Below are 56,087 nucleotides of genomic sequence, written 5' to 3'. Positions count from 1 at the left end.
GGTGACCCCGCGTGTGGTGGTGCTGTGAGCCTAGAGGGCTGCGAAGACTTCGCGCAGGAGCGTGGCGGTCTCGGACGGCGTCTTGCCGACCTTGACGCCAGCAGCCTCGAGGGCTTCCTTCTTGGCCTGGGCGGTGCCCGCGGAGCCCGAGACGATGGCGCCTGCGTGGCCCATGGTCTTGCCCTCCGGAGCGGTGAAGCCGGCCACGTAGCCGACAACCGGCTTGGTGACGTGTGCCTTGATGTAGTCGGCGGCACGCTCTTCGGCGTCGCCGCCGATTTCGCCGATCATGACGATCGCCTTGGTCTCCGGGTCAGCCTCGAACGCTTCGAGCGCGTCGATGTGGGTGGTGCCGATGACAGGGTCGCCGCCGATGCCGATGGCGGTGGAGAAGCCGAGGTCGCGCAGTTCGTACATCATCTGGTAGGTCAGGGTGCCTGACTTGGAGACGAGGCCGATGGGGCCCTTGCCGGTGATGTTGGCCGGGGTGATGCCAACGAGGGCCTCGCCGGGGGTGATGATGCCGGGGCAGTTCGGTCCGATAATGCGGGTGACCTGCTTGCCGTTGGCGTCCAGCTTGGACTGGGCCAGTGCCCAGAACTCGGCGGAGTCCTGGACGGGCACGCCTTCGGTGATGACGACGACCAGGCCGATGCCGGCCTCGATGGCTTCAACGACGGCGTCCTTGGTGAAGGCCGGCGGGACGAAGACGATGGAAACGTCAGCGCCGGTCTCGGCCATGGCTTCCTTGACGGTGCCGAAGACGGTGATCTCCGTGTCGCCGTGCAGGACCGTGGTGCCGGCCTTGCGGGCGTTGACGCCGCCCACAACGTTGGTGCCGGCCTTCAGCATCAGTGCGGTGTGCTTGGTGCCTTCGCCGCCGGTGATGCCCTGGACGATGACCTTGGAGTCCTTGTTCAGATAAATAGACATAGTCGAGTCCCTCTACTTCGCTGCGTTGGCGAGCTCGGCAGCCTTGTCGGCGCCCTCGTCCATGGTGGCGGCCAGGGTAACCAGCGGGTGGTTGGCCTCGGCCAGGATGCGGCGGCCTTCCTCAACGTTGTTGCCGTCGAGGCGGACTACCAGCGGCTTGTTCGCGGAGTGGCCCAGCTCGGCCAGTGCACCGACGATGCCCTTGGCGACGGCGTCACAGGCGGTGATGCCGCCGAAGACGTTAACGAAGACGGACTTGACCTGCGGGTCGCCCAGGATGACGTCGAGGCCTGCGGCCATGACCTCGGCGGAAGCTCCACCGCCGATGTCCAGGAAGTTGGCGGGCTTGACGTTGCCGTGGTTCTCGCCGGCGTAGGCAACGACGTCGAGGGTGGACATGACCAGACCGGCACCGTTACCGATGATGCCGACGGAGCCGTCCAGCTTGACGTAGTTGAGGTCCTGCGCCTTGGCCTTGGCCTCGAGCGGGTCAGCAGCGTCCTTGTCTTCAAGGTGGGCGTGCTTGGGGTGACGGAAGTCAGCGTTCTCGTCGAGGGAGACCTTGCCGTCGAGGGCAACGATGTCGCCGGCACCGGTCAGGACCAGCGGGTTGACCTCCACGAGGGTGGCGTCTTCCTTCTTGAAAACGTCCCAGAGCTTCAGGATGACGCTGGCGACCTTGCCGCGCAGTTCCTCGGCGAAGCCTGCGGCGGCGACGATTTCGTCGGCCTTGGCCTGGTCGATGCCGACGGCCGGGTCGATCGCGATCTTGGCAAGGGCTTCGGGGCGCTCAACGGCGAGCTGCTCGATTTCCATGCCGCCTTCAACCGAGCACATGGCCAGGTAGTTGCGGTTGGCCCGGTCCAGGAGAACGGAGAAGTAGTATTCCTCGGCGATGTCCGCACCCTGGGCGATCATCACGCGGTGGACGGTGTGGCCCTTGATGTCCATGCCGAGGATGTTGGTGGAGTGTTCAAACGCCTCGTCAGCGGTCTTGGCGACCTTGACGCCGCCGGCTTTGCCGCGGCCTCCGGCCTTGACCTGCGCCTTTACGACAGTGACTCCGCCGATTTTTTCGGCAGCTGCCTTTGCTTCTTCAGGGGTGTGCGCCACGATGCCAGCAAGCACGGGTACACCGTGCGCCTCGAACATATCGCGCGCCTGGTATTCAAACAGGTCCACGGTTTAGTGTCCTTCTACGTCGAAGTAGTTTCTGTACAGCCGGACCCCACGTTATCGCGGTTACCGGGCTGCGGAATAAACGCACCCTGCGACTAGCTTGGAAACGAGCCACACGGCGCAATGCTCCTTTCGGAACTCTAGTCCTTTCTGGGGACCAGCCCGTTCCAGAGTACCCGTTATGTGAGTAAGGACACTATTCTATGGAGCGTAGAAAAACCGCTAGATTACGGGGTTTTTGAGGCTTCCGAGGGGGCCTGCGGGGCCTTTTTTCCGGCGGCCGGGATCAGCTCGTAATGATCCCGCGACACGAAGAAGGCGACGCCGGCGGAGACGTTTCCGCAGGCGACACCGCCGTTGTAGGCCGAGCAGCGCAGGCCGTTGCGCTCGAGGTTCTGGCCGTCGTCGAGAACGGGCAGCTGGGAAATGGGGCCCTTGCGGCTGCCGCCGGGGCCGAATTCGGCCTCCTGCTGTGTGACGCCGGAACGGCATTCGCCGTATCCGGCCTTCTCCGGGGTGAGCAGCGCGACGCCGCCGAGGTAGCCGAGGCCCGTTCCGCCGCAATCGTCCGTGATGTCCTTCGGCGCCGGCTTGGGATAGGCCGCAAGTTCGCAATGCGCCACGGGGACCGTGGCCAGCTTGTTGTTGTTGGAATCCGCGAAGCCGTTTTGCTCGTACGGGAGGTTCACGTGCCGGCCTTTGGCCGACGTCAGGGAGCAGACCACGTTCCGGTCCGCGGTCGCGAAGCTGAGGACGTCCTGGCCCGCCGCGTATTTCGCCGCGTCCGTCAGGGGCGCCTGCGTGAGCTGCTCCAGCGCAGGCAGTGGCGCGGGCGGAACGTAGTCCGGGTCCTTCTGCGTGACGGTGCATGCCGTGGACGCCATCAAGGTAAGGGCGGCCAGGGTCCCCAGCAGTGTCCGTCGCATGGGCTCCATTATGCCTGTCCGATGTGGCCGGCCGGACGCAGCCGGGCGCGGCGGCACGGCATGTGCCGGCTTGCCGGGTGCGGGGCCTGTCAGGCGTCGAGCTTTGTCAGCGGGGCGTAGCGGAGCAGGAGCCGCTTCTCTCCGACGCTGAACTTCACCTTGGCGACGGTTTTGTCCCCCGCCCCCTCGACGGCCAGCACGGTGCCGTTGCCGAAGCTCGTGTGGTTGACCTTGTCCCCCACGCTGACGGCGACCACCTCTTTCTGCGGCTGCACGCGGTTCTTGGCGATGGCCGCCGGGACGTCGGCATTAAATCCGGCCGTGGGGCTGGCTTCGGCGCCGCGCGCGGTGCCCGCTCCCCAGAACGATCCGCCGTAGCGGCTCGAGCCGATGGAGGCACCGCTCCCCCAGCCGCCGGCCTGGCGGGTGGAGCCTTCACGCTTCCACTCCACGAGGTCGGCCGGGATTTCCTCGATGAACTGGCTGGCCGGGTTGTACTGGCTCTGGCCCCACATGCTGCGGACCTCGGAGCGGGTCAGGTACAGGCGCTTCCGGGCCCGGGTCAGGCCGACGTACGCCAGCCGGCGTTCCTCAGCGAGTTCCTTGGGGTCGGTGGCGGAGCGCTGGTGCGGGAACAGGCCGTGCTCCATGCCGGTCAGGAACACCACCGGAAATTCCAGTCCCTTGGCGGTGTGCAGGGTCATCAGGGTGACCACGCCCAGCCGCTTGGCTTCGGCGACGGCGGCCGCCAGCTCGTCGGCGGACCCCTCCGGCGCGTCCGGGATCTGGTCGGCGTCGGCCACGAGGGAGACGCCTTCCAGGAAGGCGCCCAGTGACCCCTCCGGGTTGTCGCGTTCATATTCCCTGACGACGGCGACCAGTTCGGCGAGGTTCTCCACCCGGGACTCGTCCTGCGGGTCGGTGCTGGAACGCAGGGTTGCGAGGTAGCCAGTCTGTTCGAGCACGGCTTCCAGGGCAGCGGCCGCACCGGATCCGGAGGCCACCTCGGCGAGGTCGTCGAGCAACTTCACGAAGCCCTGGACGGCATTAACGGACCGGGTGGCCATGCCCGGCGCCTCATCGGCGCGGCGGGCTGCCGCCATAAAGGAGATCCGGTCGCGCTGCGCGAGCGAGGCCACCGCGCCCTCGGCCCGGTCGCCGATGCCGCGTTTGGGCTCATTCAGGATGCGGCGGAGATTAACGTCGTCGTCCGGGTTGACCAGCACGCGCAGGTAGGCGAGCGCGTCCTTGATTTCCTTGCGCTCGTAAAAGCGGGTCCCGCCGACCACCTTGTACGGAAGCCCGACGCGGACCAGGACATCCTCGATGGAGCGGGACTGTGCGTTGGTGCGGTAGAAGATGGCGACGTCCCCGGGCCGGAGGTCGCCTTCGTCCTGCAGCCGGTCGATCTCCTTGGCAATGAACTGGGCTTCGTCGTGTTCGTTCTCGCCGACGTAGCCGACGATCTTCTCGCCGTCGCCCTCCGCTGTCCACAGCCGCTTCTCCGGCCGGTTGGGGTTACGGGAAATGACCGAATTGGCGGCGCTGAGGATGGTCTGGGTGGAGCGGTAGTTCTGCTCAAGTTTGATGGTGCGGGCGTCCGGGTAGTCCTTCTCGAACTCCACGATGTTCCGGATGTCCGCGCCGCGGAAGGCGTAGATCGACTGGTCAGAGTCGCCGACGACGGTGAGTTCCGCCGCGCCCTCGCCCTCGCCCACGATCTCGCGCACCAGCGCGTACTGGGCGTGGTTGGTGTCCTGGTATTCGTCGACCAGGACGTGCCGGAAGCGCCGCCGGTAGGACTCGGCGAGCGCGGGGAAGGCCCGGAACATGTAGACCGTTTCGGCGATCAGGTCATCGAAGTCCATGGCGTTGGCCTGGCGGAGCCGCTGCGTATAGCCCTTGAAGACCTCGGCGACTGCCTGTTCGAAGGGGTCGTTGTAATTGGCGCTGGAGGAGTAGCTGTCAGCGTCGATCAGCTCGTTCTTGAGCGCCGAGATCTTGTGCTGGATCGCTTTGGGGGCGAACCGCTTCGGGTCGAGGTCCAGGTTCTTGGCCACGAGGGTGATGAGGCGCAGCGAGTCCGCGGAATCGTAGATGGAGAAGTTGGAGTTCAGGCCGACATTCTTGGCTTCGCGGCGCAGGATGCGGACGCAGGAGGAGTGGAAAGTGGAGACCCACATGGTTTTGGCCCGGGCGCCCACGAGGGCTTCGACCCGTTCCCGCATTTCGGCGGCAGCCTTGTTGGTGAAGGTGATGGCCAGGATCTCACCATGATGTGCGCGCCGGGTGGCGATCAAGTAGCCAATGCGGTTGCTGAGCACGCGGGTCTTGCCCGAGCCGGCGCCTGCGACGATCAGGAGGGCACTGCCGGAGTGTTTGACGGCTTCTTCCTGCTGGGGGTTGAGCCCTTCAAGGAGCTCGGCCGCGCCCGGGAGCCGGGGGTGGTCCCCCTCCCCGGCCGGGCGGTCCCCGTGGCCGCCCTCGTGCCCGCCGCCCGGGGCAGAATTCAGGGCGGAACCCAGAGCCGTCATCCCGTTGCCGGCAGGCGTTTTGGTGCGCGTCCCCGTCTTCGAGGCAGCTTGGAAGGGTCCGTCGGCGTAAGGGTCAAACAACATATCCATGGTGTTAACAAGTCTAGGCGGTGCCGCTGACAGTCAGGTCCGCCCCCTTGGGACATGCCCTCCCCTGGCCGCAGCCACGGGACATACTGCCCAGATGCCCATCCCCCCGCGGCCAAGAATGAGCATGTCCCCTCGACCGTACAGACCCTCCATCCGGGCATGCCCTCCCCTAGCCGCAACCACTGGACATACTGCCCATATGCCCACTCCCGGCGGGAAAGAATGAGCATGTCCCCCGGCCGCGGAAGCGAAGAATGAGCATGTCCAGTCCTGCGCGTGACCAGTTCAGCGTCGGCAATGAGCATGTCCCCCGCAGGGCGGAGGGAGCGGGACTCCCGGACCTAGGCCACGGAGCCGGATTCGAGGGCGGCGCGGAGCTGACGGACCGCCGTCGTGCCGCCGGCAACGAACCAGTCGAGTCCGTTGACCCGCACGACGTCGGCCGCTCCGCCGGCCGCGAGGACAATGGCTTTCCCGGGCAGCCAGTCCCATTCCGGGCAACTGTGCTGGAACCAGCAGCCCAGTTCACCGTCGGCCACCCGGCTCAGGTCGCAGGAGCCCGAGCCGAACATGCGCAGCGCGGCGGCGGAGGTCGCGGCGGCGTGCCATGGCATCGCGCACAGCGGATCGGCGAGCCAGGTGGGGTGGATGTAGGTCGCGGCACCGAGTTCGGATAATGGCGTCTCCGCCCGGCCGGCGCCGGGGACCCCCGCGCCGCCGAAAGTGGTCAGCCGTTCGCCGTTGAGCGTTGCCCGCCGGGCTGTTCCGCCGAGCCAAAGCTTGTCCTCCTCGGGCTGGAAGATCCCGCCGAGCACCACACCGGAAGAATCCTTGAGGGCAATAGCGGAGCACCAGTAGGTGGAACCATGCAGAAAGTTATACGTCCCGTCGACCGGGTCGATCACCCAGGTCCGGCCGCTGGTGCCGTCCACGGAGGCGCCCTCTTCGCCGAGGATGCCGTCGTCGGGCCGGCAGCGCTGGAGCTGTTCCAGCACATAGGCCTCGGCGGCGTGGTCTGCGGCGGTGACGACGTCGGACACCGACGTCTTTTGCCGTCCCTCCAGCCCGGCCTGCCGCATGAGGAGGGCCAGCGTCCCGGCCTCGCGCACAAGGGCCTCGGCGAGCTGGTAGTCGTCCACGGCGGGGTTGAGTTCAGCAGTGCTGTGCCGGCCGAGCCGGTGCTTTCCTTGTTCGGTCACGCGCTCCAGCCTATCGGCGCCTGCTGGCAGTGAACAGGCGCGGGCCGGGCAGCGTCGGCCCCGGCGCCCTGCAGCGATGCGCGGCGGGGCGATAATGGAGCCATGGCCAAGACTCCCGCACAGCGGATCAAGAAACACGGCGCGAACGCAGCCGTCCCCCAGCACCAGTTGCCGGCGGTGATCAACCCCAGCACCAGCCGGACGCCGCAGAAGGCGCAGAGCAACAGCAACCTGATCCTGATTGCCGGTGTCGTGGCCAGCCTGTTCCTGTTCTGGTACCTCCACCTCCTCACGCTCAACCAGCTCACCCAGCTCAGCGGCGGCCTTGCCATGCCGGATTCCTTGATCGGAGGCTTCGACCAAAGCTTCGTGGAGCAGCTGCGCGCCGCGATGGACGAGGACGCCCGGGGCCAACTCAACTACATCCACAAAACGGCCGGCACACTCTTCCCGCTGATCTTCGGCTTCACCTGGCTGCTGCTCATTGGCACGAACGTGGCGCGGAAGGGATTGCGCTGGGCCCTGTGGGCCGTGCCCCTGCTCTTCGCGGGAGTGAGGCTGTGGGGCAACGCGGTGATCGATTCGATGATGTCCGCCGAAACCGTCGACGCCGGCCAGGTGGCCCTCGCCTCCGGCCTCACCGTCGCCGGGTGGGTGCTGCTGGTGCTGAGCCTGGTGGTTGGCGGCGCCGCAGTCTTCCTGGGGCGCAAGCCTGCCTCCACCACCGCTCCCGCCACGGGACATGCCCAGCCTTAACCGCGACCACTGGACACAGTCCCACTATGTCCATCCTTGGAGGCACCCAGAGGGCATGCTCAACGCGGCGCGCCACGAGGCCAACGGGACATGCCCAGCTTTAGCCGCGACCACTGGACAGAGTCCCACTATGTCCATCTGTGGAGGCACTCGGAGGGCATGCTCAACGCGGCGCGCCACGGGTCCGGCGGTAGAACCAGTCCGGCCGGATCAGGCTTCGGCTGCGAGATACTCTCGGGCCTGGTCGGCACGTTGCGGTGCGCCTGCGGCTTCGAACTGATCGGCGGCTTTCTGCAAATTCTCCTGGGCTGCTTCGAGGTCTCCCATAGCAGCATTTGCCCGGCCCAAGAGCAGGCAGGCTTCGCCCAGCGTCTGGGGCGGCAGCCCTTCAGCATCGCAGCAGATTTCGCCCAGTAGCTCAACAGCGCCGGCCCAGTCGCCGGCCAAGTAGTTCCAATGGCCACGGTTCAACTTCTGCAGCAGGACGCCTTCTTCGCTTCCACCTATGACGTCAGTGGCCAACTCTGCTCGTTCAATGCAGCGAAGCGTCGACGCATCGGCCACTTCAGCAGCCAGCCGCATGGCAGCCGAGGCGCTGTTGAACTTGGCCCAGACATGCAGATTTCTTGCCGGCGAAAAGGTGCTTGCCGCAAGATCATGGTAGAGGAGCCCGTCGTCTACACGGCCGCTGAGGAATGCTGCGTTGCCTATCGCCCAGTAGGCCTTGCCAAGCAGCTGATCGTCCACTTCAGCCGAAATGACGTCGGCGAGGATAAGGCTCTCGGCCCAGGCCTCATCCATCTTGCCGCTTTCGCCCAAGGCCGCAACCAAAGCCAGCCTGGCAGTCACGTTGATCTCAATGTCGGCTTCGTCGGTGACCAGTTCCGCTGCTTCCCTGGCTTCGTCCGCTGCCCTTTCAAGAAGACCCGCTCCCTGCCACGCCTTGGACAACATTATTCTGACCCTGGCTTGGAGCTGCCCTCCGCCAACGAGCGGTGCACTGACGAGCTGAGCAGCAATAAGCGCACACTGCTCGAACTCTCCAGAGGCGAGAAGACATTCTGCTTGGAAGAACGTCATGTTCCACCAAGCCTCCGGGTCTCCGTCAGTCATAGCAATCTCCGCCGCACTGCGCGCGTTGCTGGCAGCGTTACCGAAGTCGTGATTGGCCCACTGTTCCCGCGCGAGTAGCTCTGCGGCGACATACTGCGGCGAAACGGAGTTTTGTTGCATGCCTCAATTATCCGTTGCCGCGGGACCTGAAATGTACAACACGGGCAATAATGACCGCCGCAGTATTTGCGCAAGGGCCACGCAGGAATACTCAAATACCACAAGGCTTTCACCCTCCAGAAAAATTGTTGCATCATGGCGTGTCGATTGTCCTTATACTGAACTCGCACCACTCGAGTAACATCAGTCACATACGTATCAGGAGCACTCAATGAAGAAATCCATCGCGATCCTCCTTGCCGCCGGTGCGCTGGCTGCTGCGGGTGTCTCCGCAACGGCCGCGATCTCGGCTTCCGGCGACAACTCGGGGCAGACTTCGGTCTCAGCTCCGGGCTGGTGGCCGGACGTCAAGCCGAGCGCAGCTCCGGGCTGGTGGCCCGACGTCAAGCCGAGCGCAGCTCCGGGCTGGTGGCCCGACGTCAAGCCGAGCGCAGCTCCGGGCTGGTGGCCGGACTCCACGCCGACCGCAGCGCCGGGCTGGTGGCCGGACGCCACGCCGAGCGTCTAAGGCTGGCAACAAAACGGCGGGTATCGGAAGGCGACTTCCGGTACCCGCCGTTCTTCATATCCGCTCAACGCCGACCGGCGGCTACCGCTGCCCCAGCTTCCCCTGCCCGATCATCGCCTCAATGTCCGACGCCGGGACGGGCCTGCCGAAGTAGTAGCCCTGGCCGCTCGAACAGCCCAGCCGGACCAGTTCGGCCGCCTGCTCCGGCGTCTCGATGCCCTCGGCGACGGCTTTGAGCCCGCACGCGTGGATGAGGTGCAGCACCGCGGCCACGAATTTGCTCTCGTCCTCGTCGGAACCCAGGCCGTCGATCAGGCTCTTGTCGATCTTGACCACGTTGACCGGCAGCTTCCGCAGGTAGCTGATGGACGAATAGCCGGTGCCAAAGTCGTCGATTTCGAGCTGCACACCCAGCCGCCGCAGCCCGCTAAGGGAGTATTTGTCCACATCCCCGCCGTTGACGGCCATGGACTCCGTCAGTTCGACAATGAGGTTTGCGGCGTCCACCCCTGTTTCGCGGAGGATGTCGCGGACGTGTTCGATCAGGTCCAGGTTCTGCAGCTCGGTGGTGGAGATATTGACGCGGACGTTGAAATCGCTGTCCACTTTCAGGTTCTGTTGCCAGCTCCGCAGCTGGCGCACCGCGTTCCGCAGCACCCAGTGTCCGAGGTCCACGATCATCCCGGTCTCTTCCGCGAGCGGGATGAAGGAATCGGGCATCAGCAGGCCGCGCTCCGGATGGTTCCAGCGCACCAGCGCCTCAACGCCTTCAATCCTGCCGGTGGCCAGTTCCACCACCGGCTGGTAGTGCAGCGTGAGCTGGTCTTGGAGGATCGCCTCGCGCATTTCAGTAATCATGACGCTCTGCAGCCGGCGTGCGTAGAGGAGTGCCGGTTCGAACACCTTGATGCTGCTGTGCGGCTGGGCTTTGGCCGCGTACATCGCGGTGTCCGCTTCCATGACCAGATCGTCCACGGACTGGCCGGGTTCCGCGACCCGCAGTCCGATGCTGGTGCCGCATGTGATGCGCAGGTCCCCGATTTCCAGGCTCTCGCCGAGGGCCTTGAGGATCCTGTTGGCGACCCGCCGCGCCCGGACCAGGTTGGACTTCGGCAGCATCACGGCGAATTCGTCGCCGCCGAGGCGGGCGACGGTGTCGGTCTCCCTGACAGCGTCCTGAAGCCGCCGCGAGATCACCCGGAGGACATCGTCGCCGGCGCTGTGTCCCAGCGTGTCGTTGATGCCCTTGAAGGAATCCAGGTCCAGGACCAGGAGGGCCGGCGGCATTTCGCCCCGGGACGTCTCAGCCAGGGCGTGGCTCAGTACCGAGTTGAGCGCCGTCCTGTTGGCCAGCTGGGTCAGCGGGTCCGTGAGGGCCATCCGCTCGAGCTCGACCTGGGCCTCGCGCAGCATCGCCGTCCGGCTTTCGACACGCTCCTCGAGTTCCTGGTAGATGGTCTGCAGGTCGTCGGCCATCAGGTTGATGCCGGCGATGACCGCGGCGACGTCGTCCCGGGCACCGGAGTGGGGAATTCTGGTGGTCAGGTCGCCGCCTGCGATGCGGACGATGCCTTCGACGAGGGCGTGCAACCTGGGGTCCGGCGGATCAGTCTTCACTCGTGTACTGCCCTAACCATTCGATGGCCTCGGCCTCGGAGGTGAAGAATTGCGCCGGGATCGTCTCGGTCTTGGAGCGCAGCAGGTAGTGCGCGATCACGCGGTCAACAGGGCTTTCACCGACCAGGGCAAAGGCTGAAGCGGCGATGGAACCGGCGTAAACCTGCCGGGCTTCGACGCTGACGCCGACCACGCCGGTAATAACCAGCATCACCGGCATCCGCCGGCCGTTGGCCATCGCCCGGACCGTAGCACCGGCAACGCGCGCCGCGGGCCCCTCGATTTCCTCGTTGGCCGGGAGCGCAACTTCAATGATGCCGCCGTCGATCATCCGGACGCCGATCGGGGCGCCGGCGCGGACCTGCAGCCCGCCATCATGTTCGGCCGAAGGCTCCTGCGGGAGCAATTCGCCGGGGTCGGCCGTGGCCTCGATCGTCATCGGCCCGCAACCCAACGGCAACGGGAACGGGACGACGCCGGCAAGTCGCCGGCCGTGCGGCCGCTCCCACGTCGGACAATGCCATCCGCCAGGACCCCCACGGCAGTCGCTGCGGCATGGCGCGGCAAGGCTAGCTGATCAGACATTTGTCCCCATTGGACTCCATGGTCGGAAAGTTGGCCAGCGCCGGAGTCTCGTAGCGCAGGCGGCACCGGAATGTACCGGTGAATGCCCTCATGATAATCCACGGCCGGGCCATTGTGAGACATAAGACACCCCGGAACAATAGCGCCGTCATGAACGCCCGACGCCGGGACGTCGCCGGGCAGCCGCCCCCGCCCGTACGCCCCTCAGTCCAGCAGGCGGCCAGGGCCGGGAAGTTGTCCCCATGGCCCCGGGTGAGGCAGTGCGTTAGCCTGCCATACATCGGTCATCGCGGCTCATCGCACCTCCGACCAGTTCCCAAACCAAAGGTCCCAGCCATGCCAGATTCCGCAGTGATTCCTGCGACGACCACGTTCCGGATGACCAGCCTCGCTTGGGCCGTGGCTGTGCAGGGCGCCACGGAAACGCTGGAGGCCGGCGGCCCAGACCTGGCAGGCTCCGGTTCCGGCCCGGCCCCGGCCGCACTGGCGGACCTGGCGGGGCTGGACGAACCGACCCGGTCCGCCATTGCCCGCGAGTTGACCACCGCCGGGATCACGGACGACGCAGGAACCCTCCGGCCCCAGTGGCTGCGTGCGCTCAGACAGAGTGCAGCCGCTCCGATCCAGGTCAGTCTGGTGTCACGCTGGGACGGCTTCTCGACGCATTGCCGGGTGAACCTCTTCGACGGCAGGGGTCTCGCCGTCGAATTTACGCGACCGGTGGACACCTCAGCGGATGGACGGGTCACTGCGGTCAGCGTCGCCGACGTCGTCACCGTCACGCTGCTATCGGAGGCGGTGCTGTGGCCGGTCATGGCCAGGTCGATGCCGCAGTTCCCCGAGCTGACGGCCGGGGCGGGACGCCCCGACATCGTCACCGGGAAATCCTGTCCGGCACCCGGCCGGGACGGCGGGAAGACCACCCTCTCCGCAGCAGACGTCGCCGCCCTGTCCCGAGGCAACACCACCGGCATCGCAGCCGGCGTGGCAGCCGCCGTGAGTGCGGCCAACGCCACGGTCTACTTCGAGGTTCGCTCCCGGGCGGTCGGCACCGGCGTGCAGTATCACGGGGCCGGAGTCTGGGCATTGTCGGACAACTTGTATTCCGTCAGCACCACCGGGCCGGCCACGGCGCGCCGTCTGGCAATGGTCGACGCCCCGGCCGGCGACATCGCCCGCCAGCTTGTCTGGCACGTGCTCGGCGCCCACGATTTCCTGGCCGGCGGAACCCCCGCGGAGTCGGCATCATGAGCCTGCACGGCATGGACCTGGAGCAAGGCGAGCACCTTGCGAAGGAGCTCACCCGCGCGAGCCGGCGCTTCGCGCAGCTGAGCGGGCAACTGACACCGGTCATCACGGCCAGCTCCTGGCGCGGGCCCGACGGCGAGCAGTTCCGCAGCGACTGGAAGGCCCACAGCAGGATGCTGCTGGCCACCTCGGAGGCCCTGCGGGCGGCCTCGGACGCCGTGCGGGAAAACGTCCGCCAGCAGCAGGACGCCAGTTCGGGACGCACGGGTGACGCCCAGCCCGGCGGCAGCCAGTACGGCAGCGCATCGACGACCCTGCTGGACACCCTGATCGAGGGTGCCGGCGGCGCGGCCGGCGACCTGTGGGACGGAACCGGCGAGTTCATCGACACCGTGGGCGGCAAGGTAGGCGACACCGTGGGCGATGGCCTGGGCTGGCTCGGTGGCCGGGCTTCCGAGGCCACGTCCAATCTGGCTGACGCGGGCGGAGATGTACTGGGCGGGCTGCGCGACGTCGGCGGCCTCGGCTGGGACTTTCTCCGCACCGGAGAGCCGCCCTCGGTCACCGAATTGATCGCGGGCGGAACGGTGCTGCTGGCCGCCGGGGTGAACGCGAGCGTTACCCTGTCCTCCGCCGGACTCCTGCACCCGCACCTGCTTGATGACGGATCTCCGGTGGCTGGTGACCCGCAAACCGTGGGCGTCGGGTCGGACCCGGCGCAGGACGGCCATCGCAGCACTCCCGTGCCGAGCAGCCTCGCGCAGATCATGGGAGGAGTCACGGCGGCCTACGACGACGGCGGCAAGTCCGGAACTCCCGACGCGGCCATTCGAATTACCGCCGTGGACAAAGGCAGCGGGCCGGCGTACATCGTGACCATCCCGGGCACGTCCGAATGGAACGTCCGCTCCGGTTCCAACCCCATGGATACCGTGGGCAACCTCTCCTCCGCGTCAGGGACCATGTCCACGGCTTCGGAGGCTGTCCAGTTGGCGATGCAGCAGGCGGGGATTCCCAGTGACGCGCCGGTCATGCTGGTGGGGCACTCGCAGGGCGGCATGACCGCCGCGAACCTTGCGGCCGATGCGGAGTTCCGCGGCCACTTCAACGTCACCAACGTTTTAACCTACGGCTCCCCCATCGATTCGACCCCCATTCCCGGCGGCGTGAACACGCTCGCCCTCCAGCACCCGTTCGACGTCGTGCCCCGCCTGGACCTCGGCAACTCAAAACCGGGGGGACCTGGCCTGGTTGGCTGGGAGAGCAGTAACGGCGCCACGGTGGTCACCCTTCCCAGCCCGGCCGGCGCCGGGATGGGCGACGTTGCGGGCAATCACGACTACAACGCCTACGTCGCCTCCGTCGAGGCCAACGAATCGTCTGGTGCCCTCGCGGCCTACCGGAACCACCCGTCAACCCAAGCGTTCATCACGGCGGACCCCCGCCAGGTCACGTCGACAACATCCGGCATCGGCCGAAAAGAATAGAGTCGGAACATGCGAAAAATCTTCACCGTGCTGACCGCGGGTCTGCTGGCCATGATCCTGGCGGGTTGCGGCGCAACGCCGGGAACCTCGGACTCGGAGTACGCCGCCAAGTACAAGGCGGCGGTGGAGCCGCTCGCCCACGTGGCCACAGTGGACGCCAGCTACAAGTCCGCCGGCGGCATGGGCCGTAGCGGGGATGTCTTCCTGCACGCCGACACCTCGGACCGGGAAACTATGCTGGACGTCCTCCGGGAGGCATTTCCGGCGCTTGTGGACTCAGCAGCCGGCGACCCGGAAGTAAATCTGGCCATCCAGGTCATCTCCGCCGACGGGGCATCAGCCGTCTCGCCCACCGATCTGGGGTACTCAGGGACCGGGTCGTTGACCAGCTACCGGCAGTTCCTCGGCAAGTAAGCGCCGCTCGCGCCGGGCCCGGGACTTCTCAGCGCACCGCCGCCCGCGCCCGCTTCACAGCGGCCCGCTGCTCCCCCACGCGTTGCGCGACCACCAGGCCCACCGCGGCCGTGCCGATGGTGATGGGGTAACCCATGAGCCGCTCCAGGGTGCCGGGCTCCGGCACATCCATCCCCGTCACGCCGCCGGCGATCAGCGCCGCCAGCGACACAAGCCCGCACGCCAGGATGGGCCAGCTCAGCGGTGTCAGCCGAAGCCAGACCCAACCCAGCAGCACCAGGGCCAGCCCGCCGGCCACAAAGTACATGATGGCGCCCGCCGCATGCCACACGGAGCCCGCGTCCTCAGGGACCAGCCCCACCAGGACGGTGCCGGCCCCGGCTGCGGCAGTAAGGGCCCGTGCGGAGATCGCGGCAACCCACACCATCCGGCTGCCCGGAACCAGCGTGAACTGCGCCCCGGGCCGGGCCGCCGTGCACAACACCGCCGCGCTCAGCAGCAGCGCGCCGACCATCATGCCGATCCCCTGGACCACAAACGAGGCGTTCATCAGCACGTGCGCCGGCGAGCAGACGTCCCGCCCGTCAAAGACCCCGCAGCCCGTGGCGCCGAGGTCGCTGATGTAGCCGGTCCGGCGGCTGTAGGGCTGCTGCCCCGCCCACGCGCCGATCACGGCCGCTTCCGCCACGAAATACTGCAGCACGCTCAGCAGCGCCAGCGCGCCGGCATAGAACCGGGTGGACGGCAGATGGGGGATATAGATGATGCCCTGGGACGGCGAGTCAGCGGGTGCGGCCATGCCAAGAGCGTAGTACGGGCCGCCACCTTGTATGCTTATAGGCGTGTCCGCACGGGCCGGCCCGCGGCCGGCCGGAACGGATGCCCGCCCTCGTAGCTCAGTGGATAGAGCACGGCTCTCCTAAAGCCGGTGTCGTTGGTTCGATTCCAATCGAGGGCACTTGAACCCCCAGTCCCCGGACGCCGCTCCGGACTTCGATCTCCGCGCCTACCTGCTGGGCACCTGGACCGTGGAGCGAACCCTGCTGGACCGGTCCGCCGGCACCCGCGGGTCCTTCACCGGCGTCGTCCGCTTCACTGAAACAGCCGACGACGGTGGCCTCCGCTTCCGCGAACACGGCACCGTCGCGTGGGCGTCCGTCCCCGGCGCGCCGGCGGGCACACCGTTCACCGGTCCGGCCAGCCGCGAATACCTGCTGCGGCCCACCGAAACGCCGGACACGATGGACATGTTCTTCCCCGACGGCCGGCCCTTCCATCGCATAGGCTTTGGGCCCCAGAGCCACCGGGACCAGCACTGGTGCGATCCTGACAACTACCGCGTGAACTACACGCGAATAGGCCCGGACGAATTCCGCTACGAGTGGGATGTCACCGGCCCGGCGAAGGACCAGCTGCTCACGTCCGTGCTGCGCCGAACCACGGACGCCGCCGCATGAACGCGCTGAACACCAACCCTCTGATCGTGGTCTCCGCCGTCTGTGTCTTCGACGAGGCGGGACGCCTCCTCACCGTCCGCAAACGGGGCACGGACAAGTTCATGCATCCCGGCGGCAAGCCGGAGGCGGGCGAGACAGCCGCCCAGACGGCCGCGCGGGAACTGGCGGAAGAAGTGGGGATCGTCCTCGCGGCCGAGGAGCTGGTGCCGCTGGGAATCTGGTTGGCCGACGCCGCCAACGAGGCCGCAACGCAGATCCAGGCCACGGTCTTCACGGCCCCGGGCGCCTGGCATGCCCATCCTTCGGCGGAGATCGCCGAGATCCGCTGGCTGGATCTGGCCGGTGAGCTGCCGGACGACCTCGCCCCGCTGCTCACCGACCACGTCCTGCCGGCCCTGTGGGGCCAGCCGGGCTAAAGCCGGAAGTGGCTAAGGCCCGGAGCGGCTAAAAACCCGTAACACTAACGCCCGGGAACGGCCTCTTCCGCCACGGCACTGGCCTCGGCGAACTGGGTCCGGTACAGCTCCGCGTAGCGGCCCTCGGCGGCCAGCAGCTCGGTGTGCGTGCCGCGTTCCACGATCCGGCCGTCCTCCACCACCAGGATGGCGTCGGCGGCCCGGATGGTCGACAGCCGGTGGGCAATCACGACGGCGGTGCGCCCCTCGAGCGCGGCGCCGAGCGCCTCCTGCACAGCGGCCTCATTGGTGGAGTCGAGGGCCGCGGTGGCCTCGTCCAGGATGACGATGCGCGGCTGGGCGATCAGCAGCCGGGCAATGGTGAGGCGCTGGCGTTCGCCGCCCGAGAGCCGGTAGCCGCGCTCCCCCACCACGGTGTTCAGGCCGTCCGGGAGGGAGCGGATCATGTCTTCCAGCCGGGCCTGGCGCAGCACATCCCACATGAGCTCATCGCTGGCGTCCGGGCGGGCCAGCCGCAGGTTGGAAGCGATGCTTTCGTGGAACAGGTGCCCGTCCTGGGTCACCATGCCGAGGGTGTGCCGCATGGAATCGAAGGTCAGGTCCCGGACGTCCACGCCGGTGCCCGGAACGGTTCCGCCGAAGCGCACGGCGCCGGAATCGACGTCGTACAGGCGCGAGAGCAGCTGCGCAATGGTGGACTTGCCGGCGCCCGACGAGCCCACGAGGGCGACGGTCTGGCCCGGCTCCACCCGGAAACTGATGCCGTGCAGCACCTCTTCGCCGCCGCGGGTGTCGAGCGTTGAGACGTCCTCCAGCGAGGCGAGCGAGACCTTGTCCGCCGAGGGGTAGGAGAAGCGGACGTCGTCGAACTCCACGGACAGCGGCCCGGGCGGCGAGGACACCGCGTCGGGCTTCTGCTGGATGAGCGGTTTGAGGTCCAGGATCTCGAAGACCCGCTCGAAGCTGACCAGGGCGCTCATGATCTCCACCCGGGCGTTGGAGAGCGCGGTGAGCGGGGCGTAGAGGCGGGTGAGCAGCAGGGCCAGCACCACGACGTCGCCCGCGGCCAGCTGCCCCTGCAGCGCCAGGAAGCCGCCCAGACCGTAGACCAGGGCGAGGGCCAGCGCCGAGACCAGGGTCAGTGCCGTCACGAAGGTGAACTGCAGCATGGCGGTGCGCACGCCGATGTCCCGCACGCGTCCCGCGCGGGCCGCGAATTCCCGGGATTCCTCGTCGGGGCGGCCGAAGAGCTTCACGAGGGTGGCGCCGGGGGCGGAAAAGCGCTCCGTCATCTGGGTGCCCATGGAGGCGTTGTGTTCCGCGGCCTCGCGGCGCAGATCGGCCAGCTTGGAGCCCATCCGGCGGGCCGGAATGAGGAAGATCGGCAGCAGGATCATGGCGAGCACCGTCACCAGCCAGGATTTGCCCAGCATGACCACCAGCGTCAGGGCGAGGGCCACCACATTGCTGACGACGCCGGACAGGGTCCCGGCGAAGGCCGACTGCGCCCCGATCACGTCATTGTTCAGCCGGCTCACCAGCGCGCCGGTGCGGGTGCGGGTGAAAAAGGCGATCGGCATCTTCTGCACGTGGTCGAAGACCTTGGTGCGGAGGTCCACAATCACGCCTTCACCGATCGTGGAGGACAGCCAGCGGGTGACGAGTCCCAGCCCGGCCTCGGCGACCGCCACGATGGCGATCAGCACTGCCAGCCAGACCACGACGTCAGTGGCGGCGCCGGCGATGATCGCGTCCACCACCTGCCCGGCCAGGACCGGGGTGGCCACGGCCAGGACGGCCATCACGATCGACAGCAGGACGAAGGCGATCAGCTTGCCCCGGTGCGGACGGGCGAAGCCGAACACCCGCTTGAGCGTTTCCTTCGAGAACGGCTTCGAGCCGCTCGAGGCGCGAGTGATGTTGTACAGGGAGCTCCAGGCGACCCGGTCCATGCTCATGTGGTACTGCCTTTCGGGGCCGTGTGGCCCAGGAGTTCGGTGACGACGCCGTCGTCCACGTTCCAGCGCGCGTCAAGGCGCACGTTTTCCAGCAGCCGGCGGTCGTGGGTGACCAGCAGCAGCGCGCCGTCGTAGCCCTCGAGGGCCTCTTCAAGCTGTTCGATCGCCGGGAGGTCCAGGTGGTTGGTGGGCTCGTCGAGCACCAGCAGGTTCACGCCGCGCGCCTGCAGCAGCGCCAGCGCAGCCCGGGTCCGTTCCCCCGGCGACAGGGAGTCCACCGGGCGGGAGGTGTGGTCCGCCTTGAGGCCGAACTTGGCCAGCAGCGTCCGGACTTCCGCCGGCGATTGGTCCGTCAGGACGGCTTCGACGGCGGCTGCCAGTTTCAGCCCGCCGGCCAGCAGCCCGCGGGCCTGGTCGATCTCGCCGACCGCCACCGACGCGCCCATCGAGGCGTCGCCGGAATCCGGGCGCTGGATGCCCAGCAGCAGGCGGAGCAGGGTGGATTTGCCGGCGCCGTTGGGGCCGGTGATGCCAATCCGTTCCCCGGCGTTGAGCTGCAGGTTCACCGGTCCCAGCGTGAAACCGCCCTGCCGGACCACCGCGTCGCGGAGCGTCGCCACCACCGCGCTGGACCGCGGTGCCTGGCCGATGCTGAACTGCAGCTGCCATTCCTTCCGGGGCTCCTCGACCTCCTCGAGCCGGGCGATGCGGGATTCCATCTGCCGGACCTTCTGGCCCTGTTTCTCGGAGGACTCGGTGCTGGCCGCGCGGCGGATCTTGTCGTTGTCCGGGTTCTTCTTCATCGCGTTCCGGACACCCTGGGAGCTCCATTCGCGCTGCGTGCGGGCGCGGGAGACCAGGTCGGCCTTGGCGTTGGCGAACTCCTCGTACCGTTCCCGGGCGTGCCGGCGGGCCACGGCGCGTTCCTCCAGGTAGGCCTCGTAGCCGCCGTCGTAGACCGCCACGGAGTTTTGCGCGAGGTCCAGTTCCACGACGGTGGTCACGCAGCGGGCCAGGAACTCGCGGTCGTGGGAAACCAGCACAACGCCGCCGCGGAGACCCTGTACGAAGGCCTCCAGCTTCGCGAGTCCGTTGAGGTCCAGGTCGTTCGTAGGCTCGTCCAGGAGCACGATGTCGAAGCGGCTGAGCAGCAGTGCTGCGAGCGCCACCCGGGCCGCCTGGCCGCCGGAAAGCCCGGTCATGTCGGCGTCGGGTCCCACGTCGAGCCCGAGGTCCGCCAGCACGGCCGGGATGCGGTCCTCCAGGTCGGCGGCGCCGGAGGCCATCCAGCGGTCGAACGCCAGGGAGTAGGCGTCGTCGGCGCCCGGGGCGCCACTGCCCAGGGCGTCCGCGGCGGCTTCCATATCAAGGGTGGCCTGGGCGCAGCCGGTGCGCCGCGCGATGTAGCCGGCCACCGTTTCGCCGGCGATCCGTTCGTGTTCCTGCGGCAGCCAACCCACGAACGCGTCCGCCGGGGCCAGGCTGATGGTGCCTTCCTGCGGCTCGTCCACCCCGGCCAGGAGCCGGAGCAGGGTGGACTTGCCCGCGCCGTTGGCTCCCACGACGCCGACGACGTCGCCCGGCGCGACGGTCAGGGAGAGTTTGGAGAAAAGTGTGCGGTGGTCATGGCCACCGGAAAGGTCCTTGGCAACAAGGGTTGCAGTCATTAGTCCATCCTCTCACCGCGGCCCAAAACAGCCCGCCGAAGGGCGCTCCAGGCGGCCAATCGCCGCCGGGCATGAAAGAACCCGCTGGTCCGGACTTGGGGGGTGTACGGACCAGCGGGTTCGAGCATCTAGCATAGTTGAATCAGCTCCTCCCGTAAAATCAATGCAGTCACTGCTCCACCGAACGTCAGAACCACCCCTCACATTCGACTCCGCAGGAAGCCATAGATGCCACTACCCGCCAAGGCGTTTCAACTCTGGCTCCATAGCGTTGCTCCGACGGCGAGCACGGCCGATATCTGCAGGATCTCCGGGATCAAGCGCACCACCCTCGCCCAGCAGCTGGTCCGGGGGAAGGTCTCGGAATCCACGCTGGTCAGCATCAGCCGCGCCCTGAAACGCAGCCCCTTGGACGATCTCGCCTCCTTTGACAGCTTTGCGGGCCTTGCGGAGCAGCCGCTCCCGCCCACTCCTGCCGAACTCGTCAGCCAGATCGCCACCATGGACCTGCTCCGCGCGGTCATTTCCCGCTCGTCCCCGGCTTATGGCGGTTTCGGAGACCACGGCAGCGCCCTGACTCCCCCGCTCAGCGCCGCCCCGCACGCCACGTCCGTCCGCAACTGGGTGGACGCGATCGACGACGGCGAATTGCGGCACCGGGTATCGGCCGCCACCGGAGTCGCGCCGCAGAACTATTCGGCACAGTTGACCGCGAACCGGCTCGCCCCGGAGTTGGCGGTCGCCACCTCCCGCGCGGCAGGCGTAGGATTCACCGGCGGGCTGGTCGCTACCGGCCTGCTGACAGAGGCGGAGGCCGGCTGGACCCCGGCCGCCAAGCAGGCCGCACTGGACGCCCTCTCCGATGGAGAACTCACGGCCCTGGCCGGCGAGCGCCTGCAGTCCCTTGGCAGGACCCTGCGCCGCCAGGAGCAGGAACACGAACAGACAAAAAAGATTTGGGAGAACCTCGGATGATCGCGATCCTGCAGTGGAGCACGTTGGCGGTCTGCGCCCTCGCCGCGATCGCGCGGGTTCCAAGTGCCCTCCGGGGTGAGAACCGGTCCCTGTTCTTCGTCTACTTCTTGCTCACGGTGGCTATCCTCTTGAGCATTGACGCGCCTTACGTGGCCGTTGACCAGGCCCTGGGCGGGCTGAACCTGGCCAATCTGGTCCTGCGCTTCATCATCTTCGGCGCCATCTTCGCCCTTGGGCTCAGGATCGCCCGGGGCTTCGGCGCCGACGACGCCCTTCGACTCCTCACCGGCCCCGTCGGGGTCGCGGTCGCGGCGCTGGCATCGGTGGCAGTGGTGGTGGTCTTCCTGATGATGGACACCGCCGGTTCATCAGCGGGACTCATCGCGGTCCATGCCAAAGACGCCCGCAATGCACTGCTCGTGGAGTACTACGGTGCCGCCGGCCGCCTCTATCCCGCGTACGTCATGCTTGCCCTGCTGCCGGCCATGCTGCGGACGGTCGGCAGCACGCTCCCCGGCCTGGTAAGGGTGGGAGCGGCGCTGCTGGCCGTCGGTTCCGTAGCCATCACGCTGAGCCTCCTGTTCCCGGTGATCCCTGAGTCGTTGGCATACCTCCGGTTCGTCATCAACTACACCGCGATTCTGTGCATCATCGTGGGGCTGGCCACGATCTGGCTGTCGAAGGCCGTGGCCAAACGGACGCAGGAGATGCAGACTAACGTCACCGGATAGTCATTGTGTGCTGAGCCGCCAAGCGATAAGGGAGATCCCTGCTGATGGCAACCCTGGAGTGGGCGACGCTGACGGTGTGCTGCGCGGCGCTTCTGCTGCGTGTGCCGGACGCCATCAAGGGCCGGAACAGGACCGTTTTCGGAATCCTCCTGCTGGCCACCTTGTGCAGTGCGCTTGCCGTCTCCGAACTCTACGAGGCAATCGACGGCGCGCTGGGCGGGCGGCACCTGACCAGCCTGATCCTGCGCTACCTGGTCTTTGCCACCGTCCTGCTGGTTGGTCTCCGGATCACGCGGGGTCTCGCCGCTTCGCGCGAATACTCACTCATTGCCGGATGGCCCGGGCGCTGGGCACTGGCGCTGTGCTGCCTGGCGGTGACTGTGACGTTCCTCCTGATGGACACAACCGGTGCGTCGGCAGGTCTACAGACGCTGTCCGGTACCGGCGAAGAGAATACCGCGCTGGCCCCGTACTACACCGCTGCCGGCCGCAGCTATCCCGCGTTCGTCTCGCTCATCCTGGTGCCTCCGCTGCTGGCCGCCGCCAGGAGCCGGAAGCCGCGCCTTGTCCGGGCCGGGGCCCTGCTGGTCTTCCTGGGCGCTGTGTTCGCGGTCCTGAGTTTTCCGGTTTCCCTGGCGCCGGCCAGCTGGGCCGGTGGGCTCCGCTTTGTCAACTATGCGGCGGTCCTGGGCTACGTCAGTGGGCTCGCGGTGTTCTGGTTCTCCGGGCTGATCGCCAACACGTCAGGTAACGCTAAGGCAACATTCAGCAACAACGGCGACTAGGCATTCACAAAATCATTAGACCGTGAGAGAATCATGAATGTGTGAAAGCGGCATACGCTTCGTGAACGGGGACAATCCGTGCGGAGCCGAGGCAGCCGCCCAAGCGCCATTGGGGGGATGAGTGGTAGCGGTCCGGCTGGACCGCTCCCACTCAGCCTGTTTAACGGCCCGTTTCCCGGCCGGCCGAAGCCAAGGCCCACTGCCGGCCTCCCACTGCCGGCCTCCTTGCTGAGGGACTCTGGCCCACGCATTCTGGCCCAGGGTCACCGTGCCTCAGCGCACGAACCTCAACGTCACCAATTGGAAGGGTCGGAGCACAAGCTCCGCCGAATCCCCCCGCAGGGTCACCCCCGGCGCCGCCGAGGGCCGTTCCAGCAAGTCGACGGTGCGGACGCCGCTGGCCTCGAAGTTGGCCGTCACGAGCCCTGCGGACCGCTCCCCCAGCGATTCGTAGACCCGCACGACGACGTCGCCCGAGCCATCTTCGGCCAGTTTCACGGCTTCAACAACCAGGGCCGGGTTGGAGACGGTCACGAGCGGGAGCGCGCCGTGGGCGCCCTTGACTACCCGCGGCGCCAGGTTCGTGCGGTAGCCCTCCCGGACGGCGTCGGCGATGCTGGCGCCCGGCCGGATCGTGACGTGCAATTCGTGCCGGCCGCGGTCCGCGCCGGGGTCCGGGAACTTGGGAGAGCGCAGCAGGGAGAGGCGCACAGTGGTGGTGGTCCCGCCGTCGTCCTCCCGGATGTTGCGGGTGACGTCATGGCCGTAGGTCGACGAGTTGGAAATGGCCACCCCGTAGCCGGGCTCGGCGACGTGGATCCACCGGTGGGCGCAGATCTCGAACTTCGCGGCTTCCCAGGAGGTGTTGAGGTGCGTCGGGCGGAAGACGTGGCCGAACTGGGTCTCCGCGGCCGAGCGGTCCGCCCGGACATCGAGGGCGAACCCCAGCTTCAGCAGCTTTTCGCTTTCCTGCCAGTCCACGGCCGTGGAAATCGTCAGCGACTCCGCTTCCGGCCCCAGCGAGATCCGCTGCGTCACCGCAGAGGTGCCGGCCAGGCGTTCCACCACCACGACGGCGTCCCGGCCAGTGTGTTCCGCCGCCAGCGAGCGGACGCTGGTCAGCGCCACAACGTTGCGGCGGTAGAAGGCGTCGATGTCCCAGGCGTCCCATTCGTTGGGGGTGTCCCGGTGGAGCTCCAGCAGGTTCCCGAACTGCCCGGGGGCGATCGCGTCGCGCCCGCTCGCGTGGTCGACCAGGGAGACGAGCAGGCCTTCGGCGTTGATGACGGCCCGGATGACCCCGTTGTCCAGGATGTAGCCGCCGGCCGCGTCGGTGACCCGCACCTGCTCTCCGGAGAGGACCGGCTCGGCAGCGGCGAGCGCCGCCACACCCTGGCGCCCGTGCGGGGCGGCGTTGAGCAGGAAGTCCGATTCCCCGGCGCCCAGCAGCGCCCCGGCGGCGTCGGCGATGATCGCCTCCAGTTCCTTTCCGACGGCGGCGTAGTTCCGCTCGGCGTCCTGGTGCACCCAGGCGATGGAGCTGCCGGGGAGGATGTCATGGAACTGCTGCAGCAGGACCAACCGCCAGAGGCGCTTGAGCTCCGCGGCCGGATAGCTGTACCCGGCTCGCACGGCGGCCGTGGCGCACCAGAGTTCGGCTTCGCGCAGCAGGTGCTCGCTGCGCCGGTTGCCCAGTTTTGTCTTGGCCTGGCTTGTGTAGGTGCCGCGGTGCAGCTCGAGGTACAACTCGCCCACCCAGACGGGGAGTGCATCGTATTCGGCCTGGGCCCGGGCGAAGAAGCTGGCGGCCGAGCCGAGTTCCACCGTTGGCGATCCCTCCAGGTCCGCAGTGCGGCGCGCCGCTGCCAGCATCTCGCGGGTGGGGCCGCCGCCGCCGTCGCCGTATCCAAACGGGACCAGCGAGGTGGTGCCGCGGCCGTGGTCCCGGTAGTTCCGCTCGGCGTGGGCGAGTTCCCGCCCGCTGAGTTCCGAGTTGTAGCTGTCCACCGGGGGGAAGTGCGTGAAGAGCCGGGTGCCGTCGATTCCCTCCCAGTTGAAGGTGTGGTGCGGCATCCGGTTGACCTGGTTCCAGGAGATCTTCTGGGTCAGGAACCATTTGCTGCCGGCGGCCGTGACGATCTGCGGCATCGCGGCCGAATAGCCGAAGGTGTCGGGCAGCCATGCTTCCTCGCATTCCAGCCCGAATTCGGCCAGGAAAAAGCCTTTCCCTTCCAGGAACTGGCGGGCCATGGCCTCGCCGCCGGGCATGTTGGTGTCGGATTCGACCCACATGCCGCCCACGGGGACGAACTGGCCGGTTTTGACCTTCTCCCGGATCCGCCCGAAAAGCTCCGGATACAACTCCTTGATCCAGGCAAGCTGCTGGGCCGAGGAGCAGGAAAACACAAACCCGGGATCCTCGTCCATCAGCGCCACCACATTGGAGAAGGTGCGGGCGCATTTGCGGATGGTTTCCCGGACCGGCCAGAGCCAGGCGGAGTCGATGTGCGCATGCCCGGTGGCCGTCAGGTGGTGCGCCGAGGCGTAGGCCGGCCGGGCCAGGACCCCGGAGAGGGCCTCCCGCCCGGCGGCTGCCGTGCCCGGGACGTCATCCGGGTCCATGACGTCCAGCATCCGTTCCAAGGCGCGGAGGATTTCATGGCGGCGGGGCAGCTCCATCGGCAGCTCGTGCATAAGGCCGCTGAGGGTCCACACGTCCTGCTGCAGCTCCCAGACCGTTTGGTTCAGTTCGGCGATGGCGATCCTGCCGAGCCGGTACTTCGGTTCATCGCCCGAGGTCGCCTTGTCCCCGTAGGGGGTGGCCGCGAAGGTCCACCCCTGCGACAGGTCTGGGTTGGCGGCCGCCTCGACGTAGAAATCGACGGACATCCCGCTGCCCAGGAGCTTCAGCGGAACGTACTGGTTCCGCGGCGAGATTGCCTTGACGATGGTTCCGTCCGGGCGCCAGGCGATGCCTTCGCACTGGAAGCCTGGCAAGTCGCTGCTGAATCCCAGGTCCACGATGATTTCCACCGAGGTGTCCGCAGCCGTGCCCCAGCCGTCCGGAACCTGCCCCTGGAGGCGCAGCCACTTGGTGCTCCACGGCCGGCCCCAGGCCGAGCCGTGCTCCTGGGGCGTGAACTGCTGCCGGAGGGCCTCCAGGACAGGTACCGGCTCATCCGGGACATCCCAGCTGCTCAGGGCCAGCGGCACGCTGCGCGGATAGACCGCGGGGGCGAGGCGTTCGCGAACAAAGCGGTCGAGCCGGACTTCCGTGAGACGACGGTCGTCGTGCAATGTGATCCTCTTAGCGCTGCGTGGATGACGCTGGAATGCATCCAATCGATGGATATAACTTACGTTGCCGCTGGCCGCAAGCCAAGGAGCTGTGGGCGGAGGTTATCCGGTTACGGCTGCGGGCATGGCCACCCGGTGGGCTCCCGCATAGACATTCAGTGACGTGCCGCGGCTGAACCCGGCCAGCGTCATCCCGCTCGCCTCGGCCAGTTCGACGGCCAGGCTCGACGGGGCGCTGACTGCGGCCAGGATGGGAATGCCGGCCAGGGCGGCCTTCTGCACGAGCTCGAACGACGCCCGCCCGGAGACCTGGAGCACGGTTCCGCGCAGCGGCAGCAGTCCCTCGCGGAGTGCCCAGCCCACCACCTTGTCCACAGCGTTGTGGCGCCCCACGTCCTCGCGCAGGCACAGCAGTTCGGTGGTTCCGTCGTCGGCGATCCGGAACAGGCCGGCGGCGTGGACGCCGCCGGTGACGTCGAAAACGGCCTGGGCTTCCCGCAACCGGTCCGGCAGCGACGCGAGCGTGGCCACGGGAACTGTCAACGGGTCGGCCGCAGGAGTGAAATGGGAGGACTTGTGCACGGCCTCAATGGAATCCGTGCCGCAGATGCCGCACGAGCTGGAGGTGAAGACGTTCCGCCCGGTGTCAGGGCGGACGACGTCGGGCCTCAGCTGCGCCTCCACCACGTTGAACGTCTGGACGCCGTCCTCGTCTTCCCCGGCGCAGAAGCGCAGTGAAACCAGCTGGTCGGGGCTCCAGATGACCCCCTCGGATACAAGGAAACCCGCGACGAGATCAAAATCGTTCCCGGGGGTCCGCATGGTCACGGAGAAGGACAGGTTGCCGATCCGGATTTCCAGCGGCTCCTCCACGGCGAGCACGTCCTCCCGGTGGCGGACCGGGAATTCGAGGGCCTGCGGCGACCCGTCCAGAACATATTTGTGCACCTTGCGGCGCTGCGTGACGCGGCCCATCAGGCACTCCTAACCAACATATTTCCATCATGGCAAGCGCCGGGCCGGGTGGCCAGCGCACGTTCAAGAACAGGGCTACCCCAGCAGGGCGCTCCAGTCGACGGGACCACCGGTGCCGGCAGGCTTCCGGGCGGCCCGTTTGGGGACAGGTTTGTCTTTCGGCGCCGTCAGATCCGGAAGGGCCGAACCCCAGGGAAGAGCGAAGGCAGGGACCGGCTCCCCCAGCTGCACACCGTGCGGCGGGACCACCAGCACACCGTCGGCGGCGGCCAGCCCGCGCATCATTCCCGGGCCGGTGTGCTGCGCGGGAGATGCCATGCCGTAGACCAGCCGGAAAGGCATCAGGCGCGTTCTGCCGGGGTCAGGGTCGATTGTGGAGCCGCAGGGCACGTCGGTGACGGGCGGCATCGTCCGGTGTCCCAGTGCCGCCAGGAGCGGGGCACCGAGGGTTGACAGTGCCATCATGGCCGCTAGCGGGTTGCCCGGCAGTCCGATAATGAACCTGCCATCGGGGAGTTCGGCCAGCACGGCGGGGTGGCCGGGACGCATGGCGATCCCGTCGACCAGCAGACGTCCGCCAAGTTCCGTCACGGAACGCCGCAGGTGGTCGGTTCCGGACCGGCCGGTGCCGCCCGTGGTGATCACGACGTCGGCGGGCAACAGTTCTGCGGCCGCGCTCCCGGAAGCCTGGCCGTCGCCACTTTCGCCGAACGCCCCGGCCGGGTCCGCATCCTCGAGCGCCGTGAGCCACTCGGCGTAGCTGTCTCCGATTTTCGTTTCGCCGGTGCAGATCCCGCCGAGCATGTCCACCACGCCGGCGAGCTGGGGACCGAACGTGTCGCGCACCTCGCCCGGCTGCGGGACCCCTGCTGTGACCACCTCGGAGCCGGTGAACACCAGCCGGACCAGCGCTTTGCCGAGGACCGGCAGCGTGTCGTGGCCGGCGAGGGCCGCGAGGGCCAGGTGGGCGGGGTTGAGCAAGGTCCCGCGTTTGATCAGGACCTCGCCGGCGGCCGCTTCCTCTGCGGCTTTTCGAATATGTTCGCCGTTTCGCGGCTCTCCGGGTTTGGCGCCGCCGCCGAGTTGCAGGATCGGGAGCCCGTCCTCGTCGGCGGCGATTTCGCCGCTTTCACTCCGCAGCACGGCCTTGGCCCCGGGCGGGATCAGACCGCCCGTGACGATCGGGCTCGCCTGGTGGGGGGCCAGCCGCTGGCCCGGTTCGGCGAGGATCCAGGGTCCGCTGCCGTTGACGGCCCAGCCGTCCATGGCTGACGAGGCGTAGTGCGGCATATCCACAATCGCTTCCACGTCGGCCGCGAGTTGCCGCCCCAGGGCACCCCGCAGGGCAACGGGTGCAGCAGGAATGGGAGTCGCGCAGTTGAAGGCGAGCTGCCGGGCTTCCTGCCAGGTGTGCGCGACGTGCCGGTGCGGCGGCTCGGGTTCCCCGTCCGGGGCGGCGTCGGCGGACCGGTCCTCGGGACCCTCCGGAAGTGCTCCGGCACGGCCGGCCGAGGCGGCGCCGAACGCATGCTCGTCCCCGGCGGCAGCTGCACTGCCGGGAGGGGGTGCAGGTGTCATGCGCCGGAGGCTTCGTTGGCTGCGTAATCCTTGGCGAGTTTGCGGGCTACGCCCATTGCGGCCTGCATCGAGACGGCATCCGTGGCCTGGCCGGACCCTGACGCCAGGCCTGCCGCGAAGCCGGCAATGAACGTCGTCAAAGGAGCTGCCGGGCGCACCACGGAGTGAGCGGCCACTCCGGCGAGGGCCAACACCTCGTTCACGTCCACCTCGACGTCTTCCAGCTCCAGGGCCTGGAGCAGGGCACGGCACCAGTCTTCCAGTGTTTCGTCCTGGCTCTTCACCGTTGCCTCCAAAGTCGAATTCAGCTGGGGAGCCCCGGGCCGGATGCCCGAATCATGGCTGACGCGGTCATGACCGCCGGGCGGGACCGTCACCCCCAAGGCGGAGGCATCGTCCCAGGTGTCCACATCATCCGTGGACCCCCCGGGGACGCTGACTTCGCGCACCTCCAGCCTAGCAAGAAGGGTGAACGCCGAGGCGTTTTCAAGGGTGCCGCCCTGCTCGGCGTCAGCAATGCTCCTTTGTAGCGCGGCTGTGCCATATAAGCCCACGAGTGGCTGCCGGCGCCCATCGGCGGACACAGCCATCAGCCCCTCAGCGGGCGGGACTCCCCCGGCCGCGTCCAGCAGGGCCCGGACGGCGGCGCCCGCCCGGGGCATGTCGCAGGCGAGGACAAGCGTGTAGGGGGGTGCAGGCCGGGGACGGGGTTCCCCGCGCCGGTGCCAATCCAGGGCGGCCATTCCTGCCGCGATGGCTGCGGCCGGTCCGGCGAAGGGCGGGTCTTCCCGGCAACTCAGTACGCCTGCCGGCAGCGTTCCCGGATCGGGGCCGACGACGGCGACAGCCGCCGCGCCGCTCGCGGCCTGCAGCGCGCGTTCAAGGAGGGTGGCCCCGTCGTGCACCAGTCCTGCTTTGGGCACTCCTCCCAGCCGGGAGGACCGGCCCCCGGAAAGAATGACAGCATCGAATTCCACCGGCCCAGCCTAGCGCGGTCCCGCACGGAACGTCCGGCGCTTTGGAGTCCGGCGCTGCAGAGTCCGGCCCGGAGACGGTTCAGGCAGCAGATTCCGGCAGCAGGAAGGGGTCCCAGGCCGGCGTTGGCTTCTCCAGCTCCTTGATCTGCCAGGTTGTGCCCTTGGGCGGCGCGGGGCTGAAGCTGAGCTTCCACCCCATTTCGCCCGGCGTATGGTCGCCCTTGGCATTGTTGCACCGCAGGCAGGCAGCGACGAGGTTTTCCCAGGAATCCGCACCGCCCCGGGATTTGGGCTGAACATGATCGATGGTGTGCGCCGCCTTGCCGCAGTAAGCGCAGCGGTGCCCGTCACGGCGGAGCACTCCACGGCGGCTGACCGCGGTGATCGTGTTGTAGCGGGGCCTGATGTAGCGATTCAGGAGAATCACCGAGGGCCGGCCAAGGACATCCTGCGGACCGACGACAGGATCGTCGCCTTCCGCCACGACGCTGGCTTTTCCAGTCAGCACAAGTACGAGCGCCCGGCGGAAGGTGACAACCGCCAGCGGTTCATATCCAGCATTCAGAACGAGAGTGCGCATCCGCATACCTCTTCACGGCCGCACCCGCCAGGGGCACGAGGGCCGGCTGCCCTCTGCATGGTCGGGCTATGGATCGACAAAACAAGAGTAAACACGAAGGTGCCGTTTCACCGAATCTTTTTTTGCGGCCGCGGCACGTGTCGGCAGGAGTTCACGTGGCGGCAACGCAAAGGACCCCTGCCGGGGGCAGGGGTCCTTGGTGTTGCTGAGTTCTGGTGTCTCTAGCCGCCGACGCGGATGAAGACGGGGCCGGAGCCGACGTTCACGCTCTGGAGGGACGTGGTTCCGCCGTTCCAGCCGCCGTGAACGGCCATGCCGTTGCCGACGTAAACAGCGATGTGAGCCATGCCCGTGCCACCGTTCTGGTAGTACGCAAGGTCGCCCGGCTGTGCTTCGGCGGCGCTGACGGTGCGGCCGAGGGACAGGTACCCTGCCGGCCAGCCGTGGTAGTTGATGCCTGCAGCGGCCAGCGCGTTCGTGGCGAGTGCGGTGCAGTCCTGGGCCACGCCGATCTGCGCGTAGGCAGCAGCGGCGATCGTGGAGCCCATGCCGCTGGCAGCAGCCGGCGCTTTGGTGCTGGCCACAGCGGCGGTGGCGGTGGCGCCGTTGGCGGTGGCGGCTGCGCCGACCTCGGTGCCGGCGGCCTCGGGGGTTTCCTGGACCTTCACGATGGGCTTCGGGGCCTCGACGACGGGGGCCGGGGTGGTGGTGACGGCCGGCTTCTCGTAGGAGATAGCGATGGTCGAAGCAGCGGAGATGGTGGCGGGGGCGGCCGACTGTACTTCGAGCGTGGAAGCGGAGGTGGATTCGCGCTGAACGTTGGCCTCAGCAGCGTTGGCTGCGATACCGCTGGTCAGGACGAGGCCGGAAGCTGCAGCGATAACTGCGGCCTGGCGGCCCATGCCGCCGGCGTTGTCGCCGACAGCCTTGGCAATAACGGCCAGCGAGTTGGTCTTGGTGACCTCGGCGCGGTGCCGTGCGATTGCACGAGTAGTCATTAAGTTCTCTCTTTCGTGATCCTGGGTCCGCGCTTTTCAGGCGCGGGCTGAGGACGCTCCGGCATCTTGGGGGTACGCCGGATCGCCCCGAAATGGGTTACTTAGCGAAGGGTGTACTGCGAAGACGCGCCAAAAGCGGGAACTGCGTGCAGGTGCATGGCCTGCGGGCCGGACTCAGCAGAGATTGAGACGGCGGTGTGAGATCCGTTCCGGGCGCCGGCAAGGGCAGCCCGGGAGTCGGATTTCAGCGGGCTCGAAAGAGCCGCGGAAGCGCGGTGACGCGCAGCATTGTGGCGTGAAGACACGAAAGTAGCCTCTCCCAATGCCTACGAGGTGAGCTGTCGGATTCGGATGGGAGTCACCCGGCCGCGCTGCTTCCTGGGAAGCTTTGCGACTTAACCCCTAGGTCTTCTTGCGAAGACCAAAATTGGTTCCCCCGCCCCTGCCAGACGATGTAATGCGAACGGACCTTGAGCGGTGGCAGAGCTAGGCAATCCACTCAAGAGCGCCAACTTCGGAAAAGTTGGCGTAGGTCAAACGGTACAGCAGTTGGGGCTCAATGTCACATTCAGATCACGGCGTGTCACAAGAATGCGAGAGCGTCCGATCAGCTTTATCAGAGCCAGCCGGTGGGGTCAACGACTTCGCCGTTGACCATGACTTCGAAGTGGAGGTGGCAGCCCGTGGAAGCGCCGGTGGTGCCGCTCATCGCGACGACATCGCCGCGGGAGACCTGCTGGCCGACGGTCACGCTGGCTGAAGACAAGTGGTTGTACGTGGTCTCCAGGCCGTTGCCATGGTCGATCACCACGCGGTTACCGCCGCCGTAGGGGTGCCAGCCATTGAAGGTCACGGTACCGCTTGCCGCCGCAAGGACGCTGGTGCCGCACTGGGCGGAGTAGTCCTGTCCGCGGTGGAATTCGCCGGAGCCGCCGGTGATGGGGCTGACGCGGTATCCGAAAGGCGATGCGGTCTTCAGCTGTGCCAGCGGCGCACCCAGGCTGCCCGCGGAGGCTGCCCGGCTGATCGAACCAACGGACTGGGCGCTCAGCAGCTGCTTGAGCTTTCCGTCCGGGTCACCCTTGGTGGTGACGGCGGTCCGGTTGAAGTCGATTTTGGCCTCGGACGCCGTGACGTCCGGCTGGACCGCGGCCGAGACGGATCCGGACGAGTTTCCGGCGTCCGTGGCCATAACGGGACCCGTGGCGGGGACGGTGACGGTGAGGACCAGGCCCGTGGCGGCCAGGGCAATGCCCGCCTTTTGCCCCACGCCACTGGCGGCGGCAAAGTCTGTCACCTGGCGGAACGGACTGCGGCGGCCTCTGCGTTCGTCACGGTGCGCGTCACGCGGGCGGTCTGCCATAACGGCGACGGCCGGACGCTGCTCCGGAGCGGGACCGGTCGCACGACGGCGGCCCCTGGCGGTCTGGGTGGTCAAGAACGGTTCCTCTCTGGTGAGCCTGCGAAGTTAGCTGTCGGATTCGGGTCAGAGAGATCAAAGACCCGGTCCGCCGTAGCAAGCATCCAGGCACAGAGGCGTCCCAAAAGAGTTCCTCGGTGGTATGTGCTTGCCGCTGACGGACTTCACCCCAAGGCTGCTAAACAGCCGGAAGTGGTTCCCCCGCCCCTGCCAGAAGGTGACTCTGCTACTGATCCGCTGGCAGAGCTCGGCTTCGGATCAGATAACGCTTTGGTATCGGTACTAGTGATTAACTATAGGCGATTAAGCCATCCAGAGATAAATCCGTTATCGGACTGTGCACAACTCCTGGGACGTCCGACGACCAGTCGGTTAGGCCGAATTAACCGACCGTAACAAAGACGTGGGCCGCAACCTCGGGCGGGAGTTCCAAGGCGCCTTCGATATCCGGCACCCGGACCGAGATGTACTCCCCCACCCGTTCCAGCGACACCAGGGCACCGGGACGGATGCCGCCTTCATCCAACTGGACCAGCAGTTCCGGTTCCACTTGGATGGGCTCGGCCAGCCGGTTGACCCTGACCTGCGAATCCGGGCCGTAGCCGGCCATGGCCTCGAGCAGGTTCACCACGCCGTCCGTGTAGGGCCGGGAAGGCAGGCCGCCCAGTTCCGCAAGGCCTGGGATCGGGTTGCCATAGGGCGACACGGTGGGGTGGTTCAGCAGTTCGAAGATCCGGCGCTCCACCCGCTCACTCATCACGTGTTCCCAGCGGCAGGCTTCCTCATGCACATAGGCCCAGTCGAGACCGATCACGTCAGCCAGCAGCCGCTCCGCGAGCCGGTGCTTGCGCATGACTTCAATGGCACGTTTCCGGCCGGTTTCCGTCAGTTCAAGGTGCCGGTCACCGGAAACAACCACCAGACCGTCGCGTTCCATGCGGCCGATGGTCTGGGAAACGGTGGGGCCGGAGTGACGCAGCCGTTCGGCGATGCGGGCGCGGAGGGCGACGATGTTTTCTTCTTCAAGTTCCAGAATGGTCCGGAGATACATTTCGGTTGTATCGATCAGATCCGTCATTCAGCTCAGCTCCTCGAGCGCCGTCCTTGCGTGTTCCCACCGTACCGCGGGTTGCCTGCGCCCCGGCGGGGGCCGCCGTACGTTCGCAGGTCAGCTTAGCCTATTTTGAATTACTCCGGATAATCTCACTGACCGGACTATGACGGCCGCTTTTGCCTCCTCCGCCGGGCGGTCAGGCAGAATGAAACGACAGGCTCCGCTGCAGCCACCCTGCCGGGCCGCCTCCCGAGCCACCACCTGTACCAGCCGAAAATTGGAGCCACTGTGAGCGACACCAACGTCACGATTCCCGCAAACCTCCTCCCCAAGGACGGCCGCTTCGGCGCCGGGCCGTCCAAGGTCCGCCCGGAACAGATGGAAGCCCTCGCCGCGGCTTCGGGGCTGCTGGGAACATCTCACCGCCAGGCGCCGGTCAAGAACCTTGTGGGGTCGGTCCGGAACGGGCTTAGCCAGTTCTTCCGCGCTCCGGAGGGCTATGAGGTCATCCTTGGCGTGGGCGGGTCCACCGCGTTCTGGGACATTGCCAGCTTCGGGCTCGTGGACAACAAGGCACAGCACTTGTCCTTCGGCGAGTTTGGCTCGAAATTCGCATCCGCCACCAACAAGGCGCCATTCCTCGCGGATTCCTCCATCATCACGTCCGAGCCGGGAACCCGGCCGGCGCCCCGGGCTGAGGCCGGTGTCGATGTCTACGCCTGGCCGCAGAACGAAACGTCCACCGGCGTGGCTGCCCCGGTCCAGCGAGTGGCCGGCGCCGACGCGGGCTCCCTGGTCCTGGTTGATGCCACCTCGGCTGCCGGCGGACTGGACGTCGACGTCGCCGAAGCGGACGTCTACTATTTCGCCCCGCAGAAGAACTTCGCCTCCGACGGCGGCCTGTGGCTCGGCCTGTTCTCCCCGGCAGCCCTGGAGCGTGCCGCGCGGATCAAGGCCAGCGGCCGCTGGATCCCGGACTTCCTGGATCTCCAGACGGCCATCGACAACTCGCGGCTGAACCAGACCTATAACACTCCTGCCCTGGCGACGCTCGTCACCCTTGACGCCCAGGTGCAGTGGCTGAACGCGAACGGCGGGCTGGACTTCGCCTCCGCCCGGACGGCGGACTCGGCCGGCCGCATCTACCGCTGGGCCGAAGCCTCCGAGTACGCCACCCCGTTCGTGGCACAGGCTGAGGACCGCTCCAACGTCATCGCGACAATCGACTTCGACGACACCATCGACGCCGCGGCGATCGCCAAGGTGCTCCGCGCCAACGGCATCGTGGACACCGAGCCCTACCGCAAGCTGGGCCGCAACCAGCTCCGCATCGCAACCTTCGTCGCGATCGAGCCGGACGATGTGTCGGCGCTGCTGGAATGCATCGACTTCGTTGTGGGCGAGCTGAAGAAGTAGCTCATTCCCGGGCGTCTCCGCCGGGGCCGGCATCGCCGGGGCCGCCCCCGGCAGGGCCGGTCCCGCCCGGGACGGCGGACACGACGCGGAAGTGGGGCAGCCCGCGGGCGCGGCGGTCGAACCGGATCCGCAACTGCTTGGCCCGGATGATCCACACCAGCCCGATCAAGGCAGCGATCAGGCCGGCGGCCGCCGCAACGCTCATGGACCAGCGGGGGCCCGCAACGTTTGCGACCCATCCCACGAACGGCGCTCCGATGGGCGTGCCGCCCATGAAGATCGCCATGTAGAGCGCCATCACCCGGCCGCGCATGACAGGATCCGTGGTCGTCTGGACGTAGCCGTTGGCGCTGGTCATCATCGTGATGGCGAAGAGCCCCACCGGAACCAGCGCCACGCCGAACCAGAAGTAGCTGGGCGCCAGCGCGGCGATGCCGGAGGCCACGCCGAAGGCCCCGGCAGCCCCGAAGATGATCCGCAGCCTGGGTTTCTGGCGGCCGGCGGACAGCAGGGCGCCGGCCACGGAGCCGATGGCCATAATGGAGTTCATCAACCCGAAAGCGCTGGCATCCAGGCCGAATTCCGTTCCCACCATGGCCGCAATGAACAGCACGAAGTTCAGGCCCAGGGTGCCCACAATGAACACCGCGACCAGCACCACCACGATGTCCGGCCGAAACCGCACGTAGCGCAGTCCCTCGCGGATCTTGCCCTTTCCGGCCGCGGCCCGGGGCAGTCGGCGCAACGAGGCGGTGGGAATTTTCCACAGGCTCAGCAGCAGCGCCACGAAGGTCAGGGTGTTGATCAGGAAGACCCAGCCGGGACCGACCGCCACCGTGAGGATGCCCGCCACCGCGGGGCCGATCATCCGGGCCACATTGAAGGATGCACTGTTGAGGGCCACCGCGTTGGGCAGGTAGTCGTCGCGGACCAGCTCGGAGACGAACGTCTGGCGCACGGGGGCATCCAGGGCGGAAACAACGCCCAGCAGCAGGGCAAAGGCATAAACGTGCCACAGTTGGGCGGCCCCGGTAACCACCAGGATGCCGAGGGCTGCACTCAGCACTGCCATCGCGGACTGGGTCAGGACGAGCAGGTGCTTGCGGTTGAAGCGGTCGGCAACCAGTCCGGCCACGGGGGCCAGGAAGAGCTGGGGGCCAAGCTGCAGGGCCATGGTGATGCCCATGGCCCCGGCGTCGTGCTCGGTCAGGTGGTCAAAAACCAGCCAGTCCTGGGCAGTGCGCTGCATCCAGGTTCCGATGTTGGAAATGATCGCCCCGATGAACCAGATCCGGTAGTTCAGGATGTGCAGGGATTTGAAGGTGGACGTCATGACCAGCCCTCACTCTGAAGCACCCCTGATGGTTCCAACCGCTAGTCATCCTCCGTCGCCGGTGACTCGTCTTTCGGAGCATCTCCGGTGCTAGCGTCATCGACATCGTCGTCTTCCGGTGCGTCGGTGTCGTACTCGTCGCCGGCACCGTCCGCGTTGCCGTCGGCGTCGTCGGAGTCGTCTTCCGGTGCGTCCTCAGCGTCGGTGGTAGCCGCTGCGACGGCGGCGGCCTCGCCCGCCCCCTCCGGGGGAGCTGCGCCTGCGGCGGCCTGGAGGTCTTCATCGCCCTGTTCATCGCCGGGGCGGACCCGTTCCGCCCAGGGAATCCATTCGGGTGCCAGGATCGAGTCTTCGGACGGCAGCAGACCCAGCTCGTCGACCGTAACCTCCTTGGACCTTGAGTTCCGGGTCAGCACGGCATACCACTGCCAGCCGCCGTAGCCGGGCAGCTTTGACTCGAAGAGATGCGTGACCAGGCGGTCGCCTTCGCTCTTGGCTGCCAGGTGCGGGCCGATCTGCTCGGCGGGGGCGATGCCCTCAATGGCAGCACGTGCAACGTCGACGGCGGCAGCCAGGAAAGCATCCGGCTTGCCGGTACGCCAGACAGGGACCCCGGCGCGCGGCTTGGGGCCCTGCTTGGTTCCGGCTTTCTTGTTCCCGGCTGCTGCTTTATCCCCGGCGGCGCTGCTTCCCACGGCAGTGGGCTCGGTCTGATCTGTCTCCGGCGTCATCAAGAGCCTTACGCGTCCAGCTCGTCGGCAACCTTACGCAGGGCGACGGCGATCGCCTTGCCCTTGTTGCCTTCCGGGTACTTGCCCGCGGACAGCGTTCCGGACAGGTTGTCCAGGACGGTCACGAGGTCCTGCACCAGCGGCGCGAGATCCTTGGCGCTGGGCCGCTTGGCTTTGGCGATGGACGGTGTTTTGTCCAGCACGCGCAGGCCCAGGGCCTGGGCGCCCTTGCGGCCGTCGGCCACACCGAATTCAACCCGGGTGCCGGCTTTGAGCTCGGTTACGCCCTCGGGCAGCGCGGACTTCGGCAGGAAGACTTCCTGACCGTCCTCGCCCGCGAGGAATCCGAAGCCCTTGTCCTTGTCATACCACTTGACCTTGCCGGTAGGCACGTAATCAACCCTCTTCGTTCTGCTGGTGACACGGCCGGCGGTCACCGCATCCGCATGGATATGCGGGTTCAGGGTATGACTGCCCGGACCGTGTTGGTCTGTTCCCTCAAGGTTATCCTGCCTTGCCCACTTTGACCGTTTGGGGCGCGGGGACAAGCCGGACTGTTAGCGTTAGCTCCATGACTCCATTGCGCTTCCGGCGGCCGCTGCTGATCGTTGCGGCCGTCGCCGCCGTGCTGTCCCTCGCGGCAGTCGGCGTCGTGATGGCAATGGCCTTCAACAACGCCGCCTCGCCGGTGTGGATCACCTCCACGGCACTCTACGGGCTGCCCGTGGCGTTCCTGCTGATGCTCTTGCTCGTGATCGACGGCGTGGCAGCCCGCCGCCGGACCCGAGGACCGGACGAAAGGTAGCCTTGCACTGATGTCCCTTATCCGCGCGCTCAGCAAGGAACTGCAGGCACGCAGCGATGATTCGCTGCGGGCCTTGTTCACCGCGCGGCCGGACCTCATCACCCCCGGCGTGCCGGACTTCGCAGCCCTCGCGGCGCGGGCCAGCGGCCGGGTCAGCGTGCAACGGGCCTTGGAGCGGCTCAACCGCCCGGAAATGCAGGTCCTTGAGACCCTGCACCTGTGCACCAACACGGACACCGGGCACAGCGCCTCCGCGGCCATGCTGAAGAAGCTGATCAACGGCTCCACACTGGCCTCAATCGACAAGATGCTGCAGTCCCTGCAGGAACTGGCCCTGGTCCACCGGGCGGAACCCCCGCACGGCGCCCCGGCCGCCGGCCCGAAGCAGCGGTACTACCTGCCGGTCGGCAGCCTCAAGGACGTGATCGGCATCTATCCGGCCGGGCTGGGGCGCAGCTACACCGAGCTCGTGCGGCTCCAGCCGGCTTTTGCGCAGCGGGTGGTCCAGCTGGTCGGGGAACTGCACCGCAGCGGCGCGGCGGTCTCGCCCGCGACGACGCCGATGGAGGCCGCGCTGTCGCTGCAGCACTGGACGGCCACGCCGGAGTCCCTCCGGCAGATCCTGGACACCGCCCCCGACCGCACCGCGGCACTCCTGGCACGGTTCGGGAACTGGGCCATGGGTGCCGTTCCCCAGGCCCAACGCCGCGCTTCCGTCCTGCACGAGGCCGCCGACGTCGGGCCGGTGGACTGGCTCCTCGCCCGGGGGCTGCTCGTTCCCCTGGACGCCGCCCACGTGGAGCTTCCGCACAGCGTCGGCGTCTCGTTGCGTGGCGGCTTTGTCATCGAGAAGTTTGCGCTGACTCCCCCGGTTCCGCGGCTGGGATCCACTTCTGCGGCGCTGCGCCGCAACGCCGCCCTGGGCGCGATCGCAGAGACCCTGCGGCTGGTCGGCGAACTGCTCCATGTCGTCCGCGAGCAGCCTCTCGTCACCCTGCGCAGCGGCGGTGTGGGCGTCCGGGAGTTGAAGCGGCTGGCCGAGGGCCTCCGGCTCGAGATGCACGACGCCGGCGTGCTGGCGGAAGTGTGCGCCCTGGCCGGGCTCATCCGCCTGGACGTGGACAGTTCCGCCTGGGTCCAGCCGCCGCAGCTGGAGTGGCTGACGCTTCCGCGGCAGGAGCAGTGGCTCTGGCTGGTCAACGCCTGGCTCGCCAGCGAGCGGGCGCCCTCCCTCGTCGGGCAGCCGGTCAACGGCCAGGCCGCGGTCCCGGCCCTCCACCGCGGCGCCGCCGTCAACACCATCAATGCGCTCTCGGCCGAAGCCCAGCGCCCGGACGCCCCGGTGGTCCGGAAACGGATCCTGGAAATCCTGGCTGAACTGACCCGGGAGGCCGCGGCCGCCGACGGGCAGGCCCCGGTACTGGACGCCGCGGCTGTGTTGGAGCGCGCCGACTGGACCCAGCCCCGGATGGCGCGGCGTTTCAGCTCCCTGATCCGGGGGGTCCTGGCCGAGGCCGAGATGCTGGGGCTGATCGGCTCGGGCGCGCTCAGCCAGATCGGGGCGGCGATCGCCGCCGAGCAGCCCGACGAGGCGATGGGAATCCTGGGCGAACACCTGCCGGCAGCCCTGAACCATGTGCTGCTACAGGCGGACCTCACAGCGGTGGCCCCCGGCTACCTCGCACCGGATCTCACCGAAAAGCTCCTCACCATGGCCGACGCCGAAGGCCAGGGCCCGGCCACGATCTACCGGTTCTCTACCGCCTCGGTCCGGCGCGCGCTCGACGCGGGCCAGGATGCCGCGGCCATGCTGGAGTTCCTGGGCCTGCACTCGGCAACGGCGATCCCTCAACCGCTGAAGTACCTGATCGAGGACACCGCCGCCCGCCATGCCAGGCTGCGGGTGGGCTCTGCCGCAAGCTTCATCCAGAGCGACGACGAAACGGCCCTGCTCGAATTGCTCAACACTCCCGGCGCCTCCGGCCTGGGCCTGGTGCGGCTCGCACCCACCGTGCTGGTCTCGCACGCGGCGCCGCGCGACACGGCGCAGGTCCTCCGGAGCCTGGGGTTGTCCCCGTCCGTGGAGGAGTCCGAAGCCGGCGGCATCCGGCTGCGCCGCACCACGGCGCTGCCCGGCAGTGCCCGGCCGGTCTACAGCGCGCCGCGCACTGCCCCTCCGGAAGCCGACGTCGACGCCCAGCTGGCGGTGCTGCGCAGCGAGCGGCCCGCCGCGGGCGGCGCCGTCGGGCATCCCGCGGCGGCACCCGGCAGCGAGGAGGCAACCCAGCTGGGACTGGAAACCCTGCAGAAGGCAATCCGGCTCAAGCAGCGTGTGGTGATGAACGTCGTCGACGGCCTGGGGAATGCCGTGCGGGAGACAGTTGTTCCGGTAGCTGTGAACGGTGGGCGGGTCCGGGTGTTCGATCCGGACAAGGAAACCGAACGCGTCCTGTCCATCCACCGGATTATCGACGTAGAAGCCGCAGAGGAATTGCTCCAGTGACCGACGGACCGCTGATTGTCCAGAGTGACAAAACCATCCTGCTCGAAGTCGACCACGAACTGGCCACCGAAGCACGCCACGCCATCGCCGCGTTCGCCGAACTGGAACGCGCCCCCGAGCACGTGCACAGCTACCGGCTGACGCCGCTGGGCCTCTGGAACGCCCGGGCCGCCGGGCTCGACGCCGAAAGAGTGCTGGACACGCTGCTGAAGTACTCCCGTTTCCCGGTGCCGCATTCCCTGCTGATCGACGTCGAAGAGACCATGTCCCGGTACGGCCGGCTCCGGCTCGAAAAGGACCCGCAGCACGGCCTGGTCATGCGTACCTCCGACTATCCGGTGCTGGAGGAAGTCAGCCGCGCCAAGAAAATCGCCCCCTTGCTGGGCCCGAGGATCGACGGTGAGACCGTGGTGGTGCACTCCTCCCAGCGCGGGCAGCTCAAGCAGCTGTTGCTGAAAATCGGCTGGCCGGCCGAGGACCTGGCCGGCTACGTCGACGGCACGCCGCACCCCATCATGCTCGACGAGTCCGGCTGGAAGCTCCGCCCCTACCAGCAGCTGGCGATGGAGAACTTCTGGGCCGGCGGCAGCGGCGTCGTCGTGCTCCCCTGCGGCGCCGGCAAAACCTTGGTGGGCGCCGCCGCGATGGCCACCAGCTCCACCACGACGCTGATCCTGGTGACCAACACGGTGTCCGCCCGGCAGTGGAAGGACGAGCTGCTGAAGCGGACCTCCCTCACCGAGGAGGAGATCGGCGAATACTCCGGCTCCGTCAAGGAGGTCCGGCCCGTCACGATCGCCACCTACCAGGTCCTGACCACCAAGCGGGGCGGGCTCTACCCCCATCTGGAGCTGGTGGACGGCAACGACTGGGGGCTCATCATCTATGACGAGGTCCACCTCCTGCCCGCGCCGATCTTCCGGATGACCGCGGATTTGCAGGCCCGCCGCAGGCTCGGCCTCACCGCCACGCTGGTCCGTGAAGACGGCCGCGAGGGCGAGGTCTTCAGCCTGATCGGGCCGAAGCGCTACGACGCGCCGTGGAAAGACATCGAGGCGCAGGGCTACATCGCGCCGGCCGACTGCGTCGAGGTCCGGATCGACCTGCCCCGCGACGAACGCGTGGCCTACGCGATGGCCGAGGACGCGGACAAGTACCGGCTGTGCGCCACGTCCGAGTCCAAGACCCTGGTGGTGGAACGGCTGGTCGCCGAGCACGCGGGCGAGCAACTGCTGGTGATCGGCCAGTACATCGACCAGCTGGACGAGATCGGCGAGCGCCTGCAGGCGCCGGTGATCAAGGGCGACACGTCCGTCAAGGAACGCCAGAAGCTCTATGACGCCTTCCGCGCCGGCGAAGTGCAGACCCTGGTGGTGTCCAAGGTCGCGAACTTCTCCATCGACCTGCCCGAGGCGTCTGTGGCGATCCAGGTCTCGGGCTCCTTCGGCTCCCGGCAGGAGGAGGCGCAGCGCCTCGGCCGGCTGCTGCGGCCCAAGAAGGACGGCCGCGCCGCACGCTTCTACTCCCTGGTGGCCAGGGACACGCTGGACCAGGACTTCGCGGCCAAACGCCAGCGCTTCCTTGCCGAGCAGGGGTACGCCTACCGGATCATGGATGCCAAGGACGTCGGGACGGCGATTTAGGCGCCCGGCAATGCCTGTTCCCGGAAATTCCTGGCACCCCGGGAACATGCAACACACATGAGCCATTCAGAAAACTCCCAGAGTCTGGGAGCATCATGGGAGTCATGAAGAAGAACGGTCCCGAAGCCAAGCTGCTCGTCGTCGATGATGAACCGAACATCCGCGAGCTGCTGTCCACGTCCCTGCGGTTTGCCGGCTTTGAAGTCGTCTCGGCGGCCAACGGGCGCGAAGCCCTGGCGGCGGCCGATCTCCATTCCCCCGATCTGGCCGTCCTGGACGTCATGTTGCCGGATATGGACGGCTTCACCGTAACCCGCCGGCTCCGGGCCGCGGGCAAGCACTTCCCCGTTCTCTTCCTGACGGCCAAGGATGACACCGAAGACAAAGTCATGGGCCTGACGGTGGGCGGCGACGACTACGTCACCAAACCCTTCAGCCTCGATGAGGTGGTGGCGCGGATCCGCGCCGTGCTGCGGCGTACGCAGCCCCTCCAGGATGACGACGCCGTCATCCGCGTCGATGACCTCGAGCTCGACGACGATGCCCACGAGGTGCGCCGCGGCGGCACGGTGATCGAGCTCTCCCCCACCGAATTCAAGCTCCTGCGCTACCTCATGCTGAATCCCAACCGGGTGCTGTCCAAGGCCCAGATCCTGGACCATGTCTGGGAGTACGACTTCAACGGAGATGCCTCGATCGTGGAGTCCTACATCTCCTACCTGCGCCGCAAAGTGGACATTGACCCCGATGGCCCGGCCCTGATCCAGACCAAACGGGGCGTGGGCTACGTGCTGCGGACGGCCGAGAAGCGCTGACCTCCGTTGCTGCTCCGTTGGAAGTCGGCGTCGCTGAGGTCGCAGCTCGTCGCGATTATGACCGCACTGATGCTGGTGGCCCTCACCGCCACCGGCGCCGGGACCCTGACGCTGCTGCACAGCTATCTGCAGGGGCAGGTCGACGACAAGCTGCGGGCCGCGATTGCCTCGGTGCGCCAGCAGCAGTCCTTCAGCCAGCTCCAGGACCAGACCCAGAGCATCCCCACCGACTACTCGCTGATGCTGTTCGCGCCGGGGCAGCCGGCAGTGCCGTTCGGCGGCAACAAGGTGCTCCACCCGGATATCCCCACCATCACCTCCCAGGAAGCCGCTGCCCGCGACCAGGCCCCCTTCCAGGTCCGCGGAACGGACGGACGCAACTGGCGGGTGGTCGCGCTGAACGTTGTGGACAGCAAGGAGCGCAGCTCCGTCGTGGTCATCGGGCTGCCGCTGTGGCCGGTCGATTCCGTCATGGAACACGCTGTCCTGGTGGTGGTCGGCGTCGGGCTGCTGACTCTTGTCCTGGCGTTCTTCATCGCCACGTGGAGCATCTCCCGGTCCTTCCGGCCGCTGGCACGGGTCGAAAGGACCGCGGCGGCCATTGCTGCCGGCGATCTGTCCCGGCGCGTCGAAATCGAAAACCCCAACACGGAGGTGGGCCGGCTGGGCAGCTCGCTCAATGCCATGTTGGCCCACATCGAAACGGCCTTCGCCGCCCGGATGGCTTCCGAGGAACGGATGCGCCGCTTCGCCGCGGACGCCTCGCATGAACTGCGCACGCCGCTGGTGACGATCCGCGGTTTCTCCGAGCTTTACCGGCAGGGCGCGCTGTCCACCCCGGAGGATGTGGCGACCGCCATGGGGCGGATCGAAAGCGAGGCCAAGCGGATGGGGGCCATGGTGGAGGACCTGCTGCTGCTTGCCAGGATCGATGAGCAGCGGCCGCTCCAGCAGAAACCCGCCGATCTGCTGCTGATCGCCAACGACGCCGTCGTGGACTCCCAGGCGAGCGACCGAAGCCGTGTCATCTCGCTGACCGGGCTCGACGGCGGCCCGCCCGCGCCGGCCCCGGTCGTGGGCGACGAGGCCAAACTACGGCAAGTGGTGGGGAACCTCGTGGGCAACGCCCTGCGCTACACCCCCGAGGGCACGCCCATTGAACTCGCCGTCGGCGCCCGCACCGCGGCGGACGGCCGCCGGCTGTCCGTCATCGAGGTCCGCGACCATGGTCCCGGCGTCCCCGCGGAGGAAGCCGCAAAGATCTTCGAGCGGTTCTACCGGGCGGACACCTCCCGCACCCGGGAGACCGGTGGCAGCGGGCTTGGGCTGGCAATCGTCGCGGCCATCGTCGGCTCGCATGCCGGCACCGTCCGGGTCGAGGAGACCGACGGCGGCGGCGCCACCTTGGTGGTCAGTCTTCCGTTCCTGGACGACTCCATGGAGGACACCGGCTCCAGTGTCAGTGCCGGTTCGGCTGCGGATCACGAGACCGACACCGGCCCGGACGACGCCCGCGGGGAGTAGCGCGCCCGCGATCCTGACGCTTTTTCCACATACCGTGGCCGGGCTTAGCCCGCGCCCCGCGACCTGCCTAGGCTCGCAGTATCCGGAAATCCCGGAGCAGGCACTGTCGAGAGGGCACCCCAATGAGCATTATCTCCGTCGATACGGAACTCCTCCAGCTCAAGTCAGCAACCGTCAAGGCCACAGTCGACCGGATCGGCTCGGACGTCCAGGCCATGAAACGGGGGCTGGACGAGTTGCAGGCCACGTGGCGCGGCTCGGCCGCCACCAACTTCCAGGCCCTTGTGGCCGAGTGGACGCTGACCCAGGGCAAAGTGGAGGCATCCCTCGCATCGATCAACCTGGCACTGAACTCCGCGGCGGCCAGTTACGCCCAGGCCGAACTGACCAACACGCAGCGGTTCAGCTGACCGGCCGCCTGCGCGCCGCAGGGAGGCTCAGGCCTCCGGCGTGCCCTGATGGAAGCGGAGCCGCCATTGGGCGCCGTCGTGGACCCACAGGGAGCTGCGCAGGGCCGTCCCCGTCCGGGCGCGGCTGCGGTATGTCAGGAGGATAGTCTGCTCGCCCAGCCGGTCAGCACCCAGGATCTCCACCTCGGTGGGGCCGCCCGGATTGTCTTCCAGGGACATCATCATGGCGTCGCGGGTCCAGATCCGGCCTGAGGTCCCGATTTCGGTGAAGTCAGGGTGCAGCAGCACTCCGGTACGCCCCAGGTCGGAGCGCGTTTCCGGCAGGAGGAGCTCGCGCTCCAAAGCCTCGACGATGGCCTCCGGGCTCGCGTCAGTGCCCGGCGCGGGCGTCGGGTCCTCGTCCAGAACGCTGAAAAGATCCGGTTCGTCAAAGAGGGACGGTTCACCAAACAACGGCTGCCTGGCGCTCTCCGGCTGCGCCGGGCGGGAGGCTGCCTGCGCCGCAGCGGGCGATGCCTGGGCTCCCGGAGCCCCTGCCTCCACGGCGGCCTCGGCCGCCGCGCCGAACCCGGGGCCCTGGCGCACGGCCACGCCCTGCTGGAAGGCCGTGGCAGCAGCCCTGGCCCGGTCATCCGCCGCCTCGTTGAGGTCGTGACCGGCGTGGCCCCGCACCCATTCGAAGGTGTACTTGCGGCCGACCAGTGCCTGGTCGATTTCCTTGAGCAGCTCGACGTTCATCACCGGCTTGCCGTCGGACTTGCGCCACCCCTTGCGCTTCCAGCCCGGCATCCATTTGGTCACGGAGTTGATGACGTACTGGCTGTCGCAGAGGATGTGCAGATCCTCGCCGGACAGGTGGGCGGTGGAGCGGAACAGGTCCAGCACGGCCATGAGCTCGCCCATGTTGTTGGTGCCGTGCGGCCATCCGCCGGCCCGCCAGCAGTCGTCGTCCACGTACCATGCCCATCCGGCCGGGCCGGGATTGCCTAAAGCCGAACCGTCGGCTGCTGCTGTAATCGTCACTGCACCATCCTGCCAGACCTCCGCCCGGCCCGATGCCCCGGAGCTTTCGCCAGCTTTCCGCCAGCCATGTGCCAAAACACGTTAACGCCGACGGCGGCCCCACCCGAAGGAGGGACCGCCGTCGTTGTTTACTGCACGTTCAGGGCTGGTTGAGCAGCACTGGAGCGGGGGGTTAGAAACCGCCCATACCGCCCATGCCGCCCATGTCGTCGCCGCCGCCCATCGGGGCGCCACCCTTCTCGGGCTTGTCGGCCACAACGGCCTCGGTGGTGAGGAACAGTCCGGCAATGGACGCCGCGTTCTGCAGGGCAGAGCGGGTGACCTTGACCGGATCGTTGATGCCGGCGGCAAGCAGGTCGACGTACTCGCCGGTGGCTGCGTTCAGGCCGTGGCCTGCGGGCAGGCCGCGGACCTTGTCGACCACAACGCCGGGCTCGAGGCCGGCGTTGAAGGCGATCTGCTTCAGCGGGGCGTCGATGGCAACGCGGACGATGTTCGCACCCGTTGCCTCGTCGCCGGAGAGCTGCAGGTTCGCGAAGGCCTTGGCGCCGGCCTGGATCAGGGCCACGCCACCACCGGCGACGATGCCCTCTTCGACAGCAGCCTTCGCGTTGCGGACAGCGTCCTCAATGCGGTGCTTGCGTTCCTTGAGCTCAACCTCGGTTGCGGCACCGGCCTTGATGACTGCAACGCCGCCGGCCAGCTTGGCCAGGCGCTCCTGCAGCTTCTCGCGGTCGTAATCCGAATCGGAGTTCTCGATCTCGGCACGGATCTGGGACACGCGGCCGGCGATCTGGTCAGCGTCGCCTGCACCCTCGACGATGGTGGTCTCGTCCTTGGTGACAACCACCTTGCGGGCGCGGCCCAGGAGTTCGAGTCCGGCGGTCTCAAGCTTGAGGCCGACTTCCTCGGAGATGACCTGGCCACCGGTGAGGATGGCGATGTCCGCGAGCTGCGCCTTGCGGCGGTCGCCGAAGCCCGGAGCCTTGACGGCGACGGACTTGAACGTGCCGCGGATCTTGTTGACGATGAGCGTGGCCAGGGCCTCGCCCTCGATGTCTTCGGCGATGATCAGCAGCGGCTTGGAGGACTGCATGACCTTTTCGAGGACAGCAACCAGTTCCTTGACGTTGGAGATCTTGGAATTGACGATCAGGATGTACGGATCCTCAAGGACCGTTTCCTGGCGCTCGGCGTCGGTGACGAAGTAAGCGGAGATGTAGCCCTTGTCGAAGCGCATGCCTTCGGTGAGTTCCAGCTCCAGGCCGAAGGTGTTCGACTCCTCGACGGTGATGACGCCTTCCTTGCCGACCTTATCCAGGGCCTCGGCAATCAGGGCGCCAATCTCGTTGTCACCGGCAGAAATGGACGCGGTGGCGGCGATTTCTTCCTTGGTTTCGATTTCCTTGGCGGAGGCCAGGAGCTCGCGGGTGACGGCTTCGACAGCCTTCTCGATGCCGCGCTTGAGGGACAGGGGATCAGCGCCGGCCGCGACGTTGCGCAGGCCTTCCTTGACCAGGGCCTGGGCCAGCACGGTGGCGGTGGTGGTTCCGTCGCCAGCGACGTCGTCCGTCTTCTTGGCAACTTCCTTGACCAGCTCGGCGCCGATCTTCTCGTAAGGATCGTCCAGCTCGATCTCCTTGGCGATGGAAACACCATCGTTGGTGATCGTGGGGGCGCCCCACTTCTTTTCGAGGACGACGTTGCGTCCACGCGGGCCGAGGGTGACCTTGACGGCGTCGGCGAGGATGTTCAGGCCCCGCTCAAGACCGCGGCGTGCCTCTTCATCAAATGCAATGATCTTGGCCATAACGGCAGTAGTCCTTTCGGGACAGTCGTTAAGAATGAACCTTTGCTGCGGTGCCCGCGACGGACGATCCCGGCCCTGTGGCCTCTGTATGCCACTGAACCCGGGATCTCACCCCAGCCAGGTGTTTCTTCGCTCCTGGATCGGCGGCCTCAACTTCGCGGCCGGGTGAACCGGGCGTCGTTTTAGCAGTCAATACGCGGGAGTGCTAAATCAATAATTAGCACTCCCCCGGGGAGAGTGCAAGCAGTGAATGAGCCGGAGGTGCGCTGCATCGGCGTGCTGGCGGCACTCCAGCGCGGCTCAATACGCTACGGGCGATTAACTCCCGCTGCTGTTGGCAGTTTCGTTGCCGCTCATGGTGGCCGTGTTGTCCGACCCGTAGGTGTAGACGACATAGTTCGCGGAACTGACGTCACCGTGGGAATCGAAGCCGACCGGCCCGGATTCCCCGTCGTAGTCGGGCCGGTTGCCTGCCCGGAGGGCGTCGAGGCACTCCTGGTAGGTCTTGCATACCGTGGCTTCGCCGGAGGGCCCGCCGCTGCCTGAGGTCTGGACGTTGCCTCCCGACACGGCGATCAGGCTGCCGGCCACGGACGTTCCGGCGTCGTCCTGGGCTGCGGCGGCCGCGATGGCGGCAAGGTTGACGGCGTCATACGTCTCAGCGGCAAACGTCATGTCCTTCAGCTCCGGATCCACGGAGACCAACTCGCCCTGGAAGTGCGCCGAGGCAAAGGTCCCCGGCAGGATCCCCCGCGCACCGTCGAGTGCACGGGACCCCAGGCCGGAACCGTACTGGTTGACGGCCCCGTCGCTGAGGATGAGCTTCTTGCCGGATAAACCGGCGTTGTTCAGTTCGGCGAGGGCGCCCTGGGCACCTTCGCGGGAAACCAGGACGACGGCGTCGGGAGCCGCTGCCTTCGCGGCAGCCGCCGCCTGCTGTGCCTGGCCCGGGGTGAACCCAGCGACGGCCACAGGCCCCAGTCCGGCCTCCTTCGCCGCGGCGGCCACCGCGTTGGACACGTCCTTGCCGTAGCTGCCTTCCTCGTACACAACGGCAATGGTCGCCGCGCCGCCGTCCTTGGCGAGCTTGACCAGAACGGGGGCCTGCGCGATGTCGGCTGCCGAGGTGCGGAAATAGTAGCCGTTGCTCTCGTACCCGCTGAGTCCGCTGGCGGTGTTCGCGGGGGAAATCATGGCCACCTTGGCGTTGGACAGGACGTCGATCGCGGCAGGCGCGCGGCTTGAGTCGGTCGGACCGATGACGACGTCGGCTTTGGCGGCAACCAGGGCTTTTGCCTGCGCCGCGGTGTCTCCGCTGACGGTCTCCGGAAGCAACTCCACCGGTTTGCCCTTGTGGCCGCCCGCAGCGTTGATTTCCTTAACGGCGAGCTTCGCGGCGGCAAGTTGGGGGGCGTTGAGGAAGCTCTGCGCTCCAGTGTTGTCGAGGATCAGCCCGATCCGCAGGATTCCGTCGCCGCTCGCGTCGGCCTGCTCCACGCGGGCACCGCCCGCCGGTCCCAGGCACCCCGTGGTGGTCAGCGCGGCAGCGGCCAGCACCGCCAGGGCCCAGCCCCGGCGCAGGGTCACAGCCCGCTGACGGACGGTGCCGCCGGCGGTCTTCGGACCGGGTTGCTTTCCGGCAGGGTTCTTTCCTGCGGAGCTGATTCCTGCAGGGCTAATTCCTGCAGGGTCCTGCCTTGGTGCTGCGGCTGCGGCGAAGGTCACTTGGCTGGCCGGACACTTTCGGCCTGCGGGCCCTTTTCGCCTTCGCCGACTTCGAGTTCCACGCGCTGTCCCTCGTCCAGTGCGCGGTAGCCCTCCCCCGCGATGGCGGACCAATGCACAAAGACGTCAGCGCCGGAATCGTCCACGGTGATGAAGCCGTAGCCCTTTTCGGCGTTGAACCATTTCACGGTTCCCAATGCCATGGTGTCCACACTTTCAGTTGGCTTTGCGGGCGGACCACCACAATGTGCGCCGCGGAATGCGACCCGCAGAATGCACAACACAGAATGCACAACGCAGAATGCACAACACAGAATGCACAACACAGGATGCAAACCACGGAAGGCACAGACAGTCCGCAAATACTGTACCCACAGCCCCCGGCCGGAGCGGCCGGCGCGGGCCGGTTCGGCCCCGAATAGTTATTCAGGCGTAACCGGAACGGCTACTGGAAGCCGGGCGCCAGCACGACGACCAGCGGCATCTGGAATTCGGCGGAGTCCACCACGGTCTCGATGCCGAGGAGCTGGCCGAGGGCCTCGGCGTTGCCCTTCTGCGCGGCGCCGCTGTAGAAGACGACGGAGCGCTGCTGGGGCGCTCCTCCCCAGTTACCCAACTCGCCCAGCGTCCAGCCGGCGGTGGAGACCGTGTTGCCTACACTGCTGGCCAGTCCCGCGGTGGTGGTGCCGTTAAAGATCGCCACCGGCTGGGTCTTGTCGACGGCGGCGGTCGGTGTCGGCGTCGGCGTGGCGGAGGGCGTGGGGGATGCGGAGGGCGTCACGCTGGGAGCCGCGCTGGGTGATGCCGGGCTGGAGGCTGTGGTCGCGGGGGCGCTGCCGGCGGCCTGCTCTGCCGATACCGCCGCAGTGTTTCCGCCGCTGGAGAGCCCGAGCTTCGGCAGGATCAGGAACGCCACGAGGCCGACTGCCAGGGCTGCGGCGCCGACGGCCAGGATGGGTGCCAGACGGCGGCGGCGGGTTTCGGCGACGGCCCGGTGGACACCCTGGCGGGTGGAGGTCTCCGGGACCCGATCAAATTCATCCCGAGCGTATTTGGTCATGGTAAAACGACGTCCTTGCTGATTTCTGACGAATTGTCGACGCCGGCTGTCGCGCGGGAATCCGCGCATCCGGCTGTGTTTTACGCGTCTGAGCCCAAGCGGCGGGCAGTGCGCGCACGTTGGCGTGACGTACGTAGTCTACGCAATCTCTTGACCAACATCGGATCGTGGGCCAGCGCAGCCTCGGTATCGATGAGGGCGTTGAGGATCTGGTAGTAGTGCGTGGCGGAAAGGTCGAACAGCTCCCGGATGGCTTGTTCCTTGGCGCCGGCGTACTTCCACCACTGCCGTTCGAGCGCCAGCATCTGCTGGTCCCTGCTGCTCAGGGGCGATTCGGGGCTTGTCCCGGCGGCAACCGAATCCGCCGTCGAAAGGTGCTCTTGCGCTTGTTCGGCCACTGCACACTCCCTGCTTGTTACGGTGAGGATTGTTCCGGTACGGACGGATCCGGTGAAAAGTCTTCCCCCATGCTACGGGCGAATAACAGGCTTGTCATTTGCCGTCCTGCGAGAATGGGCTCTGTGCCCACCTCAGATTCCCTTGACTCCGATGCCCTGTTCGACCTGGAGCCCGTCCCGGCCGAGGCCGTCGGGTTCGCCGAGTTGGCCCGCCTGCCGCTGACGGAGCTGGTGGCTCCCGACTGGGCCGAGGCGCTGGCACCGGTCGAGGGGCCGTTGCGCGAAGTCCTGGAATTCCTCAGCAGGGAGGTTGCCGGCGGCCATGCGGTCCTGCCGCCGGCGTCGAACCTCCTGCGGGCCTTCCGTCAGCCGCTGGCGGATGTCAGGGTGCTCATCGTGGGCCAGGATCCGTATCCGACGCCGGGCCACGCCGTCGGCTTGTCCTTCGCCGTGGACGGCTCCACCCGGCCCATCCCGCGCAGCCTCGCAAACATCTACAAGGAACTCGACGCCGACCTGGGGCTGCCGCCGCGGATCCACGGCGACCTCAGCCGGTGGGCGGACCAGGGTGTGCTGTTGCTCAACAGGGTCCTCAGCGTCCGGGCCGGGGAGGCCGGCTCGCACCGGGGCAAGGGCTGGGAAGCCATTACGGCGACGGCGATCGGCGCGCTGGCGAACCGCGTCACCGCGAACGGCGTGCCGGTCCCGCTCGTGGCAATCCTGTGGGGCAAGGATGCCGAAGCTGTCCGGCCGCTGCTGGGTTCGACGCCGGTGATCGCAAGCGCCCATCCGAGCCCGCTCTCGGCCGCGCGGGGATTTTTCGGCTCACGGCCGTTCAGCCGCGCCAATACGCTGCTCCAGGAACAAGGCGACGGCACGGTGGACTGGGAACTGCCGCCGCTACCCTAACCGGCTTCACAGACCCGGTCCCGCCCATCCTTCTTGGCTGGTTCTTGGCTAGGCTTGGCACCATGACATCAGTCCCCGCCGCCACTTCGGCCACCCGGAAATCCCGCCCGCAGACCAACCTGACCGTCCTGCGCCGCGAGCAGCTCTCGCCGCACATGGTCCGGATCGTGGCCGGCGGCCCGGGCTTCACCGGCTACGTGAACAACGCCTTCGTGGACCGTTACGTCAAGATCGTCTTCCCGCAGCCCGGGGTCACCTATCCGGACCCGCTGGACCTCTGGGAGATCCGGGACACCATGCCGCGGGATCAGTGGCCGCACACCCGGACCTACACCGTCCGCTGGGTCGACGAGGCCGCCGGAGAACTCGCCATCGACTTCGTGATCCACGGCGACGAAGGCCTCGCGGGCCCCTGGGCCGCGTCCGCCCAGCCCGGCGACGCCCTGATTTTCACCGGCCCGGGTGGCGGCTACAACCCGGATCCGGCCGCGGACTGGTTCCTGTTCGCGGGCGACGAATCCGCGCTGCCGGCCATCAGCGCCTCGATCGAATCGCTGCCGCAGGACGCCCGCGGCCTGGCGTTCCTCGAGGTGGACGGCGACGACGATATCCAGGCAATCGCAGCGCCGGCCGGCGTCGAACTGCGCTGGCTGCGACGCGGCGGCGTTCCGGCCGGTGCCAGCGAACTGCTGGTCAGCGCCGTGCGCGACGCCGCCTGGCCTGAGGGCCGGGTGCAGGTCTTCGCGCACGGCGAGCGCGGCTACATGAAGAGCCTGCGCGACGTGCTCTACGTGCAACACGGTCTGGAGCGCTCCCAGGTGTCCCTGTCGGGCTACTGGGCCAAAGGCCGTGTGGAGGACGACTTCCAGGCCGAGAAGAAGCTCCCCGTCGGGAAGATCTAGCACCATCTGGGCGGCTCGCCGCGGGGTTTCCCCGCCTTTGCCATCACGACGCCGGGGCTCGCCGGCAGGGCAGCCCGCCACGCCGTCGGGACCCGGCAAAGGTGGGGTGACCCGGCGGGCCGTGCCGCAAAGAGCGTTAGCGGCGGCGTGCCCGGCGGCGTTCGTTGCTGGCCAGGCCGCGGGTCAGGGGCCGGGCCAGGGTGTCGCCGAGCACGATGCCGGCCGCGACACCCATAACGATGGCACCGGCGTTGAGCATGCCCCCTGCGCCCAGCAGGATTTCCGATTCCTCAATCGTCAATACATACATGGAACGGAATATGGTGAGTCCGGGCAACAGGATCAACGCGGCCGGAACAGCCACCACCAGCTGCGGAGCGCCCATCCGGAGCGCCACCACCCGGGCCAGCAGCCCGATGACAACGGCGGCGAGCGCCGGCGAAAAGCGCATCCCGATGCCCGCGGCCTCTGCCCCGATCAGGACCAGGTAGCCCACGACGCCCACTGCCGCGGTCGGCAGCAGCAGCGTCCAGCCGGTCTGTTCGGTGATGCCGATCATCAGTACGGCGATGGCAATCAGGATAACCACCGCCCATAACGGATACGCCGGCGGGAATGTTTTGGTGACGTCGATCGGCTCCATCCCCGTCATCGCCACAACCACAAAGCCCACGGCGATGCCGGCCACGAGTGCGCCGAACGTCAGCATCGTGGAGAGGAACCGGCCGGCCGCCGTAACCGGGAAGCCGTTGATGGCGTCCTGGACCGAGGAGACCAGCCGTCCGGTCGGCAGGAGGAGCAGGATGCCGCCTACCACCACAATCTCGGGGGCGATCTGGATTCCCACCAGGCCGCCGAACCGCCACAGCAGGAGGGCGATGAAGGTCACCAGGAAGGAGCATGAGGCCGTGATGAAGAAGTCCGGGGTGCGCCAGCGGCCCAGCTGCCGGGCCAGCAGGCTGACCAGCAGGTTGGACACAAACGCCACCGCCGAGGCGCCGGGACCGCCGCCCAGGACACCGACGAAGACGGCGGAGAAGATCCCGAACGCTACGGTAACCATCCAGCGCGGGAAGGGCTTGGACCTGTGGGTGATCTCCTCGAGCCGGCGCACGGCCTCATCGCGGCCCACACCGCCGGCAACGATCTCGGTGACCAGTTGGTGCACCTCGGAGAGCCCGGCGTAGTTGTTGGTCCACGACCTGACCACACGCAGCAGCGAGATGGGGGTCTGGTCCTTGGGGGCGTAGTTGATGGCCACCGACTGGTTGGTGATGTCCACCTCGATGTGCTTGAGGCCCAGCGCAGCCGTCACGGCGATGATGCTGGTTTCCACTTCGAGGGCGCCGGCTCCGTACCGGAACATGGACTCGGCCAGGTGAAGCGCGAAGTCGATGGTCTTGCGGGCGGAGGTGTCCACCCCGCCCACCTGGATCATGGGGTTGGCGTAGGGGCTGCCGGCGAGGCGGTCCACGATGCTCATCGGGGCGGTGGGAGGGTTCTCCCCCTGGACCAGCCGGCGCAGCATCCGCTTGGCCGCGGCGTTCTGCCGCACCTGCGTGGCCGACATCGGCTCGGTCTTGGGCAGTGCGTCGGTGGGCGGCCTCCGGCGGCCGTCGGGTTCCTTGGTCATTCCGGCGTCCTTGATGTCCGTGGCGGCCGGTTTAGTAGAACTGCTGGCCGGTGCGGCGGGTGTAGAGCTGGCGTGCCACGCGCTCCCCCGCAGCCATCCACGCCTTGTACTTCAACGGGTTCAGCACCTGGTCGTAGCAGCCGACAAAGTCGGTGACGGTCTTGCTGAAGCTGGTCTTGAACAGGCCCAGGCCGTGGAACGGGTTGGACGTGTCCTTGAGCTGACCGCTGGGCGGCGTGCCGCAGAAATCGTATTCGGTGCAGCCGAGTTCCTTGAGCTGGTTGATGGCCTGCCACTGCACAAGGTGGGAGTCACCGTACTGGCCGCGCTTCTGCAGCGAGCCGCCGTCCTTGTAGGTGCCTTTGCGGCCGTAGTTGATGACGAAGGCACCCACCGACGGGACGTCGTTCTCGTAGACGAACAGGAGCCGCCCCTGGTCCCGCTTGATGAAGTTGGTCCAGAACTGCCGGTAGTACTCGTATTCGCGGACGCGGACCTGGGACTTGGCTTCCACGGTGGTGGTCATGAGGGCGTACATGGCACGGAAGTTTTCTTCGGTGGGCTCCACGTTGTGCACCTCCACGCCTTCGCGGATGGCGCGGCGGACGGCGTTACGGCCGCGCGAGTGCAGGTTGCGCAGCAGCTGGTTCTCCTCCGGGGAGATGTCCAGCAGGGCCGTCGAGTCGTTGGGCTGCAGATTATGGGTCTTGACCAGTCCGGCAGCTTCGATGACGCTCTTTGCCGACTCGGAGAGCACAATGTCCGGCTCGATCTTGATGGCGAAGACCCCCAGCCGGGCACGTTTGACGAACTCGGCGTTGGCCGCGGCGATGCCCGGGATGTCGTCAACGGAGGCCACATCAGGGCCCTTGATGAGGTACCAGAGCTTGCCCAGGAGCGGGAAGGACTTCTCCAGGACCAGGTTGTAGCTCGTGTAGTCGGCCGTTTCGTATACAAGGTGGAGGGGCTTCCAGCCGAAGTGCTGCTTGACCTCGGCGAACGCCTCCGACTGCAAAAGATTGCCGCCATTGGGGTTCGCGGTGACATGGGCATCCCAGTTGGCGATCTCTTCGGCAGAGGCAAAGCGGGCGGTGAATTCACGCAAGGGTGCGGTATCCAATCATTGCGGTACGAGCGTCGGCGGCATGCGGACATGCAGGTTCAAGTCTATCCGCCACACCCCATGTTCCCGCCCGGACCGGAGCCGCTACGCTGGAAGCATGCCGCCAGATCAGAACTCACCAGCTGCAGCATCCGGAAGCCGGACCCTCCCGTCCGGACAGCGCGGGGTGGGCATCCAGGTGCTGGGACTGCTGGCTTTCCTCGCGGCCTCCGCGCTGGTTGCGGGACTCGGCGGGCTGGCCACCGCCACCAACGTTGACGGCTGGTACGCCACCGCGGACAAAGCACCGTGGTCGCCGCCGAACTGGGTGTTCGGGCCGGTCTGGACGTTGCTTTACACCGCAATGGCCGTGGCTGCGTGGCTGGTCTGGCGCCGCCGGACCGCAGAAACCCGGCCCGCGCTCACCGCCTACGCCGTCCAGTTGGTGCTGAACCTGCTGTGGACCCCGGTCTTCTTCGGCCTGTACCCGGCGCTTGGCACGCCCGCCCTGTGGATCGCCTTCGTCATCATCGTGACCCTGGCTGTGGCCGTGGCCGTCACCGTGCTCTACTTCGGACCGATCAGCCGTACGGCGGGGCTCCTGCTGCTGCCCTATCTCGCCTGGGTGGTGTTCGCCTCGTCGTTGAACCTCTGGGTAGCCCTGAATAACTGACCGCTGAACAACTGACTCAGCACTCGACCACGTTCACGGCGAGGCCGCCCATCGCGGTCTCCTTGTACTTGGAGCTCATGTCCCGGCCGGTCTCC

At 67.4% G+C, this 56,087-nt stretch carries 50 protein-coding genes, 1 tRNA gene and 2 riboswitches; of the genes, 21 read left to right on the top strand and 30 right to left on the bottom strand.

Translation table 11 applies throughout. From position 1 onward, the window contains the following. Window positions 1-30 precede the first annotated feature (30 nt). From sucD to AC6EUH_RS12405, 5 genes are all read right to left on the bottom strand, one after another. Entirely contained in the window at window positions 31-933 is a 903-nt protein-coding gene (gene sucD / locus AC6EUH_RS12425) for a succinate--CoA ligase subunit alpha (protein ID WP_056424563.1), read from the bottom strand. 12 nt (window positions 934-945) lie between these two features. Further along, window positions 946-2,115: an ADP-forming succinate--CoA ligase subunit beta gene (gene sucC, locus AC6EUH_RS12420; RefSeq protein WP_056424561.1), complete on the bottom strand. Its 1,170-nt coding sequence runs from the start codon at window positions 2,113-2,115 to the stop codon at window positions 946-948. A 224-nt stretch (window positions 2,116-2,339) separates the two neighbouring features. After that, window positions 2,340-3,047, bottom strand: coding sequence for a hypothetical protein (locus tag AC6EUH_RS12415; RefSeq protein ID WP_499738812.1), 708 nt, complete (start codon window positions 3,045-3,047; stop codon window positions 2,340-2,342). 80 nt (window positions 3,048-3,127) lie between these two features. Continuing rightward, on the bottom strand, window positions 3,128-5,656 hold the full coding sequence (pcrA, locus tag AC6EUH_RS12410; protein ID WP_442853880.1) for a DNA helicase PcrA: 2,529 nt from the start codon (window positions 5,654-5,656) through the stop codon (window positions 3,128-3,130). Window positions 5,657-6,003: 347 nt separating this feature from the next. Then, complete coding sequence (locus AC6EUH_RS12405) at window positions 6,004-6,861, bottom strand: inositol monophosphatase family protein (RefSeq protein WP_499738811.1); 858 nt, start codon at window positions 6,859-6,861, stop codon at window positions 6,004-6,006. 102 nt (window positions 6,862-6,963) lie between these two features. On the opposite strand from AC6EUH_RS12405, the gene AC6EUH_RS12400 reads away from it, so the two are divergent. After that, window positions 6,964-7,617, top strand: a complete 654-nt coding sequence (locus AC6EUH_RS12400) for a hypothetical protein (RefSeq protein ID WP_056424548.1) — start codon at window positions 6,964-6,966, stop codon at window positions 7,615-7,617. Between the two features lie 210 nt (window positions 7,618-7,827). On the opposite strand, the gene AC6EUH_RS12395 is transcribed toward AC6EUH_RS12400, so the two are convergent. Further along, entirely contained in the window at window positions 7,828-8,850 is a 1,023-nt protein-coding gene (locus tag AC6EUH_RS12395) for a hypothetical protein (RefSeq protein WP_056424545.1), read from the bottom strand. A 211-nt stretch (window positions 8,851-9,061) separates the two neighbouring features. On the opposite strand from AC6EUH_RS12395, the gene AC6EUH_RS12390 reads away from it, so the two are divergent. Beyond that, window positions 9,062-9,358, top strand: a complete 297-nt coding sequence (locus AC6EUH_RS12390) for a hypothetical protein (RefSeq protein WP_499738810.1) — start codon at window positions 9,062-9,064, stop codon at window positions 9,356-9,358. Between the two features lie 81 nt (window positions 9,359-9,439). Here AC6EUH_RS12390 and AC6EUH_RS12385 read toward each other — a convergent pair whose 3' ends face one another. Beyond that, window positions 9,440-10,975: a putative bifunctional diguanylate cyclase/phosphodiesterase gene (locus AC6EUH_RS12385; protein WP_499738809.1), complete on the bottom strand. Its 1,536-nt coding sequence runs from the start codon at window positions 10,973-10,975 to the stop codon at window positions 9,440-9,442. Further along, window positions 10,965-11,414, bottom strand: coding sequence for a DUF7793 family protein (locus AC6EUH_RS12380; RefSeq protein WP_056424535.1), 450 nt, complete (start codon window positions 11,412-11,414; stop codon window positions 10,965-10,967). The genes AC6EUH_RS12385 and AC6EUH_RS12380 overlap by 11 nt, the downstream gene beginning before the upstream one ends. A 482-nt stretch (window positions 11,415-11,896) precedes the next feature. Here AC6EUH_RS12380 and AC6EUH_RS12375 point away from each other — a divergent pair, with 482 nt between their 5' ends. Genes AC6EUH_RS12375 through AC6EUH_RS12365 form a run of 3 tightly spaced genes read left to right on the top strand, consistent with a single transcriptional unit; the run spans window position 11,897 to window position 14,709 of the window. Further along, window positions 11,897-12,811 carry a hypothetical protein gene (locus tag AC6EUH_RS12375; RefSeq protein ID WP_499738808.1) on the top strand — a complete coding sequence of 305 codons (915 nt, stop codon included), beginning with the start codon at window positions 11,897-11,899 and terminating at the stop codon, window positions 12,809-12,811. Then, on the top strand, window positions 12,808-14,295 hold the full coding sequence (locus AC6EUH_RS12370; RefSeq protein WP_499738807.1) for a PGAP1-like alpha/beta domain-containing protein: 1,488 nt from the start codon (window positions 12,808-12,810) through the stop codon (window positions 14,293-14,295). Before AC6EUH_RS12375 ends, AC6EUH_RS12370 begins: the two co-directional genes overlap by 4 nt. A gap of 9 nt (window positions 14,296-14,304) precedes the next feature. Then, window positions 14,305-14,709 (top strand): hypothetical protein, encoded by a 405-nt coding sequence (locus tag AC6EUH_RS12365; RefSeq protein ID WP_056424525.1) that lies wholly within the window; start codon window positions 14,305-14,307, stop codon window positions 14,707-14,709. A 28-nt stretch (window positions 14,710-14,737) separates the two neighbouring features. Here AC6EUH_RS12365 and AC6EUH_RS12360 read toward each other — a convergent pair whose 3' ends face one another. Then, the gene (locus AC6EUH_RS12360; protein ID WP_056424521.1) at window positions 14,738-15,508 is read right to left on the bottom strand and encodes a DUF998 domain-containing protein; all 771 of its coding nucleotides are present in this window, start codon (window positions 15,506-15,508) and stop codon (window positions 14,738-14,740) included. A gap of 86 nt (window positions 15,509-15,594) precedes the next feature. On the opposite strand from AC6EUH_RS12360, the gene AC6EUH_RS12355 reads away from it, so the two are divergent. From AC6EUH_RS12355 to AC6EUH_RS12345, 3 genes are all read left to right on the top strand, one after another. After that, window positions 15,595-15,667, top strand: a tRNA-Arg gene (locus tag AC6EUH_RS12355). A gap of 1 nt (window position 15,668) precedes the next feature. Further along, on the top strand, window positions 15,669-16,166 hold the full coding sequence (locus tag AC6EUH_RS12350) for a DUF6314 family protein (protein ID WP_056426493.1): 498 nt from the start codon (window positions 15,669-15,671) through the stop codon (window positions 16,164-16,166). Beyond that, window positions 16,163-16,582, top strand: a complete 420-nt coding sequence (locus tag AC6EUH_RS12345) for an NUDIX hydrolase (RefSeq protein WP_056424516.1) — start codon at window positions 16,163-16,165, stop codon at window positions 16,580-16,582. The genes AC6EUH_RS12350 and AC6EUH_RS12345 overlap by 4 nt, the downstream gene beginning before the upstream one ends. 44 nt (window positions 16,583-16,626) lie before the next feature. Here AC6EUH_RS12345 and AC6EUH_RS12340 read toward each other — a convergent pair whose 3' ends face one another. Further along, entirely contained in the window at window positions 16,627-18,540 is a 1,914-nt protein-coding gene (locus AC6EUH_RS12340) for an ABC transporter ATP-binding protein (RefSeq protein WP_056424513.1), read from the bottom strand. Continuing rightward, the gene (locus tag AC6EUH_RS12335; protein ID WP_499738806.1) at window positions 18,537-20,207 is read right to left on the bottom strand and encodes an ABC-F family ATP-binding cassette domain-containing protein; all 1,671 of its coding nucleotides are present in this window, start codon (window positions 20,205-20,207) and stop codon (window positions 18,537-18,539) included. Before AC6EUH_RS12335 ends, AC6EUH_RS12340 begins: the two co-directional genes overlap by 4 nt. Before the next feature lie 228 nt (window positions 20,208-20,435). Between AC6EUH_RS12335 and AC6EUH_RS12330 the strand changes: the two genes are divergently transcribed. From AC6EUH_RS12330 to AC6EUH_RS12320, 3 genes are read left to right on the top strand one after another with little or no spacing between them, the layout of a single operon-like run. After that, window positions 20,436-21,182: a hypothetical protein gene (locus AC6EUH_RS12330; RefSeq protein ID WP_499738805.1), complete on the top strand. Its 747-nt coding sequence runs from the start codon at window positions 20,436-20,438 to the stop codon at window positions 21,180-21,182. Next, the gene (locus AC6EUH_RS12325; protein ID WP_499738804.1) at window positions 21,179-21,913 is read left to right on the top strand and encodes a hypothetical protein; all 735 of its coding nucleotides are present in this window, start codon (window positions 21,179-21,181) and stop codon (window positions 21,911-21,913) included. The genes AC6EUH_RS12330 and AC6EUH_RS12325 overlap by 4 nt, the downstream gene beginning before the upstream one ends. A gap of 44 nt (window positions 21,914-21,957) precedes the next feature. Then, a complete protein-coding gene (locus AC6EUH_RS12320) occupies window positions 21,958-22,698 on the top strand; it encodes a hypothetical protein (protein WP_499738803.1) in 741 nt (246 codons plus the stop codon). A 273-nt stretch (window positions 22,699-22,971) separates the two neighbouring features. Here AC6EUH_RS12320 and AC6EUH_RS12315 read toward each other — a convergent pair whose 3' ends face one another. From AC6EUH_RS12315 to AC6EUH_RS12280, 8 genes are all read right to left on the bottom strand, one after another. After that, a complete protein-coding gene (locus tag AC6EUH_RS12315) occupies window positions 22,972-25,995 on the bottom strand; it encodes an alpha-mannosidase (protein ID WP_499738802.1) in 3,024 nt (1,007 codons plus the stop codon). Between the two features lie 102 nt (window positions 25,996-26,097). Next, a complete protein-coding gene (gene fdhD, locus AC6EUH_RS12310) occupies window positions 26,098-26,970 on the bottom strand; it encodes a formate dehydrogenase accessory sulfurtransferase FdhD (RefSeq protein ID WP_499738801.1) in 873 nt (290 codons plus the stop codon). Between the two features lie 75 nt (window positions 26,971-27,045). Beyond that, window positions 27,046-28,548 (bottom strand): molybdopterin molybdotransferase MoeA, encoded by a 1,503-nt coding sequence (locus tag AC6EUH_RS12305; protein ID WP_499738800.1) that lies wholly within the window; start codon window positions 28,546-28,548, stop codon window positions 27,046-27,048. Then, window positions 28,545-29,525, bottom strand: coding sequence for a DUF6457 domain-containing protein (locus tag AC6EUH_RS12300; RefSeq protein WP_499738799.1), 981 nt, complete (start codon window positions 29,523-29,525; stop codon window positions 28,545-28,547). Before AC6EUH_RS12300 ends, AC6EUH_RS12305 begins: the two co-directional genes overlap by 4 nt. 79 nt (window positions 29,526-29,604) lie before the next feature. Then, a complete protein-coding gene (locus AC6EUH_RS12295) occupies window positions 29,605-30,105 on the bottom strand; it encodes an HNH endonuclease (RefSeq protein WP_056426487.1) in 501 nt (166 codons plus the stop codon). A 221-nt stretch (window positions 30,106-30,326) separates the two neighbouring features. Beyond that, window positions 30,327-31,103 carry an NlpC/P60 family protein gene (locus AC6EUH_RS12290; protein ID WP_499738798.1) on the bottom strand — a complete coding sequence of 259 codons (777 nt, stop codon included), beginning with the start codon at window positions 31,101-31,103 and terminating at the stop codon, window positions 30,327-30,329. A gap of 309 nt (window positions 31,104-31,412) precedes the next feature. Further along, a riboswitch (cyclic di-AMP (ydaO/yuaA leader) is annotated at window positions 31,413-31,582 on the bottom strand. Window positions 31,583-31,719: 137 nt separating this feature from the next. Next, entirely contained in the window at window positions 31,720-32,541 is an 822-nt protein-coding gene (locus tag AC6EUH_RS12285; RefSeq protein WP_056424484.1) for a M23 family metallopeptidase, read from the bottom strand. A 4-nt stretch (window positions 32,542-32,545) separates the two neighbouring features. Next, window positions 32,546-32,761: riboswitch (cyclic di-AMP (ydaO/yuaA leader) on the bottom strand. Window positions 32,762-32,905: 144 nt separating this feature from the next. Continuing rightward, the gene (locus AC6EUH_RS12280) at window positions 32,906-33,601 is read right to left on the bottom strand and encodes an iron-dependent transcriptional repressor DtxR (protein ID WP_056424481.1); all 696 of its coding nucleotides are present in this window, start codon (window positions 33,599-33,601) and stop codon (window positions 32,906-32,908) included. Window positions 33,602-33,865: 264 nt separating this feature from the next. On the opposite strand from AC6EUH_RS12280, the gene serC reads away from it, so the two are divergent. After that, window positions 33,866-34,993: a phosphoserine transaminase gene (gene serC / locus AC6EUH_RS12275; protein ID WP_499738797.1), complete on the top strand. Its 1,128-nt coding sequence runs from the start codon at window positions 33,866-33,868 to the stop codon at window positions 34,991-34,993. Between the two features lies 1 nt (window position 34,994). Here the strand turns inward: serC and AC6EUH_RS12270 are convergent, their stop codons facing one another. Genes AC6EUH_RS12270 through AC6EUH_RS12260 form a run of 3 tightly spaced genes read right to left on the bottom strand, consistent with a single transcriptional unit; the run spans window position 34,995 to window position 37,449 of the window. Continuing rightward, the gene (locus tag AC6EUH_RS12270) at window positions 34,995-36,326 is read right to left on the bottom strand and encodes an MFS transporter (protein ID WP_499738796.1); all 1,332 of its coding nucleotides are present in this window, start codon (window positions 36,324-36,326) and stop codon (window positions 34,995-34,997) included. A 41-nt stretch (window positions 36,327-36,367) separates the two neighbouring features. Next, window positions 36,368-37,057 (bottom strand): DUF3027 domain-containing protein, encoded by a 690-nt coding sequence (locus tag AC6EUH_RS12265; RefSeq protein ID WP_499738795.1) that lies wholly within the window; start codon window positions 37,055-37,057, stop codon window positions 36,368-36,370. Between the two features lie 8 nt (window positions 37,058-37,065). Continuing rightward, window positions 37,066-37,449 carry a cold-shock protein gene (locus AC6EUH_RS12260; protein ID WP_056426482.1) on the bottom strand — a complete coding sequence of 128 codons (384 nt, stop codon included), beginning with the start codon at window positions 37,447-37,449 and terminating at the stop codon, window positions 37,066-37,068. 179 nt (window positions 37,450-37,628) lie between these two features. Here AC6EUH_RS12260 and AC6EUH_RS12255 point away from each other — a divergent pair, with 179 nt between their 5' ends. The 6 genes from AC6EUH_RS12255 (at window position 37,629) to AC6EUH_RS12230 (ending at window position 44,757) form a co-directional block, all read left to right on the top strand. After that, a complete protein-coding gene (locus tag AC6EUH_RS12255; RefSeq protein WP_056424471.1) occupies window positions 37,629-37,862 on the top strand; it encodes a hypothetical protein in 234 nt (77 codons plus the stop codon). Between the two features lie 10 nt (window positions 37,863-37,872). Continuing rightward, on the top strand, window positions 37,873-40,365 hold the full coding sequence (locus tag AC6EUH_RS12250; RefSeq protein ID WP_499738794.1) for a helicase-associated domain-containing protein: 2,493 nt from the start codon (window positions 37,873-37,875) through the stop codon (window positions 40,363-40,365). After that, window positions 40,362-42,008, top strand: coding sequence for a DNA repair helicase XPB (locus AC6EUH_RS12245; protein ID WP_499738793.1), 1,647 nt, complete (start codon window positions 40,362-40,364; stop codon window positions 42,006-42,008). Before AC6EUH_RS12250 ends, AC6EUH_RS12245 begins: the two co-directional genes overlap by 4 nt. Before the next feature lie 104 nt (window positions 42,009-42,112). After that, complete coding sequence (locus AC6EUH_RS12240; RefSeq protein WP_056424463.1) at window positions 42,113-42,823, top strand: response regulator transcription factor; 711 nt, start codon at window positions 42,113-42,115, stop codon at window positions 42,821-42,823. A gap of 6 nt (window positions 42,824-42,829) precedes the next feature. Continuing rightward, entirely contained in the window at window positions 42,830-44,347 is a 1,518-nt protein-coding gene (locus AC6EUH_RS12235) for a sensor histidine kinase (protein ID WP_499738792.1), read from the top strand. A gap of 122 nt (window positions 44,348-44,469) precedes the next feature. Further along, window positions 44,470-44,757 carry a WXG100 family type VII secretion target gene (locus AC6EUH_RS12230; RefSeq protein WP_056424456.1) on the top strand — a complete coding sequence of 96 codons (288 nt, stop codon included), beginning with the start codon at window positions 44,470-44,472 and terminating at the stop codon, window positions 44,755-44,757. A gap of 27 nt (window positions 44,758-44,784) precedes the next feature. On the opposite strand, the gene AC6EUH_RS12225 is transcribed toward AC6EUH_RS12230, so the two are convergent. The 6 genes from AC6EUH_RS12225 to AC6EUH_RS12200 all read right to left on the bottom strand — a co-directional run bounded on the left by AC6EUH_RS12225 (window position 44,785) and on the right by AC6EUH_RS12200 (window position 50,773). Beyond that, a complete protein-coding gene (locus AC6EUH_RS12225; protein WP_499738791.1) occupies window positions 44,785-45,780 on the bottom strand; it encodes an RNase H family protein in 996 nt (331 codons plus the stop codon). A gap of 172 nt (window positions 45,781-45,952) precedes the next feature. Continuing rightward, window positions 45,953-47,590, bottom strand: coding sequence for a chaperonin GroEL (gene groL, locus AC6EUH_RS12220; protein WP_056424449.1), 1,638 nt, complete (start codon window positions 47,588-47,590; stop codon window positions 45,953-45,955). Window positions 47,591-47,908: 318 nt separating this feature from the next. After that, a complete protein-coding gene (locus tag AC6EUH_RS12215; RefSeq protein ID WP_499738849.1) occupies window positions 47,909-49,171 on the bottom strand; it encodes an ABC transporter substrate-binding protein in 1,263 nt (420 codons plus the stop codon). Window positions 49,172-49,311: 140 nt separating this feature from the next. Continuing rightward, window positions 49,312-49,518 carry a cold-shock protein gene (locus AC6EUH_RS12210; protein WP_499738790.1) on the bottom strand — a complete coding sequence of 69 codons (207 nt, stop codon included), beginning with the start codon at window positions 49,516-49,518 and terminating at the stop codon, window positions 49,312-49,314. Window positions 49,519-49,760: 242 nt separating this feature from the next. Further along, window positions 49,761-50,375 (bottom strand): LytR C-terminal domain-containing protein, encoded by a 615-nt coding sequence (locus AC6EUH_RS12205; protein WP_499738789.1) that lies wholly within the window; start codon window positions 50,373-50,375, stop codon window positions 49,761-49,763. A gap of 80 nt (window positions 50,376-50,455) precedes the next feature. Next, complete coding sequence (locus AC6EUH_RS12200) at window positions 50,456-50,773, bottom strand: DUF3263 domain-containing protein (protein ID WP_056424444.1); 318 nt, start codon at window positions 50,771-50,773, stop codon at window positions 50,456-50,458. Window positions 50,774-50,896: 123 nt separating this feature from the next. On the opposite strand from AC6EUH_RS12200, the gene AC6EUH_RS12195 reads away from it, so the two are divergent. Then, complete coding sequence (locus AC6EUH_RS12195) at window positions 50,897-51,682, top strand: uracil-DNA glycosylase (protein WP_499738788.1); 786 nt, start codon at window positions 50,897-50,899, stop codon at window positions 51,680-51,682. Between the two features lie 62 nt (window positions 51,683-51,744). Continuing rightward, a complete protein-coding gene (locus AC6EUH_RS12190) occupies window positions 51,745-52,584 on the top strand; it encodes a siderophore-interacting protein (protein WP_499738787.1) in 840 nt (279 codons plus the stop codon). A gap of 136 nt (window positions 52,585-52,720) precedes the next feature. On the opposite strand, the gene AC6EUH_RS12185 is transcribed toward AC6EUH_RS12190, so the two are convergent. Both AC6EUH_RS12185 and AC6EUH_RS12180 read right to left on the bottom strand, forming a co-directional pair. Continuing rightward, window positions 52,721-54,217 (bottom strand): threonine/serine exporter family protein, encoded by a 1,497-nt coding sequence (locus tag AC6EUH_RS12185; protein ID WP_056424434.1) that lies wholly within the window; start codon window positions 54,215-54,217, stop codon window positions 52,721-52,723. A gap of 31 nt (window positions 54,218-54,248) precedes the next feature. Continuing rightward, window positions 54,249-55,322, bottom strand: a complete 1,074-nt coding sequence (locus AC6EUH_RS12180) for a lipid II:glycine glycyltransferase FemX (RefSeq protein WP_056424430.1) — start codon at window positions 55,320-55,322, stop codon at window positions 54,249-54,251. A 115-nt stretch (window positions 55,323-55,437) separates the two neighbouring features. On the opposite strand from AC6EUH_RS12180, the gene AC6EUH_RS12175 reads away from it, so the two are divergent. Then, window positions 55,438-55,992 carry a TspO/MBR family protein gene (locus AC6EUH_RS12175; protein ID WP_056424427.1) on the top strand — a complete coding sequence of 185 codons (555 nt, stop codon included), beginning with the start codon at window positions 55,438-55,440 and terminating at the stop codon, window positions 55,990-55,992. Window positions 55,993-56,087: the final 95 nt, after the last annotated feature.

The organism is Arthrobacter sp. 001422645 (genome assembly GCF_059816125.1).
The sequence above is the reverse complement of the archived record's forward strand: the minus strand, read 5'-3'. Positions and strand labels throughout refer to the sequence as shown.

What these genes read in the sequence shown, in the direction of transcription:
- AC6EUH_RS12335 (WP_499738806.1), bottom strand. Translation starts at nt 20,207, where the DNA reads ATGACTGCAACCCTTGTTGCCAAGGACCTTTCCGGTGGCCATGACCAC.
- AC6EUH_RS12395 (WP_056424545.1), bottom strand. Translation starts at nt 8,850, where the DNA reads ATGCAACAAAACTCCGTTTCGCCGCAGTATGTCGCCGCAGAGCTACTC.
- groL (WP_056424449.1), bottom strand. Translation starts at nt 47,590, where the DNA reads ATGGCCAAGATCATTGCATTTGATGAAGAGGCACGCCGCGGTCTTGAG.
- AC6EUH_RS12360 (WP_056424521.1), bottom strand. Translation starts at nt 15,508, where the DNA reads ATGGCCGCACCCGCTGACTCGCCGTCCCAGGGCATCATCTATATCCCC.
- AC6EUH_RS12280 (WP_056424481.1), bottom strand. Translation starts at nt 33,601, where the DNA reads ATGACGGATCTGATCGATACAACCGAAATGTATCTCCGGACCATTCTG.
- AC6EUH_RS12205 (WP_499738789.1), bottom strand. Translation starts at nt 50,375, where the DNA reads ATGACCAAATACGCTCGGGATGAATTTGATCGGGTCCCGGAGACCTCC.
- fdhD (WP_499738801.1), bottom strand. Translation starts at nt 26,970, where the DNA reads ATGGGCCGCGTCACGCAGCGCCGCAAGGTGCACAAATATGTTCTGGAC.
- AC6EUH_RS12330 (WP_499738805.1), top strand. Translation starts at nt 20,436, where the DNA reads ATGCCACTACCCGCCAAGGCGTTTCAACTCTGGCTCCATAGCGTTGCT.
- AC6EUH_RS12270 (WP_499738796.1), bottom strand. Translation starts at nt 36,326, where the DNA reads ATGACGTCCACCTTCAAATCCCTGCACATCCTGAACTACCGGATCTGG.
- AC6EUH_RS12185 (WP_056424434.1), bottom strand. Translation starts at nt 54,217, where the DNA reads ATGACCAAGGAACCCGACGGCCGCCGGAGGCCGCCCACCGACGCACTG.
- AC6EUH_RS12415 (WP_499738812.1), bottom strand. Translation starts at nt 3,047, where the DNA reads ATGGAGCCCATGCGACGGACACTGCTGGGGACCCTGGCCGCCCTTACC.
- AC6EUH_RS12265 (WP_499738795.1), bottom strand. Translation starts at nt 37,057, where the DNA reads ATGACGCCGGAGACAGATCAGACCGAGCCCACTGCCGTGGGAAGCAGC.
- AC6EUH_RS12340 (WP_056424513.1), bottom strand. Translation starts at nt 18,540, where the DNA reads ATGAGCATGGACCGGGTCGCCTGGAGCTCCCTGTACAACATCACTCGC.
- AC6EUH_RS12365 (WP_056424525.1), top strand. Translation starts at nt 14,305, where the DNA reads ATGCGAAAAATCTTCACCGTGCTGACCGCGGGTCTGCTGGCCATGATC.
- AC6EUH_RS12295 (WP_056426487.1), bottom strand. Translation starts at nt 30,105, where the DNA reads ATGCGCACTCTCGTTCTGAATGCTGGATATGAACCGCTGGCGGTTGTC.
- AC6EUH_RS12345 (WP_056424516.1), top strand. Translation starts at nt 16,163, where the DNA reads ATGAACGCGCTGAACACCAACCCTCTGATCGTGGTCTCCGCCGTCTGT.
- AC6EUH_RS12175 (WP_056424427.1), top strand. Translation starts at nt 55,438, where the DNA reads ATGCCGCCAGATCAGAACTCACCAGCTGCAGCATCCGGAAGCCGGACC.
- AC6EUH_RS12325 (WP_499738804.1), top strand. Translation starts at nt 21,179, where the DNA reads ATGATCGCGATCCTGCAGTGGAGCACGTTGGCGGTCTGCGCCCTCGCC.
- AC6EUH_RS12375 (WP_499738808.1), top strand. Translation starts at nt 11,897, where the DNA reads ATGCCAGATTCCGCAGTGATTCCTGCGACGACCACGTTCCGGATGACC.
- AC6EUH_RS12190 (WP_499738787.1), top strand. Translation starts at nt 51,745, where the DNA reads ATGACATCAGTCCCCGCCGCCACTTCGGCCACCCGGAAATCCCGCCCG.
- AC6EUH_RS12390 (WP_499738810.1), top strand. Translation starts at nt 9,062, where the DNA reads ATGAAGAAATCCATCGCGATCCTCCTTGCCGCCGGTGCGCTGGCTGCT.
- AC6EUH_RS12320 (WP_499738803.1), top strand. Translation starts at nt 21,958, where the DNA reads ATGGCAACCCTGGAGTGGGCGACGCTGACGGTGTGCTGCGCGGCGCTT.
- AC6EUH_RS12210 (WP_499738790.1), bottom strand. Translation starts at nt 49,518, where the DNA reads ATGGCATTGGGAACCGTGAAATGGTTCAACGCCGAAAAGGGCTACGGC.
- sucD (WP_056424563.1), bottom strand. Translation starts at nt 933, where the DNA reads ATGTCTATTTATCTGAACAAGGACTCCAAGGTCATCGTCCAGGGCATC.
- AC6EUH_RS12305 (WP_499738800.1), bottom strand. Translation starts at nt 28,548, where the DNA reads ATGACACCTGCACCCCCTCCCGGCAGTGCAGCTGCCGCCGGGGACGAG.
- AC6EUH_RS12250 (WP_499738794.1), top strand. Translation starts at nt 37,873, where the DNA reads ATGTCCCTTATCCGCGCGCTCAGCAAGGAACTGCAGGCACGCAGCGAT.
- AC6EUH_RS12290 (WP_499738798.1), bottom strand. Translation starts at nt 31,103, where the DNA reads ATGACTACTCGTGCAATCGCACGGCACCGCGCCGAGGTCACCAAGACC.
- pcrA (WP_442853880.1), bottom strand. Translation starts at nt 5,656, where the DNA reads ATGTTGTTTGACCCTTACGCCGACGGACCCTTCCAAGCTGCCTCGAAG.
- AC6EUH_RS12370 (WP_499738807.1), top strand. Translation starts at nt 12,808, where the DNA reads ATGAGCCTGCACGGCATGGACCTGGAGCAAGGCGAGCACCTTGCGAAG.
- AC6EUH_RS12255 (WP_056424471.1), top strand. Translation starts at nt 37,629, where the DNA reads ATGACTCCATTGCGCTTCCGGCGGCCGCTGCTGATCGTTGCGGCCGTC.
- AC6EUH_RS12240 (WP_056424463.1), top strand. Translation starts at nt 42,113, where the DNA reads ATGAAGAAGAACGGTCCCGAAGCCAAGCTGCTCGTCGTCGATGATGAA.
- AC6EUH_RS12380 (WP_056424535.1), bottom strand. Translation starts at nt 11,414, where the DNA reads ATGACGATCGAGGCCACGGCCGACCCCGGCGAATTGCTCCCGCAGGAG.
- AC6EUH_RS12400 (WP_056424548.1), top strand. Translation starts at nt 6,964, where the DNA reads ATGGCCAAGACTCCCGCACAGCGGATCAAGAAACACGGCGCGAACGCA.
- AC6EUH_RS12230 (WP_056424456.1), top strand. Translation starts at nt 44,470, where the DNA reads ATGAGCATTATCTCCGTCGATACGGAACTCCTCCAGCTCAAGTCAGCA.